Genomic DNA, 57,671 nt, shown 5'->3' on the forward strand with positions numbered 1-57,671 from the left:
CCGCAGGATGGAGTTGCGGCCTTCGGCCACTACCGTCAGGTCGGCCCGGAGGTCGCGGCTGCCCTCAGGCGTGCGCACGCGGATGCCGACGACGCGCCCGTCCTCTTCCAGCAACGCTTCCGATTGGGTTTCCATCATCAACCGGAAGCACGGCAGCCGCGAAGCCTCGCCAGACAGGTAGTTCAGGAAATCCCATTGCGGCATGAAGGCGATGTAGCGGGTCGCCACCGGAAGGCGCGAAAAATCCGCCACGCGGAAGGTGGTCCCGGCGATCTCCGCACTGAGGGTTTCGGCTCGCGTATGAGGCAGCTTCAGGAGCCCGTCGATGAGCCCGAGTTCGCGCATCACCTCCAGCGTCGAGGGGTGGATCGTGTCGCCCCGGAAGTCGCGCAGGAAATCCGGGTGCTTCTCCACGACGGTGACGTGGACGCCGGCCCGGGCCATCAGGTAGCCCAGCATCATCCCGGCCGGGCCGCCTCCCGCCACGATACAGGTCTGTGCCATCCGCCTCTCCCTCTTACGTCGAAAGGATCACTTTTCATCGATGCGCCGGGCTGCAAGAACAGCCGCAGCGATACACAATTTCATTTTCAATATCTCGTTTCCGGAACTTACGCAGAGGGCGGTTTTCCTGCCATGGACGACGACGTCGTTTCACACGTCTGGGACATTATCGTGATCGGGTCCGGTGTCGGGGGCGGCACGATCGGCCGCAGCCTGGCGGAATCCGGGCTGTCCGTCCTTTTCCTGGAAAAGGGGACCGCAGGCTACCGCCGCGAAGAGACCCCGCTCGACACGATTTTCCTCGACGATCCGGAGCAGCGCCTTGTGCGCGGCTTCTGGCCGGACAAGGTCTCGGCGGATCTGTCCGGGGTGCGGCGCGACTTCTATGCGCCGCTCGGCGCGGGCGTCGGTGGAACCTCCGTCTTCTATGCCGCGACGCTGGAGCGACCGGAGCCGCACGATCTCGACGAAGACGAGGCCCACCCGCATCCCACCGGCGGCTGGCCAGTCTCGTTCCGCGAGATGCTGCCCTGGTTCGACGCGGCGCAACGCCTGTATCGCGTACAGGGCAGCCCTGTACCGGACGAAGCCTTTCCGGCGCCGAACGTGAGACTGCCCGCCCCGCCCTCGCAGGGCGACAAGGCGATCATGACCCGGATGCAGGCGGCCGGTCTCCATCCGTACCAGCTCCACTCGGCCATAGCCGAACCCACCACCTGCCAGAATTGCGCCGGCCGCAAATGCCCGCGCCCATGCAAGATGGACGGGCGGTCGGCAGGGGTGGAGCCGGCCATCGCCACCGGCAAGGCCACCGTGCTCGAACGCTGCGAGGTGGTGGAACTGAAGGCGGGCAGCGATGCCGTGAATGGTGTCGTCGCACGCCATCGCGGACGCACCGTCACGCTGACGGGCCGGCATGTCGTGCTGGCGGCGGGGGCCCTGTCGTCGCCGCGGCTCCTGCTCGACTCGGTCTCGGACGTCTGGCCGGACGGCGTCGGGAACCGTCACGACCTGGTCGGCCGCAATCTGATGTTTCATCTCAACGAGATTTTCGCCCTCTTTCCCAAACGGAGCGAGGCTTATGCCGAGGCCAGCAAATCCGTCGGCTTCCGGGATCTCTATTTCCGCGACGGCGTCCGCTACGGCATGGTCCAGTCCATGGGCCTCAATGCCGGCTTCGGCGCCATCGCGCACCATCTCAAATTGATGGGAGACCGCTCGGTGCTCCGCGCCCTGCCGGGCCGCGCCAAGGCGACCAGCGCCATAGCGGCCGCCGTCGCGCCGATTCTCGGACAGGCCAAGATGTTCGTGGGCCTGCTGGAGGATCTTCCCTACCGCAGCAATCGCGTTGTGCGGACTGTCGATGCGTCGGGCCGCATCCAGATCGAGTATGGCTTCGCGCCCGAACTCCTGGAGCGCCGGCAAAGCTTCCGCCAGCTCATCCGCAGATCCGTTCCCGGCCTGCGCAGCATATTCCTGACGCACGAGCCCGAGCCCAATTTCGGCCATCCCAGCGGCACGCTGTGCATGGGCAGAACCGCCGCCGACAGCGTCGTCGACCGCGATTGCCGCGTCCACGGGATGCGCAATCTCTGGGTTGCGGACGCTTCCTTCATGCCGACGTCGATGGGGGTCAACCCAAGCCTCACCATCGCCGCGAACGCCTTGCGCGTCGCCAACTCGATCAAGGAATCCATGCGATGAGCGAAGTCGCGCACGAAGTGGTCGTGCTGACAGGGGCCGGTGTCGGCCTTGGCCGCGCCATGGCATCCGAACTGACCCGCAAGGGCCGGCGCGTCGCCGGTTTCGCCCGCACCGCGGACGCCCTGGAGGAAACGCGGCGGCTGTGTGCACGGCCCGAGCTGTTCCTGCCCATCACCTGCGACGTCGCCGACGAAGCGGCCACGCGGGCGGCTTTTGCCCATGTGCGCGATGTCGCGGGACCGGTGATGCGGCTGATCAACAACGCCGCGGTCTATCCGAGAGGCGACCTGTTGAGCGAGCCGCCGTCGCACATCATGGACTGCGTGGCCGTCAACCTCGGCGGCATGGTCAATTGCGCGCTGATGGCGCTTGCCGACATGACTGAGGCCGGCCATGGACGGATACTGAACGTCTCGACATTCGCCGATCTTGCGCCGCTGCCGGGAAGTTCGGCCTATTCCGTCTCCAAGGGAGCGGCCCGGATCTTCACGCGGGCCCTGATCGCCGACGTCTGCGACCGCTTTCCGCGGATCGTCATCAACGACTGGATGCCAGGCCAGTTGGCGACGCGGATGGGGCTGGCGGACGGGCTCGACCCGGCCGTCTCGGCGCACTGGGGCGTGGCGCTGGCGCTCAGCGACGACCCCAGCCTGACCGGTTCGATCTTCGAGCGCGACGCCGAGCAGCTTCCCCCACGATCGCTGAAGCGCCGCCTGGTAGAGCGGGTGACGCTGCAGCGCGCGCCGGCCGCGCGCCGGCTCCTGCCTGCCTGAAGAGCGTCAGAGCGGAATGTTGTCGTGCTTGCGCCAGGGCTGCTCCTGCTTCTTGGAGCGCAGCATGGCGAAGGCGCGCGCCACCCTCCTGCGCGAGGAGTGCGGCATGATGACCTCATCCACGAAGCCGCGTTCGGCCGCGACGAAGGGATTGGCGAACCGCTCCTCGTACTCCTGCGTCCGTCGGGCGATGGCCTCCGGGTCCTTGAGCTCCGAGCGATACAGGATCTCGGCCGCGCCCTTGGCGCCCATCACGGCGATCTCGGCGGTCGGCCAGGCGTAGTTGATATCCGCTCCGATATGCTTGGATGCCATGACGTCGTAGGCCCCGCCATAGGCCTTGCGCGTAATCAGCGTCACCATGGGCACGGTCGCCTCGGAATAGGCGAAGAGCAGCTTGGCGCCGTGCTTGATCACGCCGCCATGTTCCTGCGCGGTCCCCGGCAGGAAGCCCGGCACGTCCACCAATGTCAGGATGGGGATGGAGAAGGCATCGCAGAACCGCACGAAGCGGGCTGCCTTGCGCGATGCGTCGATGTCCAGGCAACCGGCCAGCACCATCGGCTGGTTGGCGACGACGCCGACCGTCCGTCCCTCCAGCCGGATGAAGCCGATCAGGATGTTGCGGGCGAAGTCGGCCTGCAACTCGAAGAAGTCGCCCTCGTCGGCCAGCGCCAGCACCAGCTCCCGCATGTCGTAGGGCTTGGCCGCATTGTCGGGAACCAGCGTGTCGAGCCGCATTTCCAGCCGGGCCGGATCATCGGTCGACGGGCGCTCGGGCGGCGCCTGCCGATTGTTCAACGGCAGGAAGTCGAAGAAGCGGCGCGTCGCCTCCAGGGCCTCGACGTCGTTTTCGAAGGCCGCGTCGGCGACCGAGGATTTGCGGGTGTGCGTGGAGGCGCCGCCCAGCTCTTCCGCGGTGACGGTTTCGTTCGTCACGGTCTTCACCACGTCCGGCCCGGTGACGAACATGTAGGAGGAATCGCGCACCATGAAGATGAAGTCGGTCATCGCCGGGGAATAGACCGCGCCGCCGGCACACGGCCCCATGACGAGGGATAGCTGCGGCACGACGCCCGAGGCCTCGGCATTGCGGCGGAACACCTCCGCATAGCCTGCGAGAGACGCGACGCCCTCCTGGATGCGCGCCCCGCCGGAATCGTTGAGACCGATGACGGGCGCACCATTGCGCATCGCCATGTCCATGATCTTGCAGATCTTCTGCGCGTGCGTTTCCGAAAGGGAGCCGCCCAGCACGGTGAAATCCTGCGCAAACACATAGGTGAGACGGCCGTTGATCGTGCCCCAGCCGGTCACGACGCCATCGCCCGGCACCTTCTGCGCCGCCATGCCGAAATCGGTGGCGCGGTGGGTGACATACATGTCGAACTCCTCGAAGGAGTTTTCGTCGAGCAGGATATCCAGGCGCTCGCGCGCCGTCAGCTTGCCCTTGGCGTGCTGCGCCGCGACACGCCTTTCGCCACCGCCCGCCCGCGCCTGGGCACGCCGTGCATCGAGCTGTTCCAGTATGGCGCGCATGTTTCCTCCCCGCTCCGGCCTCGATCCGGTTTAGAACAACGCGCAGCGAATTCAAACCTTGTCTCCGTTGCCCGGCAGACGCATAAACTGCCGGTGCAGCGGGCAAGAGGGGGTAGGCACGACGCATGGCGAGAACGGGTGGTCGTTTGTTGGTGGACTGTCTTGCGGCGCAAGGCGTCCGGCGCGTTTTCGGAGTTCCGGGCGAAAGCTATCTCGCCGTGCTCGACGCGCTCTACGATTGCCAACCGTCGATTTCCTTCGTCAATGCCCGCAACGAGGGCGGCGCCAGCTTCATGGCCGAAGCGCATGGCAAGTTGACGGGACAACCGGGCATCGCCTTCGTGACCCGCGGGCCAGGGGCGACCAACGCCGCCATCGGCGTCCATGCCGCCCGCCAGGCCTCGACGCCGATGATCCTTTTCGTCGGCCAGATTCCGCTGGATGTGCGCGGTCGCGAAGCATTCCAGGAGGTCGATTACCGCGCGGTCTTCGGCTCGCTGGCCAAATGGGCGGTCGAGATCGAGCAGGTCGACCGCATACCCGAAATCGTTGCGCGCGCCTTCGCCACGGCGCTTTCCGGGCGCCCCGGCCCGGTGGTCGTGGCGCTGCCGGAAGATGTCCTGGCCGCAACGAGCCACGCGGAGCCGGCGCGCAAGGTGCAGGTTCCGGAGCCTGCCCCGTCCTCGGCCGGCGCGCGGGCGATCGCCGACAGGCTGGCCGGCGCGAGCCGGCCGCTGATCCTGGCCGGGGGCGGCGGCTGGACGACGGACGGGCGCATGGCGCTGGATCAGGTGGCGCGCGCAGCGGGCATTCCCGTGGCGACCGCGTTCCGGTTCAACGACCTCATCGACAACGGCGCGCCGCACTACATCGGAGAGGCCGGCATAGCCATGGCCCCGCATGTGGCCCGCATGATCCGCGAGGCCGACGTGATCCTGGCCGCAGGCATACGCTTCGGCGAGATGACCACCGGCGATTACAGCCTCTTCGACGCGCCGAACACGCGCCAGTACCTGATTCACGCTCATGCATCGGATGCCGAGATCGGCAAGATCTATCAGGCCGACATGCCTGTGCAGTCCGGGCCCAACGCCCTGTTTGCCGCGCTTGCCGACCTTCCCTGCGGTGGGGCGCGGCAGACGGGCTGGACGCAGGAGGGCCGCGCCGCCTACGAGGCCGCGCTCGCCTGCCCCGAGCAGCCCGGCAGCGTCGACATGGGCCGCGTGATGGAGCATCTGCGTTCCGTGCTGCCGCCGGACGTGATCCTGACCAACGGAGCGGGCAATTTCGCCACCTGGCCCGGCCGTTACTTTCCGCTGCCCGCCGGGGCCCGTCTGCTGGCGCCACAAAGCGGCGCCATGGGCTATGGCCTGCCGGCAGCCATTGCAGCTAAGCTGGAAGCACCCGGGCGCACCGTGGTCTGCTTTGCCGGCGACGGCGACATCCAGATGAACTGCCAGGAACTGGCGACGGCGCGCCAGGCCGGCGCCGCGCCGATCGTTCTGGTTCTCAACAATGGCAGCTACGGCACCATCCGGATGCACCAGGAGCGGACCTTTCCCGGTCGCGTCTCCGCGACGGACCTTGCCAACCCCGACTTCGTCCAGCTTGCCGAGGCATTCGGTTTCCACGGCGAGCGCGTCAGTCACACAAGCGATTTCGCCTCCGCCTTCGAACGCGCCGCGTCGGCGCCGGGCGGCGCCCTGATCGAACTCGTCATCGATGTCGAGGCGCTGACACCGCGCCAGACACTGAGCCAGATGCGTCAGGCTGCGCTTGCGCGCGTTGACGCCGCCGGCTGACCGAAACGGAGGCGCGCATGGCGGTTCACAGCGAGCAATCCCGGTGGCGCTGGCGAAGGCTGGGCCTTTCCATGCCCGGGATCGTGCTCGGCCTCCTGTTCTTTGCCGCATCCCTGACCCCGAGCCTCCTGCCGCGCGGACCGCTCGTGCAGGGGGCGCTGTCGGGTGCCTCCTTTGCTGCCGGTTATGCCGTCGGGGTCTTCATCCACTGGCTTTGGGCCTACCTGCAACTGCCGGAGCCGGAGCACAGGCACGCCCGGGCGCTCCGCATCGCCGGAGGCGTGCTGGCCCTGCCGGCCGTCGCCCTGACGCTGTGGAAAGCCGCCGAATGGCAGAATTCGGTTCGTCAGGTGATGGGGCTGGAGCCGCTCGACACCGCGCATCCGCTGCAGGTCGGGGCGGTGGGGCTGCTCGTCTTCCTTGCGCTGCTTGCGCTGGCGCGCCTGTTCGGCGTCATCATGCGGCTGCTGCGGGCCCGCCTCAAGCGGCTCCTGCCGCCAAGGGTCGCCCAGGTGCTGGCCACAGGCCTGACGGTCTTCGCCTTCTGGTACGTCTTCAACGGGGTCATCTTCCATCAGGCGCTGCGTCTTGCCGACAGCTCGTTCCGCGAGCTGGATTCCCATATCGATGCCGAAAGCGCCCCACCGGACGACCCCTTCCGCACCGGCAGCGCCCAATCGCTCGTGTCGTGGGAAAGCCTCGGCGCGCGCGGCCGCGAATACATCGCAAGCGGGCCACGGGCGGCCGAGATCGGCGATTTCTTCGGCGCGCTGGCGCAAGACCCCATCCGCGTCTATGTGGGATTGAACTCACGCGAGACCGTCGAGGAGCGGGCAACCCTTGCCCTGCAGGAGATGCTGCGCGTGGGTGCCTTCGAGCGATCGGCGCTCGTGGTGATCGTGCCCACCGGCACCGGCTGGATCGACCCGGCCGGCGCCGACACGCTGGAATATTTGCATCGGGGCGACATCGCCTCCGTCGCCCTGCAATATTCCTACCTCACGAGCTGGCTGTCGCTGATGGTGGAGCCCGGCTACGGAGCCGAGGCGGGACGGGCCCTGTTCCAGAAAGTCTATGCGCACTGGACGGGCCTGCCGCCCGGAGAACGCCCGCGCCTCTATCTCTACGGCCTCAGCCTCGGGGCGATGAACTCCGAACTGTCGACCGACCTCTACGAAGTCGTCGCGGACCCCTTCGACGGCGCTCTCTGGTCCGGCCCGCCCTTCACCAGCCGCACCTGGCGGATGGCGACGGATGCGCGCGTGCCGGGCACGCCCGAATGGTTGCCGCGCTTCCGCGATGGCTCGATCATCCGCTTCACCGCACAGGCAAACAATCTCCATGCGGCCAGCGCGCCGTGGGGACCCATCCGGATCGTCTACCTGCAATATGCGAGCGATCCGGTCACCTTTTTCGCACCCTCCAGCTTCTACCGCGAGCCGGACTGGATGAAGGCGCCGCGCGGACCGGATGTCAGCCCGGCGCTGCGCTGGTTTCCCATCGTCACCGGCCTGCAACTGGCAGCCGACATGATGCTGGCGACGACGGCCCCCATCGGATACGGCCATCTCTATGCGCCCGAGCATTACATCGACGCCTGGATCGAAGTGACGCAGCCTCCGCCCATCGACGCCGACACCGTCGCGCGGCTCAAAGCCTTGCACGCCGCACGGTTTCGCTGAGCCCCCATGTCGATTCTGGAATAGTTCTATATTTATGATGAATTGACACAAGTTTGTGATTGCGCCATTAGCAGAGCTCCGGCGCCCGCGATCCCGGGCTCGTTCGTGAGGAGGCGGCATTGGCGCGCAAACATTCCTTGTCCGCTGTTTCGGCGATCTGCATTCTGGCATTCGCGACCCAGTCCGGCGCCGCGGCGCCCGAGCCGCAGGCCGTCATACGGCATTACGCCGACATGGCCCTCGCCAAGTACGAGGACTCGCTCACGACCGCCAAGGCGCTCGACGCCGCGGTGGACGTGCTGATCGCCAGGCCCTCCCAGGAAACGCTGGACGCAGCGCGCAGCGCCTGGAAGGCTTCCCGCATTCCATATCAGCAATCCGAGGTGTACCGCTTCGGCAATCCCGTCGTGGATGCATGGGAAGGCCGGGTCAACGCGTGGCCGCTGGATGAGGGGTTGATCGACTATGTCGATCCCGCCTACGGCACGGAAAGCGACAGCAACCCCTATTACGTCGCCGACGTCATCGCCAATCCATCGGCGACGATCAACGGCGAGACGCTGGACATGAGCGAGCTGACCCCGGACAGCATCGCCGGCCTGCAGGAAGCGGGCGAAGTGGAGGCCAACGTCGCCACCGGCTATCACGCGATCGAATTTCTGCTGTGGGGACAGGATCTGAACGGGACCGGCCCCGGCGCCGGCAACCGCCCGTACACCGATTACGACCCGGCCAACTGCACGCATGGCAATTGCGACCGGCGCGCCGCCTATCTGAAGGCCGCAACGGACCTCCTGGTGGCCGACCTGGAAGAGATGGTGGCCAACTGGCAGCCGGGGGGCGCGGCGGAAAGCGTCGTCATGGGCGACCCGAAGGTCGGTCTGCGCGCGGCGCTGACGGGCATGGGCTCGCTGTCCTATGGCGAGTTGGCCGGCGAGCGGATGAAGCTTGGCCTGATCCTCCACGACCCGGAAGAAGAGCATGACTGCTTCTCCGACAATACCCACGCCTCGCACCTCAACGACGCCGTCGGCATCGCCTCGGCCTATACCGGCCGCTATACGCGCGTGGACGGCACACAGATGACCGGGCCGTCGATCTCCGACCTCGTCACGGCGAAGGACCCGGCACTGGACGCGGAGATGCGCGGCAAGCTCGACGTCACGCTGGCGGCCATGAATGCCATGGCTGCCCGCGCCGAGGGCGGGGAAGCTTACGACCAGATGATCGGCGAGGGCAACGAAGCCGGCAACGCGGCCGTGCAGGCGGCCATCGACGGGCTTATAGACCAGACCCGCAGCATCGAGCGTGTCGTCGCGGCCGTGGATCTCGGCCAGGTCGAGATCGAAGGATCGGACAGCCTCGATAATCCGGACGCGGTCTTCGAATAGGCCGCGGGGCCCAATCGGTCGCCAGCCATCGCCATGCGCCGTATCGTCGCCCTTGTCGCCTGCCCTTTCGCCGCCTGGCTCGTGCTGGCCGCAGCCGCGCCTGCGCGGCCCGGCCTGCCCCTGTTTCCCGAACGGAGCGACGTGTCCGCAAAGGACAGGGCGCGCATCGAGGCGGTGACCCGCCCGACGAAGGATTTCACCAGGCCGGAGCGGTTCGAGGCGATGTCGGGCGGGGCCGGCACGACGACGGCACCGATCAATGCCGACTCCTTCTCGCACTTCTCCACCAACATCACCTTCGAGGAGGAGGAGCAGTTCAAGCTCGGCAACGCGCTGTTCCGGAAATTCTGGGTGTCCGCCCCCTCCTCCACGCAGGCATCGGACGGACTGGGGCCCTTCTTCAACGCGCGCTCCTGCCAGAGCTGCCATCTCAAGGATGGACGCGGCAAGCCGCCCGAAGGCGGCGAGACGTTGTCGATGTTCCTGCGCCTCGCCGGTCCGCCAGGCACCGCGCAGGAACGGCGGGACGTCGCCGAGTACCGGCGCCTCAACGTCCCCGACCCCGTTTATGGCGAGCAGTTGCAGGAGTTCGCCGTGCCGGGCCTGCCGGCGGAAGGCAGCATGCAGGTCTCCTACGAACAGGAGCCGTTCCGCTTCGCCGACGGCGAAACCGCCTCCCTGCGACGCCCTGCATATTCTGTCGCCGGCCTTGCCTATGGGCCGCTCGCCGACGGCACGACACTGTCCCCGCGCATCGCCAATCCGATGATCGGGATGGGGCTGATCGAGGCCATAGCGGCGGGGGATATCCTGGCCCATGCCGATCCGGACGATGCCGACGGCGATGGCATTTCGGGCCGCCCCGCCATCGTCCGCGATCACCGCAACGAAGAGATCGTGCTTGGGCGTTTCGGATGGAAGGCGCAGAACGGCTCGATCCGCGACCAGGCGGCCAGTGCCTTTGCCGGCGATATCGGCATATCCACGCCGGATGTGCCACGCAGCCACGGCGACTGTTCCGAGCGCCAACCCGCCTGCATCGCGATGCCGGATGGCGTCCAGCCACGCCTGGGCGATACGGAAGCCCCCGATCCCGTCATGGACCTGGTAACCTTCTATTCCAAGAACCTTGCCGTGCCGCGCCGCCGCGATGTCGACGATCCGACCGTCCTGCAAGGCAAGCACCTGTTCTACGACAGCGGATGCCCGGCCTGCCATGTGCCGAAATTCGTCACCAGCCGGCAGGCCGACAACAAGGCGCAGGCATTCCAGCTGATCTGGCCCTACTCCGACTTCCTGCTGCACGATATGGGCGACGGGCTCGCGGACGGGCAACAGGTCGGCATGGCGAGCGGCCGGGAATGGCGCACGCCACCCTTATGGGGCGTCGGCCTGACCGAAACGGTCAGCGGCCACAGCTTCTTCCTGCATGACGGACGGGCCCGCAACCTGACCGAGGCGATCCTGTGGCACGGGGGCGAGGCCGCCACCGCACGTGACGCCTTCGCCGCCATGCCGTCAGACGATCGTGCGGCCCTTCTTCGCTTTTTGGAGTCCCTGTGATGCGCCTTCTTCACGCCGTCGCCCTGCTGGCCTTCATATCGACGGCCGCCAGCGCCCAGGAGGGGGCAAGCGCCCCGCCGCCGCCGCTTGTCCCGGAAACGGTCGTCGCCATCCTGGAAAAGGCGGTCGATGGCGCGATCCGGCCGGGTTACGCAGCCTTTTCCGACAGCACGGAGCGGCTCGGCGCCGGCCTGCGCGCGCTGTGCGATGCGCCGTCCGCGACAACGCTCGATTCCGCGCGGGCCGCCTTCAAGGCGACGGCCGCGCAATGGGCCCGGATCGAGATCGTCCGGGCGGGACCGGTGCTGCAGGACAACCGCTTCGAGCGGATCCTCTATTATCCGGACCGCAAGGGGCTGGGTCTGCGGCAGGTGCAGGCGCTCCTTGCCGAACAGGATGCGTCCGTGCTGGCGGTCGGCGCCCTTGAAGGCAAGAGCGTCGCCGTGCAGGGTTTGGGCGCGCTGGAGTTCGTCCTCTTCGGCACCGGCTCGGACGGCCTCGCGACGCAGACGGAGCCGTATCGCTGCCGCTACGGCGTCGCTGTTGCGGACAATGTCGCCAGGATCGCGCGGCAGTTGGACGAGGCCTGGGCCGCGCCGGATGGGATCGCGGCGGTCTGGACGCGGCCGGGGGCTGAGAACCCCCAGTTCCGCAGCGTCGAGGAAGCGGCAACCGGTCTGCTCGGCTTGCTCGTGCATGGCGCGGAAGCAGTGCGCGACCAGCGCATCGAAGGCTTCTACCGGGGTTCCGACAAGGCGCCGATCCCCAGGCAGGCATTGTTCTGGCGCAGCGGCAGCACCTTCACGATGATTTCCGGCAATATCGACGGGTTGCGCACCCTGTTCGATGCATCCGGCATGGGTGCGCTTCTGGGCCGGGACCAACTCGGAACGGTGGACAGCATCCATTTCCTGATGGCCAACATGGAGCGTGTTTCCAATGCCGCCGACCCGGACATCGAGGCGTTGACGGCCGATGCGAAGGGACGCGGGCAGATGGAATACCTGCTTGTCGCCGGCAAGGATCTCATCCTGCGCTTCAATGACGAACTGGGGGGTGCCATCGGCCTGTCCGCCGGCTTCTCCTTCCAGGACGGAGACTGACGCAGGTGGCCCAGCGCCAGCTTCTCGACAGGCGCGCCTTCATGGGCGCTGCGGGTGCCGGCTTCCTGATGACGCTCGGGCCACGCGCCGCGCTGGCGCTGGCCCGCACCGACGCCGTCTTCGCCTCGGCGTTCCGCGCGCCGGATGGCAGCTTCGGTGTCGCAACCATGACGGAGCGGGGCGAGATCGTGGACAGGGCCCGGCTGCCGGATCGCGCCCACGGCATGGCCGCATGCCGGGCCACCGGCCGGATGGTGGCATTTGCGCGCCGGCCGGGCACCTTCGCAGTGATCTTCGACAAGAATGCTTCGGGCGAGCCGGCCGTGATCGCCACGCCGGAGGGTCGGCACTTCTTCGGCCATGGCGAGTTCTCCGCCGACGGGCGCATCCTCTTTGCAAGCGAGAACGACTTCGAGGCGGGGCGCGGCGTCATCGGCCTGTACGACACGACATCGTCGTTCCGCCGCATCGCCGAGTTCGATGCCCATGGCATCGGCACCCACGATATCGGCGTCAGCCCGGACGGCCGCTTCCTTGCCATCGCCAATGGCGGCATCGAAACCCATCCGGATTTCGGCCGCACAAAACTCAATCTCGACAGGATGCAGCCATCGCTGGTGCTGCTGGATGCACGCAGCGGCGCGCTGGTGCAGCGGCACGCGCTTCCGCCGGCACTGGCGCGGCTTTCGACACGGCATCTTGCGTTCGCAGACGGCGGCCGTATCTGGTTCGCCTGCCAGTTCGAGGGATCGCGCAACGAGACGCCGCCTCTGGCCGGCTATTTCGAGCCGGGGACCGACCCGACCTTCGTGACGCTGCCCGGCGACGTCACGGAGCGGATGGGCCATTACGTGGGCGCCATCGCCACCAACGCGGCGGCCGGACTGGTGGGTCTTTCCTCGCCCAGGGGCAGCCTCGTCCTGCTCGATGCGCGGGACGGACGTCTGCTATCGGAGCACGCCGTCCACGACGCGGCAGGCGTCGCGGCTTCGGCCAGGGCAATAGCTGTTTCCGCTTATGACGGGACGCTGGCGGAAACGACGAGCCCGGTCAACTGGGACCAGCATCTCCTGCGGCTTCCGGATTGACGAGAATGATGGCGGAGGAGAGTGGGAGTCGAACCCACCAAGGACCGGCTCACGGCCCCACCCGGATTTGAAGTCCGGACGCCCCACCAGGGACGATTCTCTTCCATCGCTTCCGAACGCCGGGTCGCAGTCGCGGCAACCGGTGCCGAGACTGCCAGCCGCCACACCTGGGCGTTTCCATCCAGTTTTATGGGGCGCCGGCTGGCGGCGTCAACCGCCCGGCCGCATCGTCAAGCAGCCTGCGCGAAAGAGCGGCGATCAGGTCTGTTTGCGTCACGATGCCTACGATCCGCTCCTTCAGGATCACCGGAAGAGCGTCGACACCCGTCGTGGCGAGTTGGGGGATGGCAACCGATACCCCGCTGTCCGGTGCAACGACCGGGGTGGAAACGGCCATCACGTCGGCTGCCACGGGTTCGTCGCCTCTACGCTTGGCCGGGTTCCACTTTCGGATATCCAACCATTTGCGCGGGTGCCGGTCGGGATAGAGGGCTTGCAGGAGGTGCGAGTGAAAAATGATCCCGAGAAACTCGCCATCGTTCCCAACAACGGGAATGGAGGTGAAGCGATGACGTATGAACAAGCGCGCCACCTCGCTCAGGGGCGTGCCGGGGGAGACGGTGACGAGATCCTTCGACATGATCTCCCCGATCCGAGTGGCGCCGGCGCGGTTGCCGGCGGCCCTCAATTCCGCCGCTCCGATCAGCCTGGCGAGGTCCTCGACGCCCAGGTTCAAGGTTCGCCGGTAGCTTGCGAGAATATCGGCAAGCTCCCCTTCGCTGAGGCCGAGCCGCTCGACGGCTGCCGCGTCAGCCGTTCCGTGGGCGCTATCGCCGCCAAAGGACCTGAGCGGGTAGTGCCGACCCGTCGCACGTGCCCATAGAAGCGCCCAGACCACCAGAACCGCCGTTCCCGAAGCGACGGGAAATAGCGCGAAGCTGAAGCCCAGTGCTTCGAGGTTTCGATAGTTCAGAACGACAGTCATCGCGACCGCCCCGCCGGGCGGGTGAGTTGCCTTCGCCAGGGCCATGGCGACAATGGACAAGCTCACCGCTGCCGGGGCCGCGAACCAGGGGGTCGGCATCAGCTTGCACACCAGTATGGCGACGGACGCCGATATCGCGTTGCCGGCAATGGCCGGCCATGGCTGCGCAAGCGGACTACTGGGAACCGCGAAGACAAGGACGGCCGTCGCCCCGAAGGGAGCGATCAGGTAGACCGTGAGCCATAAGTCCCGCGAGACTGCGAAGGCGACGCAGGCGGCCGCCAGTATGCCGATGCCGGCACCCAGAGCTTCGCGCACCCGAACAGCGGCTGCGGTCGTCAGGATGCTCATGCGCGAACGGGTCGTATCAGGACTTGGAAACATGTTCGGGACCCGTGAATTCCGACCCGTTCTGGCAGATTGCGAGACGGATTGCAGGCAAAGTAAATTCGCTTCTCTGGCCAAGGGTGAAATATTAAACCGTGGCGCGTCGGACGCCCCGCCAGGAGCCATTCGAGGCGCCTTGCCGCGCGGACATCCTAGTCGAACAGGTCCAGCCTGTGCGGGTTCAGCCGGCGCTGATCGCCGCGCCTCAGCGTCAGGCCATGGCGGTCGAAGAATTCGAGGATCTGGATCGCGACCTTGCGCCCATTGTCCAGCCTGTCGCGCAGGTCCGCCGCCGTGAACTGGCCACCGGGCCTGCCGGCGGCGATGTCGCGCATGATCTCGACGATCTCTTTCAGGACGGCCTTCGGAAAGAAGTGGTCGTGCGCCACCTCATAGAGCTGGCCCATGCGCCCAAGGCGCTTCAGCAGCATCCGCATGGAGGCCTCGGATACCGCAAAGCTTTCCGCAAGGTCGCGGGTGCGCGGCGGGCGAAACCGTTCCGTGCCCGAAAGAAGGGGGGCGATCCGCGTCCACAGAGCCTCGTCGGCCTCCGACAGGCGCACCGCGTGGTCGAAAGCGGCAACCCACGCTCCGTCCAGTTTCAAATGCCCGCCATCGCGCAATGTCGCCAGGACCGAGCGGAACACGGGGGCGGGCAGGCGCGGCGCGACCGCCAGCCGCAGCCGCTCCATCCCGATGCCGGGCAAGTCGGGGTTGTCGGCGTGGAACGCCGCCAGGGCCTCCGAAAGCTGCCGGCCGAGAGTGTCGAAGGCCGGCCGTGCCATGATGACGGGCCCGGCGGCGATCTCCACGCAATCCATTGCCGCGACGAGCGCGCTTGCATGGTCGTCGGTCAACGCCCGGTCGCGTGCGAAGGCGGCGATATCGACCGTCTGCGGCGGCAGGGCCAGCAACGCGGACAGCACCGCCCCGGCGTCCGGCGCGGCCATGGCCGACAGGACCGCAAGCCGCTCGGCGGTGCGGCGGCGGCGGGCCGGCGCGCGCAGATCGAGGAAGCGTCCACCGCCCAGCGTGTGGCGGGCGGACGTATCCCGGATGACGAAGCGATCGCCGGCGGCGGCGGCCAGCGGTTTGTCGAGCACCAGTTGCACGAAGCCCGTCTCGCCCGGCCGGATCGGCCGATCGCCCAGCAGCACGATCCGCGCGGCGACATCGGCGGCGGCATGATGCAGGCGAACCGGAAACCATTGCGCCACCGGCCGCTCCGTGCCCGGCAACAGGCTGAGCTCCGCATCGATGCGGTCTGTCGGATGGTCGAGAGCGGGATCGACGATCATGTCGCCGCGCCGTACGGCATTGCGCTCGATCCGGTCGCCGGAAAGGTTGAGCGCGCAGCGGTCGCCGGCCCGGCCCTCGTCGGCCTTCTCGTCCTGCCGATGCAGCGAGCGCAGACGCGCCGCCAGGCCCGTCGGGGACACCGCAAGCGTATCTCCGGTGCGGACAAGGCCGGACAGGACCGTGCCCGTCACCACCGTTCCCGTGCCCGGCAGGACGAAGCTCCGGTCCACGGCCAGGCGGAAGCGCCGGCCGTCGCCGCGCGCCGACGTCATGGCCCCGGCACGCGCTTCCAGGAGGTGCATGATGGATTCCGTGCCCGGCAGGCCGCGCGTCGATGCGGCAATGATGGGCGCGCCATCCAGGAAGCCGCCCGAAACCAGCGCCTGGATTTCCGCGCGCAACGCCTCGATGCGTTTGTCGTCGGCAAGGTCGGCCTTGGACAGCACGATCGCTCCGTCGCGTATGCCGAGCAGCGACAGGATGGCCAGGTGCTCGCGGGTCTGCGGCATGATGCCGTCATCGGCCGCTATGACGAGCAGTGCGAAATCGATGCCGCCCGCCCCTGCCAGCATCGTATGCACGAAACGCTCATGACCCGGCACGTCCACAAAGCCGATGCGCCGTCCATTGCGAAGGGTGGTGTAGGCAAAGCCGAGATCGATGGTGATCCCGCGCTCTCTTTCCTCGCGCAGACGGTCGGTCTCCACCCCGGTCAGCGCGCGGACCAGCGCCGTCTTGCCATGGTCGATGTGCCCGGCCGTGCCGACGATCACGCTTCGGAACTCTTCAGATGGGACAGGTTGGACAGGAAGGCGTGCCGATCCTCCAGGCAACGCAGATCGAGGATCAGGGCTCCATCGCGAAGACGCCCGATCACCGGCCTGGGGAGGGCGCGGAGCGCATCGGCGAGGCGCTCGACCGCGCTCGACGGGCCCTTCGGCCGAAGCGCCAGCCCGGCACTGGGCAAGGTATCGAGGGGCATGGCGCCGGAGCCCACCTGGCTCTCGACATCGACGACGCCCACCGCGCCGTCCGGCAGGACACGCGAGACATCGTCCACGAGCGCGGTGGCCATGGCCGTGATCTCGGCGCGGCTGCGCGCCATCAGGCGCAGGGTGGGCAACCGCTGGGCCAGGCGCGCCGGATCGCGGTAGAGCTTCAAGGTCGCCTCCAGCGCGGCGAGCCGCAGCTTGTCGACGCGCAGGGCCCGCTTCATCGGGTTGCGGTTGATGGCGGCGATGGCGTCCCTGCGACCGACGATGAAGCCGGCCTGTGGGCCACCCAGCAGCTTGTCGCCGGAGAAGGTGACGAGGTCCACGCCCGCATCGATGGCCTCGCGCACGGTCGGCTCGTCGCGCAGGCCGTAGGGCGCAAGATCGATCAGCGTTCCGGAACCGAGATCCTCGACCAGCGGCACGCCGGCCGCCCGTGCCAGCGGCGCCAGCTCGGCAGCCGATACGCTGCTGGTGAAACCCTCCACACGATAATTGGACGTGTGGACCTTCAGCATCATGCCCACACCGTCCTGCCGCAGGGCCTCTTCGTAGTCGCGGCGGTGGGTGCGGTTGGTGGTGCCCACCTCCACGAGCCGCGCGCCGGCGCGCGCCATGATGTCCGGCATGCGGAAGGCCCCGCCGATCTCGATCAGTTCCCCGCGTGAGACGACGACGCCGCGCCCATCCGCAAGGGCGTTGAGTGTCAGGAGAACGGCGGCGGCATTGTTGTTGACGAGCGTCGCATCCTCGGCGCCCGTCAACTCGCAGATCAGGCCGCGCAGATGGTCGTCGCGTTCGCCGCGCCGGCCGCCCGCCAGGTCGTATTCCAGGGCAACGGCCTCGCGCATGGCAGCGACGGCCGCCTCGACGGCTTCCTCGGCAAGCTGCGCCCGGCCGAGATTGGTATGCAGGATGGTCCCAGTCAGGTTGAATACGGGCCTGAGGCTGGACACTGCATCCCGCTCCAGGCGCACCATGGCCGCTCCGGCTATCGCGCCGGGCTCGCGCAGCGTACTGCCGCTCCTGCGGATATCGTCCAGGGCGGCGCGGATGCCGTTCGTCGCCGCCGTCAGCCCGTGGCGCGCAATGGCCGCTTCGGCTTCCGCCGTGCGCAGCACCCTGTCCACCGAAGGCAGGTTCGACAGGCTCGGCCGCTCGACCATGTCAGTAACCCAGCAGGAAGGGGTTGAAGGCGCCGCGCGCGAAACCTTCGCCGCGCATCAATATGTCGATGCCGAGACTTCCCACATCGTCCGCAAGCGGATCGAGCCATCGATCCTTCTGCTGGTTCATGATCTTCACGTAGGAGTGACACTTGTCGCAGGTCTCGGCCTTGATGCTGCCGGGTCCGCCCTCGATCTCCTTGTAGCGGATGCCCTCCGTCGACGAGCAGACCACGCATTTCACCCGCACGTGATGCCACAGCGTGCCGCAGAGTGAACAGGCGCAGAAACGCGCGCCGGCAGCCTCCGGCCAGCCGACGATCACGGATGCGACCGGGGCACCGCCGCAGCACGGGCAGCTTCCGCCCGCCGCCGGGCGGATACGGTCGGCCGGCAGGGCCTGTGCCGCCAGCGTGAACCGGACCTGCAATGCCGCGGCGACATAGGCGTGTTCGGCCATCTCGTGGGCTGGCAGGGAATCCGACAGAACGTTGGCGACACGCTGGGCCAGGCCCTCATGATCGCTCATCACCCGCTGCAGCGCAGCCTGCGCCGCGTCGGGCTTGGGCAACGCACCGACGGCCGCGAACAACCGGTCGGCGATGTCGTGGAACGACGCGTCCGGCGCGTAGCCGGTCCGGTCCAAAGGCGGCATGCCGTATTCGAGGGCGCGCTCGACACCTTCCGGCATCGGGACGGAGACATCGACGGCTGCTGCGGCCTGCGCCTCGGCGATGCCGGCCAGGAAGGCGAGATAAGGGCCGATCCCCTCCGGCTGGGCCAATTGCCGGAAGCGGTCCGCGCGACGGCGGAACAAGGCGAGCGCCTCCGGAAGCCGGACGAAAGGCGGGCTCGCCGCCTCTCCTATATCGGTCATGTCTCCCGCAACGGGGATTCTGCGTGCCATTTCAACTCTCCACGAACCGCACGGGCCACGCGGCTTTCAAAACTGTCAGGCGCCAGGCGGCGCCGTATCCTGTTTTTCGGCATCCTTGCGGCCGCCCGGATGGGCCGCCAGCGCACGAAACCATTTGCGGTGATGCCGCCATGCCCAGCCGCCGCTGACGGTGCCGCGCGTCATCGCGCTCATCGTGCCGGCAACCCAGACCGAGGCATAGACGTGCATGATCCACAGGCAGATGATGGCGATGGCCGCCAGCGAATGCACCATGATGGCGATCCGCCGCACCGGAATGCTGAGCATGGAGGCGAAATAACGCTCCCACACCATCAGCCCCGAAACGATCAGCACGACGATCAGCACCGACATGCCCCAGAAGACCAGCTTCTGACCGGCATTGTACTTGCCGACTTCCGGCAGCTTTTCCTCGTGCCCGCCCAGCACGTCGCCGATCTGCGCCACCCATTGCGCGTCCTCGCGGCGCGGCAGGTTGAGGCGGAAGAAGCGGATGAACAGGATGGAGAAGGACACGAACAGGACGACGCCGATCCACGGATGGATCGCCCTCGTCCACTGCCCTCCGCCGAACAGCGCCGTCAGGAAGAAAAGCGACGGGTGAAACAGCGCAAGACCCGATATCGCCAGCAGGATAAGGCTGACGGCCGTGATCCAGTGATTGATGCGCGCGGCCCGCGTGTAGCGGCTCACGACCACCTGCGGCCGACGCCGCAGCCTGTCGCCGCCATCGATCTCGGCGATGCCCGGATCGCGGATGGGTTCAACCGTCACGTGAGCGGCCCTCCCCGCCTTCGGCCTCGTTCACATAATCGCGTGCCGCTTCGTCATCCTCGCGGCTGACCTTGTTGCGGCCCTTGATGGCGATATGGAGCACGCCGGCCATCGCGGCAAATCCCATGGCTGCGAGGCCGGCATACTTGGTAACGCCTTTCCACGCCTCGACCAGCGGGCTGATGCGCGGGTTGTCCGGCAGGTTGGCGTAGATATGCGGCTTGTCGGCGTGCTGCAGCACGTACATCACATGCGTTCCGCCGACGCCTTCGGGATCGTACAGACCGGCATTGTCGTAGCCGCGCGACTTCAGGTCCTCGATGCGGCCGGCCGCATGCACTTTCATCTCCTCCTTGGTGCCGAAGACGATGGCCTTTGTCGGGCAGGCCTTGGCGCAGGCGGGACCTTGCCCGACCGCGATCCGATCGGAGCAGAGCGTGCATTTGTACGACCGGTTGTCGACCTTGGAGACGCGCGGAATGTTGAAAGGGCATCCCTGGATGCAGTAGCCGCAGCCGATGCAGTTGTCGTGGATGAAGTCCACGACGCCGTTGGAATACTGCACGATGGCGCCGGGTGCCGGACAGGCTTTCAGACAGCCGGGGTCGGCGCAATGCATGCAGCCGTCCTTGCGGATCAGCCATTCGAGGTTTTCCGTCTCCGGGTTCACCCATTCGGTGAACCGCATGAGCGTAAAGGTTTCCGGGGTCAGGTCGTGGGGGTTGTCGTAGACGCCGACATTGATGCCGACTTCCTCGTGCAGATTGTTCCACTCCCAGCAGGCCGACTGGCATGCCTTGCAGCCGATGCACTTGGAGACGTCGATCAGCTTGGCGACCGCCTCGAGCTGGCGCTCGGGCGTCGGCACCCGGGATGCCGAGCGCCGGATATAATCCTGCGGTCCCATCAGCATCTGGGTGTCCGGTGCGACGGGTGGGTTGACGTTGATGGTCATGGCCTTCCCTCCCTCACGATGTCGCCGGTCCGGAGGACCGCTCGATGTTGACCAGGAACGCCTTGAATTCCGGCGTCTCGATATTGGCGTCGCCGACATAGGGCGTCAGCGAGTTGGGGCCGAAGCCCTTCTTGGCCGCGCCCATGAAGCCCCAGTGCAGCGGGATGCCCACCACGTGCACGGTCTTGCCGTCGCAGATCAGCGGTTTGATGCGCTTGGTGACGACGGCCTTGGCGAAGACCGATCCACGCTTCGACCAGACGCGGCACCAGCCGCCCTTGTCGATGCCCTTTTCCGCCGCCAGCTCCTCCGATATCTCCACGAAGAACTCCGGCTGCAGGGCGGCGTTCACCCAGACATGCTTGGTCCAGTAATGGAAATGCTCGGTCAGGCGGTAGGACGTCGCCGCATAGGGGAACTCGTCGGCGTTGCCGAACGTATCGCGATCCGATTCGAAGATCCGTGCCACCGGGTTGCCCCGGATGGCCGGCGCGATGACGTTGGCGATGGGCGCCTCGAAGGGCTCGTAATGCGCGGGGAAGGGACCGTCCCGCATCATGCCCCGCGTGAACAGGCGCGAGACGCCTTCCGGGTTCATGATGAAGGGCCCCACGTCTTCCGGTCGTGACGTCGGCGGAATATCCGGCACGTCATATCCCGCCCAGCGCTCGCCGTTCCACTGGACCAGCGGGCGGGTCTCGTCCCACGGCCGGCCGGACACGTCCGACGAGGCGCGGTTGTAGAGGATGCGCCGGTTGGCCGGCCAGGAGAAGGTCCAGTTCGGGTACAGCCCGACCCCGTCCGGGTCGGTATTGTCGCGCCGGGCCATCATGTTGCCCTGCTCGGTATAGGACCCCGAGAAGATCCAGCAGCCGCAGGCCGTGGAACCGTCATCGCGAAGCGCCGCGAAGCCGGGCAGTTGCTGGCCGGCCGTCGCCACGGTCCGCGTCGGATCCGTCGGATCGGCGAGGTCGGTGACGGCATAGCCGTTCATCTCCCGCGCAAGCTCGGCCGGGCTCGGTTCTTCAGGGTCCTCGTAGTTCCAGGTCAGGTTCAGGATCGGATCCGGGAAGACACCCCCCTCTTCCTGGTAGAGGCGCTTCAGGTACAGAAAGATCTGCGCCATGATCCAGTTGTCGCGCTTGGCGTCGCCCGGCGGGTTCTGAGCCGGCCAGTGCCACTGCAGCCACCGGCCCGAATTGACGAGCGCACCCTCGTCCTCGGCAAAGCAACTGGTCGGAAGCTGGTAGACCTCGGTCTGGATCGACGCGGTGTCGACGTCGTTATACTCGCCGTGATTTTCCCAGAACCGCGCCGTTTCCGTTTCCAGCGGGTCCATGATGACGAGATATTTGAGCTTCGACAGGGACGCTGTGATCTTGCCCCGGTTGGGGAAGGCCAGCAGCGGGTTGAAGCCCTGGCAGAAATAGCCGTGCATCTGCCCCTGCGACATCATCTCGAAGGCCCGCAGGACATCGTAGGCGGGCAGGTCGAGCTTGGGCAGGTAATCGTAGGCGAACTGGTTTTCCGCCGTGGCGGCAGACCCCCACATCGCCTTCAGGAACGACACGATGAACTTGCGATAGTTCTGCCAGTAGCTCACCTGGTTGGGGCGAAGCGGCTTGAACCCGCGCGAGGCCATATAGGTCTCGAAATCCGGTTCCTTTTCCGTGGGTATGTTGAGATAACCTGGAATCAGATTGGACATCAGGCCGATATCGGTCAGCCCCTGGATGTTGGAGTGGCCACGCAGGGCGTTCATTCCGCCACCGCGCACCCCGATATTGCCGAGGATCAGCTGCAGCATCGCCATGCAGCGGATGTTCTGCGACCCCTTCGAATGCTGCGTCCAGCCAAGCGCGTACATGGACGTCATGGTGCGGTCGGGCGTCGAGCACGACGCCATCATCTCCGCCACATGCAGGAACTTGTCGCGCGGAGTGCCGCAGATGCGCTCCACCATCTCGGGCGTGTAGATGGCTACGTGCTGCTTCAGGAGGTTCCAGACGCAGCGCGGATGCGTCAGCGTCTCGTCCGTCTGGGCATAGCCATCCTCGCCGATGACGTAGTCCCAGCTCTCGCGGTCGTACTCCCGCTTCTCCGGGTCGTATCCGGTGAAGAGGCCGTCGCGATACTCGAAGCCGTCCTTGACGATGAAGCTCGCATTGGTGAAGGCGCGCAGGTAATCCCACTGCACCTTGTCGTTCTGCATGCAGTAATTGATGACGCCCAGCAGGAAGGCGATGTCGGAGCCTTGCCGGATCGGCGCGTAATAGTCCGATACGGCCGCCGAGCGCGTGTAGCGCGGATCGACGACGATCAGCTTTGCGCCCCGGTTGGCCTTCGCCTCCGTGACCCATTTGAAGCCGCATGGATGCGCCTCTGCGGCGTTGCCACCCATAATGACGACCAGGTCCGTGTTACGGATGTCCGTCCACGGGTTTGTCATCGCACCACGACCGAAAGTTGGGCCCAAACTGGACACCGTGGGGCCGTGTCAGACGCGCGCCTGATTGTCGAATGCGACCATCCCTGTCGACCGCACGACCTTGTAGGTCTGGAAGGCGGTCTCGTTCGTCGTGGCGGAGGCGGCCAGGAACCCTGTCGTCGTCCATCGATTGACGGTCTGCCCGTTCGCATTGCGCTCGATGAAGTTGGCGTCGCGGTCGTTTTTCATGTGCCGCGCGATGCCGGTCAGCGCCTCGTCCCAGGAAATCTCCTCGAACCGGTCGGAGCCGGGGCGCCGCACCTTCGGTTTCGTCAGCCGCGTCGGCGCCTTGACGAAGTCCAGCAGCGCCGCGCCCTTGGGGCAGAGCGTGCCGCGATTGGTGGGATGGTCGACATCGCCTTCGATGTGGACCACCTCGGCCGACCCGTCGGCCATGTCACCCTTGGAATAAAGGATGATGCCGCAGGCCACCGAGCAGTAGGGGCAGGTGTTGCGCGTTTCCTGTGTGCCGGCAAGCCGGTAGGGCCGCAAGCCCTCGACGAAGGCCGCCTCGGCTTCCGAGAAGCCGAATGCGCCCAGCGTCGTCACCGCGACACCCGCGCCGGCACCCTTCAGGAAGGTGCGTCGCGAGAGCTCCATATTCATTCGTCCGGTGCCTCCATGCTATCCACGTTGTAAGGCGGACCAAGTTTGGAAATATGCTAGGTTGTAGCTATTCCAATGTCAAAGCGATGGAAACGCCTCTTTCGCGCCCTACGATCACGTTTTGCGGGGCACGGATCGGTGATCCGCCGGGAGGAGCGATGATGGATTCGATCGATGGCAAGGTCCGGCTGACAAGCCTGGCACATGGTGGTGGATGCGGCTGCAAGCTGGCCCCCGCCGTGTTGCAGGACCTTTTGTCGGGCATGCCGAAGGCGGGCCCATACGAAAAGCTGCTCGTCGGCACCGAAACCGGCGATGACGCGGCCGTGTGGAATCTCGACGGACAGACCGCCATCATCGCAACCACCGACTTCTTCATGCCGATGGTGGACGATCCGCGCGATTTCGGCCGCATCGCGGCCACCAATGCCCTGTCGGATATCTACGCCATGGGCGGACGTCCGATCATGGCGCTCGCCATCGTCGGCATGCCGGTGAACAAACTGGATGCAGGCTCGATCCGGGCGATCCTGGCGGGCGGCGCGGAAGTGTGTGGCGGCGCCGGCATCCCGGTGGCGGGCGGCCATTCGATCGATTGTCCCGAGCCCGTCTACGGGCTTGCGGTCATCGGCACCGCCCGCGTCGACCGCATCCGGCGCAACGCCACCGCGCAACCGGGCGACCGGCTGATCCTGACCAAGGCGCTCGGCGTCGGAGTCTATTCCGCGGCTTTCAAGAAGGATGCTCTGTCGCCGGATGCCTATGGCGAACTTATCCTTTCGACGACGCGCCTGAACAGCGTCGGGGCCGATCTCAGCGAGGAGCCTGCGGTGCACGCCATGACGGACGTGACGGGCTTCGGTATCCTTGGCCATGGGCTGGAGATGGCGCGCGGATCGTCGGCGACGGTTGCCATCGAGGCGGGTGCCCTGCCCTTCCTGTCGCAGGCCGGGGAGTTGGCCCGGCAAGGCTTCGTCACCGGCGCATCGCATCGGAACTGGCAGTCCTACGGAGCGGATGTCGCCTTGCCGGATGGCCTGCCCGACTGGAAGCGTCATCTCCTGACCGACCCGCAGACCTCCGGGGGGCTGCTTCTCGCGGTCGATCCGGCCGAGGCCGGCCGCATACTTCTCTCCATACGCGAAGCCGGCTATCCCGCCGCCGCCGACATCGGCTCGATCCGGCGCGGGGAAGCTTGCCTCGTGGTCGAGGATGCCTGAACCGGCACGCGGAACGAAGCAATGGGCGCCCTCGTTTCCATTGCAATTGCCCTTCGCGACGGGAGATATCGAGATGAACCGCTTATCGGCCCTGCTTGCACTATCCATCCTGACGGCCATCGCCGGATCGGCTCAGGCACAGGATGCCACGCAGCGTCCGGGATGTGTGGATTTGTCGGAACAGGGATCGGAAACCGCGCCGGCGCGCGGTCCGGATTCCGGCACTGCCCCCGGCGGTGCTGGCTCGAGCGGCTGGACGGGCGGTCTTGGCGGCTCGGACATCGGCACCAGCCAGCAGGATGAACAGACGGCAGGGCCGACCCCGCACCCGCCTGTCGCAAGTGGCCTGGACCCGATCGCAGGCACGACCAACGGCCAGGGACCCGCAATGCAGACACAGGAGCGGCAACCGGCCGAGGGACAGCAACAAACTACTTCTGCACCTTGTTGAGCAGGTAACTACACCTTAAGGTTATCTTGGGTCCGGGCCATGTCGACAGGCATCCTGCTGGATAGCCGCTACAGGCCGGAAATGGAGGCCAGACGCCCTTGGTCGCAGACGATACGCGCTCCGATGCAGCGATTCAGGATGGTGTCAGCCGTCAGCTCCTGCGGGCTGCCGACCGGATGGTGCGCGTGCTGACCCGGCGCTTCGACCGATTTGGCATCAGCTCCGGCGAATGGCTTGTCCTCAGCGAGTTGTCGGGCACCGAACGCATGATGCCAAGCACCCTGGCCGAGCGCCTGGCGATGAGCCGCGGCGGCGTTTCGCGGCTGATCGACCGGATGGTGGAGCGTGGACTCGTGGAGCGCACCGGCGACCAGCTCGATCGTCGCGCGCATTGGCTTTCCCTGAGCGATGCCGGCAAGGCGCTGCTGCCCCAGATCAGATCGGCTGTCGCCGAAAGTGAGGAGAGCTTTCTGGCTCCCCTTCATCCCAGCGAAGAGAAGGCGCTTCGGCAGTTGCTGGCCAAGGTGTGCCGTCAGGACTGAGGCGGGCGCGCCTTCATCCTGCCGTCACTCCGCCGGTTCCGGAAGGCGGGGCTTGTCGGCTTGACGCGCCTCCAGCAGCGCCTGGGTCAGGCTGGCGCGCCTTGCGGCTGCGGCCGCGGCGCTGGCGGCCTTGACCGGGCCGAAGCCGCGGACGCTGTCAGGCAGGCTCAAAAGCTCGACCGCGATGCCGAGATCGCCGGCCTCCAGCCGCCGGAACACCATGTCGCAATCCGCTTCGTAAGTAACGATCGCTGCCCGCTCCTCCCGGCGCTCCGCACCATAGCCGAACGGATCGAGGGCGCTGCCCCGCAGCCGCTTGCCTTTGGCCAACAACCGCATGACCGGCAGGATCCAGGGCCCGAAGTTTCGTTTGCGCGGCCGACCATTGGAATCGGTGCCGGACAGGAAAGGCGGCGCCATGTGGAAGGTCATCCGCTTCACACCGGTGAAATCCCGTTTGAGGCTGTCCGCGAAGCGCCCGTCGGTGAACAGCCGGGCGACTTCGTATTCGTCCTTGTAGGCGAGCACCTTCGCATAATTATGCGCGACGGCGCGCACCAGCTTGCCGTGCGCCCCGGCTGACGCGTCAGCCACTTGCGCGCGCCTGACCAGGTCTCGATAACGCTGGGCAAGCGCCGTATCCTGATAGTCGGCCAGCATCGCGGCACGATGCTCGATCAGCCGCTCCGTGGTCATGTCGGCAAGCGTTTCGACGGGCGGCTGACCATCGCCCGCCAATGCCGCGATGCGCTGCGGCTCCGCGGCAGCGAGACGACCCCATCCGAACGCATCGAGATTGGCCTTCACGGCGACCCCGTTGATGCGGATCGCTTCCAGAATGGCGTTGCCCGACAGTGGCACCAGGCCCTTCTGCCAGGCGTATCCGAGCATCATGATGTTGGTGGCGATGGCATCGCCGGCCACGCGTTCCGCCATTTCGGTGAAATTCTCGAAATGGCTTCCGGGCATGACCGATTTGCCGATGGTGCCGGACACCAGCGTACGCCGGAAGTCGAAATCGGGGTCACGGACGAATTGCGCGACGGGCGTCAGATGCGTGTTGACGACGGCGCGCGTTCGCTCGTTCGATAGCAGGTTCACGCTTTCCTTCGAGGCCGCGACCACATCGTCCGCCGCGATCAGAAGATCGGTGCTGCCGCTGACGATGCGCGGGCATGTCACGTCCTCCGCCCGGCGCCCCAGGCGTACATGGCTGAGCACGGCGCCGCCCTTCTGAGCCAGACCGGCCATGTCCAGCAGCATCGGCGCCTTGCCGTCGAGATGCGCGGCCATGCCGAGGAGCGCGCCGATGGTCAGGACGCCGGTGCCGCCGACGCCGGTGATGGCGATATTGCAGACGTCCTCCAGCTCGGGCACGACCGGCTCCGGCACGGATGACAGGTCGGGCCCGCCCAAGGCGGCGCGGCGGCGCGGCTCGGCCCCCTCCAGCGTCACGAAGGACGGGCAGAAACCCTTGAGGCAGGAGAAATCTTTGTTGCACGAGCTCTGGTTGATGCGCCGCTTGCGTCCGAATTCTGTTTCCAGGGGCTCGACGGAGATGCAGTTGGATTGCACGGAGCAATCGCCACAGCCTTCGCAGACGGCAGGGTTGATGGCGACGCGCCTGTTGGGTTCCGGCATCAGCCCGCGCTTGCGGCGGCGGCGCTTTTCCGCCGCGCAGGTCTGGTCGTAGACGATGGCCGACACGCCCGGTGCTTCCCGGATCTCCCGCATGACGGCTTCGACCTCGTCGCGCGGGCGGATGATCGCGCCGTGCGGCAATTGCGCCGGGGCGTAACGATCCGGCGTCTCGGAGACGAGATAGATCGGCGACACGCCTTCCTGCTCGAGCTGGTGGGTGATCTGGACCGGGTCCAGATGGCCGTCCACCTTCTGACCACCGGTCATGGCGACGGCGTCGTTGAAGAGGATCTTGTAGGTTGCATTGACGCCGGCCGCCACGGCCTGCCGGATCGCCAGGATGCCGGAATGGAAGTAGGTTCCGTCGCCGAGGTTGACGAAGACATGCTTCTCGTCGGTGAAGGGCGCGATCCCCGCCCAGGCCACGCCTTCGCCGCCCATCTGCGAGAACGTCTCGCTGGAGCGGCCCATCCACGTCACCATGAAGTGACAGCCGATGCCCGCCATTCCGCGAGAGCCTTCGGGAACCTTGGTCGAGGAATTGTGCGGGCAGCCGGAGCAATAGAACGGCATGCGCGCGACGGGCGCCACGGCCTGCTTTCCGGCGTCCCGCCGCCGGCGGAAATGGGCGATGCGCGCTTCGATATAGGCCCGGTGATCGGGGTCGACATGCCCCATGGCCAGGATGTGTTCGCCGATGGTGATGGCCGCCGTGGCGACGCTCAGCTCTTCCGCCAGCGACAGGACCGGCCTGTCCTTATGGTCGAACTTGCCGATGATGCGGGGGCGCACGTCGGCCCGCCAGTTGAACAATTGCTGCTTGATCTGGTTTTCGATGATCTCGCGCCGTTCCTCGACGACCAGGATTTCCTCCAGCCCGACCGAGAACTCGCGCACGCCTTCAGGCTCCAGGGGCCACGGCATGCCCACCTTGTACAGACGAAGGCGGGCCCGATGGGCCGTCTCCTCGTCGATACCCAGCTCCTTGAGGGCCTGCCGGACGTCTTCGTAGGCCTTGCCCGAGGCGATGATGCCAAGCCGCGCGTCTTCGGCATCCAGGGTGACGCGGTCCAGGCGGTTGGCGCGTGCGAACGCGATGGCAGCATAGGCCTTGTATGTCTGGAGGCGGTTGTCCTGGGCCCATCGGTCATCGGGAACGCGCAGGTTCAGTCCATCGGCGGGCAACTGGAAATCGCCCGGTTCGGCGAAGATGCGCCTTTCGCCCGACAGATCCACCGAAGCCGTCGTCTCGACCGTGTCGGCAATCACCTTCATGCCGACCCAGCAGCCGGAATAGCGTGACATGGCGATGCCGGCGAGGCCGAACTCCACGAACTCATGGATCGAGGACGGGTAGAGCATCGGCATGACGGCCGCCATGAAGGCATGGTCGGACTGATGCGGAACGGTAGAGGATTTGGCGCCATGGTCGTCGCCGGCGATGGCCAGCACACCGCCATGGCGCGACGACCCGGCGGCGTTGGCGTGCTTGAACACATCGCCCGAGCGGTCGACGCCCGGCCCCTTGCCGTACCAGATGCCGACGACGCCATCCTTGCGGAAGCCGGGCGACACGGACGCCTGCTGCGATCCCCATACGGCAGTCGCCGCGAGATCTTCGTTGACGCCGGGTTTGAAGACGATCCCTTCGGCTTCCAGCTCGCGACGCGCCTTCATCAGATGCTGGTCGTAGCCGCCGAGCGGCGAGCCGCGATACCCGGATATGAAGGTACCCGTGTTCAGACCCGCTTCGCGGTCGCGTCGCATCTGAACCATCGGCAGGCGCACCAGCGCCTGCGTACCGCTCATGAAGACGCGGCCCTCGCGCGCGGAATATTTGCGGTTGAGTTCGTCGCTGGCCATCCGGTACCTCCCACGATGCCTGTTCCGGCGGAGTTGTCCCCCGCTCTTTGAAGGCATTCTAACCCTATGGAAGATGAGAACCTTTCCTGTTTTTTGTAGGCGGATGGCCGCTTGAAGGACGCGTGCTTCGCTTTCGGGCTTATTTGAGGATGGCCCCCCTCAAATCGGCAAAGGCGATCCGCTCTTCGACTTGCGCAGGACGACGGTGGAATTGAGCTCCGCCACATGAGGCAGGCGAGACAGCTTCGTCTTGACCAGCGTCTCGAAGCTTTCCGTATCGCGGGTCAGGATCGTCAGCACGAAGTCGTATCGGCCGGTGACGAGATAGCATTCCATGATTTCGGGCATGGCATTGGCGGCCTGCTCGAAGGCTTCCAGGCTGTCTTCGTCCTGGCGCCCCAGCTTGACCATGGTCAGGACCGTGACGAGCAGCCCGACGGCACGCTCATTGATGCGATATCGGCGGTCGCCGATGACTCCCTCGGCCTGCATCCGCCGGATACGCCGCCAGCATGGCGTGTGGCTGAGGCCGGCAGCGCGTCCGATGCGCTCGACCGACCCTTCCGGATCTCGTTGAAGAGCCCTCAGTATCCTCAAGTCAGTCGCGTCAAGCATGGGCCGCTCCGGATTGCGAAAAGCCGCTTCTTTGCCGTTAGCGCGCGTTTGCGCAAGGCCTCTGCACGTGTGTCGACGACTGTGAGGAACGGAGCGATGACGGCGCCGATCCTCTATAAATTTGCAGAAGATCCCAGGCCGAAGATAATGATCACTTAATATATGCGTCATACTGTCGCATTCACAAAAATGTCAATACTATAAATACTGTTTCACATTAACCTGATCATTTATACTATAGCAATAGGGTTTTCATGTGGCGAGATCTTGCCGGGACACCTGAAGCGCTGTCCCAGTTTCACGAATGGATCGTCGCCATCTACGATGACGCGGCGTCCTATGCGGTTAAACGCCTGCAGCTCCCTATCGCCCAGGCCGTCAACCACGCGATCTTACTGACGCTGGAGGAGCTGCAGCAGCGCAACGCCCCGGCCGAGCTGGTCGCCGAGATCGAGTCGAGGCTGACGCTCGAGCGCCGATCCCTGATGTTCAACCTCGCCCGGCAGCATGGGGTGCGCGCGGCTTAGACGCCCCTCCCCGACAGGGCGGCCAGAACACGCGCCCAGGAGCGTTGCCCCTTGTGGAAGGACGACATCTCGTACTTCTCGTTGGGCGAATGGATCCGGTCGTCTCCCAGCCCGAAGCCGATGAGAAGGGATTGCATCCCCAGCCGGCGCTTGAACTCGCCGACCACGGGGATAGACCCGCCCATGCCGATCATGACGGCCGGGTTCGGCCACTCGTCGCTCAAGGCCCGCCTTGCCGCTTCCAGCATCGGCGAATCGAAAGGCAGCTGGATCGCGCCGGAGCCGCCATGTTCATGAAACTCCGCCCTGCAGTCCGCGGGCAGGCGCTGCTGGACGAAAGAGCGGAAGCTTGACCGGACGGCCGCGGGGTCCTGATCGAAGACCAGCCGGAAGGATACCTTCGCCCGGGCCGAGGCCGGGATCACCGTCTTGAACCCCTTTCCGGTATAGCCGCCTTCGATGCCGTTCACTTCCGCGGTCGGACGCGACCATGTCTGCTCGAGCACGGAGCGCCCTTTTTCGCCGGCCGGCACGGACAATCCGACGCCGCCGAGGAATTCGGCTTGCGAAAAGTCCAGCCCGTTCCAGAGGGTCCGGATGTCCTCCGGCAGCTCCGGCACGCCGTCATAGAAGCCAGGCAGGGTCACCCGGCCTTCCGTGTCGTGCAGATCGGCCAGGATCTTCGCGAGCACGTGGATGGGATTGGCTGCGGCGCCGCCGTAATAGCCCGAATGCAGGTCCATCGATGCGGCATGGATGGTGACTTCCTCGCCCACCAGTCCGCGCAAGCCGGTGGAGATGGCCGGCGTATCGCGGTTCCACATGTTGGTGTCGCAGACGAGCGCCACATCGGCCGACAGTTCCGCCTTGTGCGCGTCCATGAAGGGCAGCAGCGAGGGCGAACCGGACTCCTCCTCCCCTTCCAGAAACAGCGTGACCCGGCAGGGCAGGCTTCCCGTTTGCCCGATATAGGCGCGGCAGGCCTCCACGAACGTCATGAGCTGGCCCTTGTCGTCGGCCGATCCGCGCCCGACGATCCGGCTGCTGCCGTCGTCCATCCTCTTCACCTGCGGATCGAAGGGATCGGTATCCCATAGCGCGATGGGGTCTACCGGCTGCACGTCGTAATGCCCGTAGAACAGGACGTGCGGCGCATCGGCGCCGGCGCCGTCGTGATGCGCCACGACCATCGGATGGCCTGGCGTATCGTGAAGCGCCACCCGAAAGCCGAGCCCGGAAAGATCGGCGACCAGCCATTCCGCTGCCTTCCGGCATGCGTCGGCATAGGCCGGATCGGTCGATATGGACGGGATGCGCAGGAGTTCCTTCAGCCGCTCGACGGACGCATCGAGGTTCGTATCGATCGTGGCGAGAACCTGTTCGAGTGACATGGCTGATCCTTCTTCCGGCGCTGTCGCTGGGTGCAGGATCTAAAGCATGGAAGCGGCGTTTGGAAATCCGTTTTGCTTTTCAGATAACGAAAGCCGCCATGGCGAAGCCGCCGACCACCAGGGCGACTGCCGCCAGCGCGACCTTGCGCGGATGCCGCCGGCTGATGTCCGTTGCGGCCGGCCCGAAGGCATAGAAGAGGGCGCAGGGCACGAAATAGCGCAGGCCCCGCCCCAGAAGGCCGACCAGGACGAAGGTCCAGAGATCGAGGCCGGTGACGCCGCTCGTGATGGTGATGACCTTGTAGGGGATCGGGCTCAGGGCACCGACCAGGACCATGATCCATCCCGCCTCGTTGAAGCGCGTCGCCAGCGCCTCGAAATCCGTCCCGAGCCCATAGAAATTGAGGATCGGCTGGCCGACCAGCTCAAACAGGAACATGCCGATGGCATAGCCGAGCAGCCCGCCGGCGACGGAAGACAGCGTGCAGATCGCCGCCAGCCGCCACGCTCGTCGCCGGTCGGCCATGATCATCGGCGCCAGCATCACCTCGGGAAAGGCAGGGATGACGGAGGCTTCCGCGAAGCACAGGCCGGCCAACGCCTTCTCGGCGTGGCGATGCGCGGTCAGTGCGGTCAGTTTCTGAACGAATCCGGCGGAGCCCAATCGGTCCTCGTGCGGCGGTGCGGGGGTCTGGCCTGCCTGTATAGGCGAGGAGATCGGGGCATGCCTATGACCTCTTGCCGCGGCGAGACCATATCGGGCCCGGAACCGGCCGTTCTCACGAAGATATGAAACAATCGGAGCCACCGGGAGATACCCCCGGCATCGCCCGAGGAGTGCTTCGGCGGCCGTGTCATTCGCCTGTCATTGCGCTCGCCTATCCCCGCCTTGGAAACGTTCCAGACTGCAAGGGGTGACAGATGGACAAGACGGTCAACGGCGCGAAACCTTTCCGGTCCAGCCGGCTGGAGGAAGCGGAGGGCGAAGGACTCAACCCGACGCACAACCGCACCATGGGTGAAATCATTGCCGCGCGTTTCTCGCGGCGGTCCTTCCTCCAGGGCTCGCTGGCCGCGACGGCGATTGCCGCCACGGTCAGCCCGCTGGCGCTGGCGGCGGCGGACGAGGCCAAGGCGTCATCGACCGCCTCGCGCTTCGACTTCGCCGAGGTCGTGGCCGGCGTGGACGCAGACCACCATGTGGCCGAAGGCTACGATGCGGACGTGCTGCTGCGGTGGGGCGACAGGCTGTTCGCCGACGCACCGGACTTCGATCCAACGGCCCAGACTCCCGAGGCGCAGGCCCGGCAGTTCGGCTACAATAACGACTATGTCGGCTTCATTCCGCTGGATGGCGCCGACGACCGCGGCCTTCTGGTCGTCAACCACGAATACACGAACGAACATCTGATGTTCCCCGGCATCGTAACCGTCGTCGACGGCGAGATCACGGTGGCCGAGGCCGACCGCACACGCGTCGACATCGAGATGGCCGCGCATGGCGGCACCATCGTCGAGATCCGCAAGGAGGGCGGCAAGTGGCGTCCCGTGCTGGACGGCGCCCTGAACCGGCGCATCACCGCGGGCACCGAGATGGCCCTGTCGGGCCCGGCGGCCGGGCATGACCGGCTGAAGACCAACGCAGACCCGACCGGGCGCCGTGTCCTTGGCACCGTCAACAATTGTGCCGGCGGCGTGACCCCATGGGGCACCTACATCATGGCCGAAGAGAACATTCACGGCTATTTCATGGGGGCGCTGCCGGAAGGCCACCGCGAAGCCGCGAACTACGAGCGCATGGGCATTCCGGAGGGCACCTATGCCTGGGGCCGGTTCCACGACCGCTTCGACCTTTCGAAAGAGCCCAACGAGGCCAACCGCTTCGGCTGGGTGGTCGAGGTCGACGTAATGGACCCGAACTCGGTGCCGAAGAAGCGGACCGCGCTGGGCCGCTTCAAGCACGAGGGCGCCGAATCCATCGTGGCGAAGAACGGCAAGGTCGTCTTCTATCTCGGTGACGACGAGCGCTTCGACTACGTCTACAAGTTCGTGACGGCCGGCACATACGATCCGGACGACCGCGCCGCCAACAGGGATCTCCTGGACGAAGGCACGCTCTATGTCGCCCGGTTCCAGGAAGACGGCACGCTGGAATGGCTGCCGCTGGTCCATGGCGAGGGGCCGTTGACCGAGCAAAATGGCTTCGCTTCGCAGGCCGACATCCTGATCGAGACGCGCCGTGCCGCCGACCTTCTGGAAGCGACGCCGATGGACCGGCCTGAAGACGTGGAGCCGAACGGCACCAATGGCCGCGTCTACGTCATGCTGACCAACAATACGCGCCGCAAGGACGACCAGGTCGACGCCGCCAACCCGCGCGCGTCCAACGCCTTCGGCCACATCATCGAAATCGCCGAGGCCGATGGCGATTTCAGCGCCACGCGCGGCACGTGGGAAGTCCTTCTGAAATGCGGCGACCCTTCGGTCGCCGAGGTGGGGGCGACCTTCTCCACCGCCACGACCGAGAACGGCTGGTTCGGCATGCCCGACAATTGCGCCGTCGATGCGGACGGACGCCTGTGGGTCTCAACGGACGGCAATTCGCCCAAGGCGACCGGGCGAACGGATGGTCTCTGGGCAGTCGACACCGATGGGGAAGCGCGCGGAACCTCCCGCCTCTTCTATCGCGTGCCCGTGGGCGCCGAGATGTGCGGGCCGCTGATGACCGACGACATGCAAACCATGTTCGTGGCCGTGCAGCATCCCGGCGACGGCGGCGAGGACTGGGACGGATTCGGCAGGCCCTCCTACTACGAGGATCTGTCCACCCGCTGGCCCGATTTCGACGAAGCGATGCCGGTGCGCCCGGCCGTCGTCGCCATCACCAAGACCGGCGGCGGCCGAATCGGCTGACCCAAGCACCGGGCGGGCGGCTCAGGCCGCCCCCTCGGTCTCCCCGGCCGGCTTGGCGTGCCCGTCTTCGTGAATGCGGAACCAGGCAACGTAGAGGGCAGGCAGGAACAGCAGCGTCAGCACCGTGCCGACGACGATGCCGCCCATCATGGCGTAGGCCATCGGGCCCCAGAACACTTCCCGCGATATCGGAATCAGGGCCAGGCTTGCGGCGGCCGCCGTCAGCAGGATGGGCCGCATGCGATGCTCGGTCGCCTCCACCACTGCGTCCCAGGGCGAGTCGCCCTCCTGGCGCGCATGTTCGATCTGGACGATCAGGATCACCGAATTGCGGATCAGAATGCCCGCAAGGGCGAGGATGCCCAGAATGGCCACGAACCCCATCGGCGAGTTGCTGGCCAGAAGGCCGATGACGACGCCGATGGAGGCGAGCGGCGCGACCGAGAACACCAGGAACAGCCGCTGGAAGCTCTGCAACTGGATCATCAGGATGGTCGCCATGATGAACAGCATCAGCGGCACGACGGCGATGATCGGGGCCTGGCTCTTGCCGCTTTCCTCCACGGCGCCCCCGATGGCGACGTTGTATCCGGCCGGCAGCCGCTCCGAGAACTCGGTCACGGCGGGCGTGAGCTGCCGCACGACGGTATCGGGCTGCACGCTGCCCTGAACCGCCGCCTGCACGGTGATGGTGGGCAGCCGCGAGCGGCGCCAGATGACGGGCTGCTCCATTTCGTAGGAAAAGGTGGCGATCGCCGCCAGCGGCACCGACTGCCCGCTGCTGCCCGGCAATTGCAGGTTCTGCAGCGTATCGATGGAGCCGCGCTCGGCATCCGTCGCCCGCGCCACTACGTTGACGAGGTAGATCGCGTCGCGGACCTGCGTGATGGTGGTTCCGTCCACCACGCCGTTGAGCGCGCCGGCGATGTCGGCGGACGAGACGCCGAGGCGTCGTGCCATGTCCTGCGAAACGTTGACGCGCACGACGCGGGCAGGCTCGTGCCAGTCGTAGACGACTTCGTCCAGATTCGCGTTGGTCGCCATCACCCCGGCCAGCTCTTCCGACAGCCGGCGCACGGTCTGGATATCCGGTCCGCTGATGCGGTACTGCACCGGCCTGCCGACCGGCGGGCCGATATCCAGCAGTTTCACAAAGGCGTCCGTGCCGGGAAACGTCGTTCGCAGATAGTCCTGCAGCGCGGTTCGTGTCCGGTCCCGCACGTCGAGACCCTTGGTCACCACCACGATCTGGCCGAAGGACGGGTCAGGCGTCTCGACGTCGAAGGACAGGATGAAGCGGGGCGCCCCCTGCCCGACATAGGCCGACCAGTGGTCGACGTCCGGGTTGTTCGCCAGCATCTCCTGCTCGAACTTCTGCATCTGCCGGTTCGTCTCGGCGATCGAGGCGTTCTGCGGCAGGGTGAAGTCGACGATCAGCTCGGGCCTGTCCGACGACGGGAAGAACTGCTGCTGCACGTGGCCGAGGCCATAGATGGATATGCCGAAGGCGATGACGGTCAGGCCGATGGTGATCCAGCGGGCCCGCATGGCGACGAGCAGGATGCGCTGGAACCCCCGCGCGAACCAGCCCTTCCGCTTCTTGTGGTCCGGCAGCGCGCGCGGAAGAAGCGTGACGCCGAGCAGCGGCGCGAACAGCACCGCCACGATCCACGAGATCAGGAGGGCGACGGCGATGACTACGAAGAGCGTGAAGGTGAATTCGCCGGCATTGGAGCTGTTCAGTCCGATGGGCACGAAGCCGGCCACCGTGACGAGCGTGCCGGTCAGCATGGGAAACGCCGTCGAGGTATAGACGTAGGTTGCCGCCTTTTCGAGCGGGTCGCCCACTTCGAGCCGGGCTACCATCATCTCCACCGCGATCATGGCGTCGTCCACCAGGAGGCCGAGAGCGATGATGAGGGCTCCCAGCGACACGCGCTGCATGGATATGCCCAGATATGACATGATGAGGAAGGTGATCGCAAGCACCAGCGGGATCGAGACCGCCACGACAAGGCCGGCCCGCAGGCCGAGGCTGATGAAGCTGATGGCGAGGACGATGGCGACCGCCTCGAAGAGCGCGCGGGTGAACTGGGATACCGCCTCGTCCACCACGACCGGCTGGTCCGCAACGCGGATCACGTCCACGCCGATGGGCAGCTCGGCGGTGACGCGCTCCATCTCGGCTTCCAGCGCCTCGCCGAATTCCAGGAGGTTGGAACCCGCACGCATGCCGATGGCAAGGCCGATGGCCGGTTGGCCATTGGCGCGGAACAGGGCCGAGGGCGGGTCGACGTAGCCGCGCGTGATCGTTGCGACGTCCGATAGCGGGAAGAAGCGATCGTTGATGCGCAGGTTGACGGCGCTGAGGCTGTCTTCCGAGGCGAACTGGCCGCTGACGCGGACCGACACGCGCTCCGGGCCGGCCTGGATGACGCCGGACGGGCTGATGGCATTCTGTGCCCGCAGTGTATCGATGATCTGCTGCTGGTCCAGCCCCAACGCGGCGATCTGCCGGGTGGAGAATTCCAGGTAGATGGCTTCGTCCTGCGCGCCCAGCACCTCGACCCGGCCGACATTGCGCACCGTCAGCACCTTGGCGCGGATATCTTCCACGATGTCGCGCAACTGGCGTTGGGTGAGCCCGTCGCTGACGAAGGCATAGATGTTGCCGTAGACGTCGCCGAAACGATCGTTGAAGAACGGCCCCTGCACCCCTTCCGGAAAGTTTGGCCTGATGTCGCCGATCATGCTGCGGACCTCTTCCCAGATCCGCGGCACGTCGCGGGCCTTGGTGGTATCGCGCAGATTGACGAAGACGGTCGTTACGCCGGGCCGCGTGACGGAGCGGGTGAAATCGAGCGATTCCAGCTCCTCGAGCTTCTTCTCGATGCGGTCGGTGACCTGGAGGGTCGTCTCCTCGGCCGATGCGCCGGGCCACTGGGCCTGCACCAGCATGGTCTTGATGGTGAAGTTGGGATCTTCCTCGCGCCCGAGGCCGATGTAGGAGAACGCCCCCGCCAGCAGGAAGACGATCATGAAGTACCAGATCATCGAACGGTGGCGGAGCGACCAGTCGGACAGGTTGAATGGCTCGGCTTTCAAATCGCTTCTCCGCCAATGCGCACGGCTTGTCCGTCCTCCAGCCGGTTGACACCGGCGGTGGCGACCGTTTCGCCACCCGACAGGCCGGATGTCACCCTGAAGCCCGGTCCGAACGGCTCTACGTCCACGGCGCGGCGCACTGCCCGCGTGCCGTCTTCGATGACGAAGACGAAGTCGCCGTCCGCCGTCCGCCTGACGGCGGATGCCGGCAGCGCGATCCCCGGTGGGCCCTCATCGGCCGGGAACACCCGGACCGTGGAGCCGAGGCGGAAATCCTCCGGGGGGGCGTCCAGCGTGATGCGGACGCGGCGGCTGCGTGTCGCCGGATCGGCGCTGGGGGCGATCTCCCGGACGCGGCCCGTCGTCGTCATGCCGTGATCGAGCTCCAGCCGCACGTTGAACGGCATGCCCACGGCCAGCGACGAAGCGGCCTGGTCGGGCACGTCGATGACCGCTTCCCGCACGTCCGGCCGGGCCAGCGTCAGGACCGTCTGGCCCGGGCTGACCACCTGGCCGACATCGGCGCTGGTGGACAGGACGACGCCGTCATATTCGCCTTGAGTTCGGCATAGCCGCGTTGTTCCTGCGCCTTGGTCAGCCGCGCCTGCGCACTCGCCACCTGCGAGGCGGCCGTGCGGCGTTGCCTGTCGGCGGATTCGAAGCTGGCCTGCGTCGATGCGCGCGCCGCCAGGAGTTCGCTTTGCCGGAAGGCCACCCCGGAGGCTTCGGCCAGCTGTGCCTTGGCGCTGATCAGGTCGGCCTCCGCCGACTGCACCGCAAGGTCGAGGGTGGTCGGGTCCACCGTCGCCAGCACGGCACCCTCCTGCACCGTATCGCCGGTCTCGACCGGCCGCGAGGTGATGCGGCCAAGGACGCGGAAGCCGAGATCGGTACGCACGCGCGGCTCTATCGTTCCCGTCAGCAGGAAGCTCGGCGTCTCGACGGCCACGACCTGCATGGCGCGAACGGGACGGATGGACGGGGCGGACGGCTCCTCCGCCCGGTTGCAGCCGGCCAGCGCCGAAAGCGCCAGCGCGAGGACCGGGAGGCCAAGGAAGGCGCGCCTCACGATCCGGCCTCCTCGATGACGGATACCTTCTCACCCGGACGAAGGAACTTGGTTCCGTCCACCACCACGGCCTCTCCTGCATCCACGCCCCCGGCCAGTATGATGCGGCCCGTTTCATAGGCTTGTATGCGCACCGGGCGCAGCTCCGTCGTGCCCGTGTCGATATCGACGACCCAGACCGCCGGCTGCCCGGCGTCGGACGCCAGCGCGCTCCATGGCACGATGATCCCGCGGGTGCCGGGCAGCAAGGCCTGTCCGACGACGGCGGAGCCGAGGTTCATCCGGTCCGGCACATCGTAGATACCGACCTTGACGCGGACCGTTCCCGTGGTGGTGTCCACGGCCGGCGAGATTTCCCGGATGCTTCCCGTCGTCGAAACGGAGGGGTCCGTGGCCAGCGAAAGGGCGATGTGATCAGTCTGGGGCCGCTCGAACAGGATGCGCTCATAGACGTGGAAGACGGCGTCCCTCGGCCCGTCCTCCGCCACGGAGAACGCGGTTTCCGCCGCCTGCACCACCTGCCCCACCTCTATGTCGCGCGCCGTGACGACGCCGGGGGCCGTTGCCCGCAACTGCGTGTAGGACAGCGCGTCGGCACTGGTCGCCTGCTGGGCCTGTGCGGCATCCAGCGACGCCTGCGCGGTCCGGACGGCCTCCTGCGCCTGCTCGAACACGCTGCGTGTCGTCAGGCCCTGCCGGTACAGCGCATCCTGCCGTGCAAACTCGGAATTCGCCTGGTCGAGCTGCGCCTGCGCCGCTTCCACGCCGGCCTGCGATGCGGCAAGGTCGGCCTGCTGCTCGCGCGGGTCCAGCCGGGCGAGGACGTCGCCCTCGGCAACGCGGTCGCCCACGTCGACGCTGCGCTCGGCCACGCGGCCGCCGACGCGGAAGGCGAGCGCCGTCTGATTGCGGGCCTGCACCTCGCCGGTGACAGCAGCCGTGGGCCTGTAATCGGAGAGTTGCGCCCGCTGCACGACCACCGGGACGATGGGCGTCTCGGGCTGGGCCTCGGGTGGCCGGCACGCCGCGACAAGGACGAGCAATGGCACGAAGACAAGAAATGGACCACGGGCCATGCGGTGTCCTGAAGCGGTTTACAGGCTGTATGCCACCCTCAGTTATTGATGGTTCCGCAAGCCCGGTCAACGTGCCGTTTTGTCAGCCGACATCGAACTTCACACCCTGCGCCAGCGGCAGCGTGCGACCGTAGTTGATGGTGTTCGTAGCCCGTCGCATATAGGCTTTCCAGGCGTCCGAGCCGGATTCACGGCCACCGCCGGTTTCCTTCTCGCCGCCGAAGGCACCGCCGATCTCGGCACCGGACGGGCCGATATTGACGTTGGCGATGCCGCAGTCCGACCCGCTCGCCGACAGGAACAACTCGGCCTCGCGCAGGTCGTTGGTGAAGACCGAAGAGGACAGCCCCTGCGGCACGCCGTTCTGCAGGGCGATCGCCTCGTCGAACGCATTGTAGCGCACCACGTAGAGGATCGGCGCAAAGGTTTCTTCCAGCATCGGGCCCGTCTGAGCCGCCATTTCCACCAGGGCCGGGCGCACGTAGTAGCCACCTGCCCCGACGGTAACCCGCTCGCCGCCGGACACCGCGCCGCCGGCCGCGCGGGCGGCCTCAAGCGCCTTCTGCATCGCCTCGAAGGCCGCGGCGTCGATCAGCGGGCCGACGAGCGTGCCCTCGCTCATCGGATTGCCGACGGCGACGGAGGCGTAGGCCGCTTTCAGCCGCGGCACCAGCGTATCGTAGACGCTGTCATGCACGAACAGGCGGCGCAGCGTGGTGCAGCGCTGGCCCGCGGTGCCCATCGCGGCAAAGGCGACGCCGCGCAACGTCAGGTCCAGATCGGCCGACGGGCAGACGATGGCTGCGTTGTTGCCGCCGAGTTCCAGCAGCGACCGTCCGAAGCGCGCCGCGACGCGCGGACCGACGGCGCGCCCCATGGCGGTCGAACCGGTGGCGGAAACCAGCGGCACCTTCACGTTGTCCACCATGGCCTCGCCCACATCCCTTCCGCCGATAAGCACCGCCGACAGTCCGTCCGGGGCCGTTCCGCCATCGGCGCGAAAGCGCGCCAGCGCCCGGTCGAAGAGGGCCTGCGTCGCCAGGGCGGTCAGCGGGGTCTTCTCGGAGGGCTTCCACACGGTGGCGTTGCCGCAGACGAGCGCCAGCGCCGCGTTCCACGACCAGACCGCGACGGGAAAGTTGAAGGCCGAAATGATGCCGACGACGCCAAGCGGGTGCCATGTCTCCATCATGCGGTGCTCGCCGCGTTCGGTAGCGATGGTGAGGCCATAGAGCTGCCGCGACAGGCCGACGGCGAAATCGCAGATGTCGATCATTTCCTGCACTTCGCCCAGACCCTCGGACGTCACCTTGCCGACCTCGATGGATACCAGCCGGCCCAGTAATGCCTTGTGCGCGCGCAACTCCTCGCCCAGCAGGCGCACCAGCTCGCCGCGCTGCGGCGCCGGCACCAGGCGCCACTTCGCAAAGGCGGCATCCGCTGCCTCGATCGCCCTGGCTACGCCCGCCGCGTCCGTTTCGGCAAGGGCCGCGAGCGTTTCGCCGGTCACGGGCGAACGCACATCCAGCGTGCCGCCCGACAGGTCCGAGGCAGGCCTGCCGAGCGTATCGAACAGGGCCGCTACTTCGGCGGCGAGGCCTTCGGCGGACCGGATGGGTGACGAAAGGGTCATGGGTGTTCTCCTGGTGCGGATCAGATCCGGGATGTGAGGTGGGCGACCTGCGCCCCGTATTCATAGATGCCTTCGCGCACTGTCCGGAAGCGCTGCGGGCGTGCATCGCTGAGCGGCAGTGGCAGGTCTTCTTCACGCAGGCCCCCCGTCAGATACCGGGCCAGGACCTGGCCGAACACCGTTCCCGGCGCGATCCCGCGGCCATTGTAACCGCTGAACGAGAAGACCCCTTCGTCGAGCCTGTGAAAGCGCGGCAGGGCATCTTCTGTCATGCCGATCATGCCGAACCATTCGGATTCGAACTGCACGGGCCCGAGCTGCGGAAAAAGACGCTTCAGCGTTGCCGCGGCCCAGCGCCGATGGATGGCCCGGCCGGTTCCGCGCAAGGCACCGACGCTGCCGACGACCAGACGGTCATGCACGTCGAAGCGGAAGGATGTCAGGATCTCCTTCGTGTCCCAGCATCCCTGCCGGCCCGGCAGGATGGACCGGGCGAGGTTTCCGGACAGGGGGCGGGTGGCGATGTTGAAATAGGGCAGATGCACGAGCTCGGTGCGCAATTGCGGCCAGCACGCCTGCGTATAGGCGTTCGTCGCCGCGATCACCCGCGCCGCCGTGACCGCCCCTTGCGGCGTTTCGAGCCGCCAGGCCCCGCCGGTGCGGCGCGCGGCGCGCACCGGGCTCCGGCAGAACAGGCGGGCGCCGGCGTCGACCGCGGCGCGCGCCAGCCCCCGCGCATAGGCGAGCGGCTGTATGGTACCGGCGCGCCGATCCAGCAAGGCGGAACTGTAGATCCTGCTGCCGATCGCCTCGGCCGCCGCGTCGGCATCCAGATAGTCCACCGGCGCGCCCAGCGCCTGCCACTCGGCTGCGCGCCCGGCCAGCTCCTCGGCCCCCGCTGCGCCGACGCCACAGTGCAGCGTACCCGCCCGGTTGGCCTCGCAGGCGATGCCATGCCGCTCGATCAAGTCGAAGACGACGGCCGGCCCGCCGCCCAGAAGGTCGAGCAGCCGCTTGCCATGCACAGGGCCGAGGACGTTGGGCAACTCGCGCGGACGGACCCACATGCCGGCATTGACCAGGCCGACATTGCGTCCCGATCCGCCGAACCCAGCCTCCTCCGCCTCCAGGACGATGACATCGACGCCCTGTCCGGCAAGGTGCAAGGCGGCCGAAAGCCCCGTATATCCCGCCCCGACGATGGCCACGTCGGCGGTTCTTTCACCGTCCAGGGCCGGCGCCGCGGGCGCCGGCGGCGCCGTCCGCTCCCAAAGCCCGTGGGTCCTGTCGTCCTGTCGCATGTAGGGAAACCCGCGCATGAATCGGGCGGCATCATAGGACGACCGACGCCGGGGATGCCATGCGAAGATTGGTCCGGCCGACAGTCCCTTACGGAATGTCGGCGTGAATTGCGCTCTAAGCCGGATTGCGGACGCCGACCGCCGATGGGGTGAATTGCCCTACGCCCGTGCGGGCCTGTCTACTGGCGCCAAGGTGAAACGGCAGGAGACTACGGACGCATGACGGCAGGATCGATCTTTCGGGTGGGCGGCTGCGTACTGGCGCTTGCGATGGCGATGACGTTCCAGGCGGTAAGCGCCGAGGCCACGGAGCGCGCCTTCTCGACGCGGGTGGTGGAATCCGGCCACAGCCTGACCGACCCGATACCGCCCATGTTGTCACGCATGGTCGTCGCCGCCGGCGGCAAGCCGAGCATCGCCCGCTCCACCATCCCCGGCAGCCCCATGGATTGGCGGCGCAACAACCCGACCGATCCCCTGCCCAACGCCTGGACCGATATCCAGGACTACGAATTGCTGGTCCTGACGGAGCGGGTCTCGCTGTCCACCACCGTCCAGTGGCACGACTCGGAAAACGAGGCGCTTCGCTGGGTCGAAAATGCGTGGACGAAGGGTAATGGCGGCAAGGGCGCGGAGACCATGCTGTACGCCAGCTGGATCCACATCACCAGCGGACCGAACTTCGATAATTTCAACAAGGATCCGGAAGGCCACGTGCCCTTTCGCCTGCGCCTGCCGATGGAGTGGGAGCGCTGGGAGAAGATCGCGGCGCATGTGAACGCGAACCGGCCGGAGGGCATGCCCCCGGTCCGGATGATCCCGGGGCCGCTGCTGTTCGCCGCTCTCTACGATGCCGTCGAGGCGAAGCAGGCGCCCGACCTCGAGACGATGGAGATGCTGTTCACCGACGCCATCCACATCAACGATATCGGCGCCTACTTCATCAGCCTCGCGCATTACGCGATGATCTACGGCCGCGACCCTCGCGGACTGCCGGCCGATGTCGGCCAGGACCAGCCCCTCACCCCTGCCCTGGCGGCCTTCATGCAGGAACTGGTCTGGAAGGTCCTGAACGATTACGAGGGCTCGGGGCTCGCCCCGGCCTGATCCGGGTTGCAGATTCGGCCACGACCGGCTTTCCATGGCCGAACAAGGCCCTAGCTGACTGTCGCACGATCGCTTTGCGAAGGGGCGTGCGATGGAATGGGTTCACTCGATCCTCACCCGATCTCCTGAGATTGCCCTGTTCCTGTCGCTTGCGGGCGGGTATGCGCTCGGCAAGGTGCAGTTCGGCAAGTTCCAGCTGGGCGGGGTCGCGGGCTCCCTCCTCGTCGCGGTGGTGATCAGCCAGTTCGGCGCTACCATCGACAATGGCGTCAAGACGCTCCTGTTCGCGCTCTTCATTTACGCGGTTGGCTTCGAAAGCGGACCCGGCTTTTTCCGGTCCCTCGGCCGGCAGTCGATCCGCGAGATCGTGCTGGCCGCCGTTCTGGCCGTCACCGGGCTCGCCACCGTCATCGTCTTCGCGCGGCTTTTCGGCCTCGACAAGGGATTGGCAGCCGGCGTGGCAGCCGGCGCCTTGACGCAATCTGCCATCATCGGCACGGCCAGCTCGGCGCTGGCGCAACTCGATCTGGCGGCGGAGGAAATCCAGCGCCTGCAAGGCAATGTGGCGGTGGGCTACGCCGTCACCTACATCTTCGGCTCGTTCGGGGCCATCATCGTCTGCGTCAACATCCTGCCCTGGCTGATGGGCCGGTCCATCCGCGACGACGCCATGAAGGCCGAGGCCGCGCTTCTGGCCGGCGCGCAGCAATACGGCGCGGGTGAGTCCCCCGCCGTGCCGGACCTCGTCGGGCGTCTGTTCCGCATCGACGGGGCGGCCGGCCGCAGCATCGCGGATATCGAGGCCGCGGCGGCGTCCCCGATCAGCGTCGAGCGCGTCAAGCGCAACGGCTCCATCATCGGCGTCGAGCCCGACCTCATACTCCAGAAGGACGATATCGTTCTTCTGGTCGGGCGGCGCGGGGGCGTTCTCGAAGGGTCGACCGGCCTTGGGCCCGAAGTGCCTGCATCCGAGGGCATGGACGTGGTCATGGTCAGCCGCGATATCTCGCTGACCTCGCGCGATTTCGTGGGCCGCACGGTCGGCGACATCATGACGACGACCGCGTCCGCGCTGAAGCACGGCATCTACGTCACCGCGCTCAAGCGCGGCGGCGCCCCGGTGGCGATAAAGCCCGACGAACGCGTCGAGGCAGGCGATGTCGTGACCGTCTATGGCAGCGCCTCCGACGTCGCCCGCGTGGCGAAGGCGGCCGGCACGCCGATCCTGCCCAGCGACAAGACCGATTTCGTCTATCACAGCCTCGGCATCGTCGCGGGCCTGCTGGTCGGGCTTCTGGTGCTGCGCATAGGCGATGTGCCGCTGACGCTGGGGGCCGGCGGCGGCGCCCTGCTATCCGGTCTCGTCTTCGGCTGGTATCGCGGCCGCAACATGGCCATCGGCAACCTGCCGCTGCCCGCCTCGACCCTGCTGCGCGACCTCGGCCTTGCCGGCTTCGTCGCCGCCGTGGGGCTGCAATCCGGCCTGCAGGCCGTCAGCACCGTGCGCGAAAGCGGCATATCGCTGTTCCTGATCGGCGTCGTCGTGACGCTGCTGCCGATGCTGATCACCATGCTGGTCGGGCGATATGTCCTGAAATACGACAATACAGCCATCTTCGCCGGCGCGCTTTCCGGGTCGCGCAGCGCCAACCCGGCCTTCGGCGAAGTGCTGGACAAGGCCGGAAACTCGATCCCCACCGCACCCTTCGCCATCACCTACGCGCTCGCCAACGTTTTCCTGACCCTGCTCGGGCCACTCGTCGTCGCGTTCGCCTGAACAGGGAGTAGCCTTCGATGTCCACCGATTACAGCCAGTACGCCAAGCTCAGTCCGTTCGAACTGAAGGACGAGCTGATCAAGCTGGCCTCCGGCAAGGCCAACCGGATGATGCTGAATGCCGGCCGCGGCAACCCCAACTTCCTGGCTACCTTGCCGCGCCGGGCCTTTTTCCAGCTTGGCCTGTTCGCCGCGGCGGAGTCGGAGCTTTCGTTCTCCTACCTTCCCAACGGCGTGGGAGGGTTGCCGAAGATCGAAGGTATCGAGGGTCGTTTCGAACGCTTCTGCGCCGACAATCGCGGCAGCGAAGGCGTTCTTTTCCTGGCCCGTGCGATGAGCTACGTGCGCGACCAGATCGGCCTTTCGGCATCGGACTTCCTGCACGAGATGATCGAGGGAATCCTCGGCTGCAACTATCCTGTGCCGCCCCGGATGCTGCGGCTGAGCGAGAAGATCGTCCGCGACTATATCGTCAAGGAGATGATCGGCGGCAACGTGCCGACCCGCAGCATCGACCTGTTCGCCGTCGAGGGCGGCACGGCGGCGATGGCCTATATCTTCCATACGCTGCAACAGAACGGGCTGATCCGGCGCGGCGACAAGGTGGCCATCGGCAAGCCCGTCTTTACCCCCTATATCGAGATCCCGGAGCTGGAGGAATACGGGCTCAAGCAGGTCTCGCTGGACGCCGACCCCAACGCCCACTGGCAATATCCGGATACGGAGCTGGACAAGCTGAAGGACCCGGCGGTCAAGATGTTCTTCCTCGTCAATCCGAGCAATCCGCCCTCGGTCAAGATGGACGAGCGCAGCCTGCACCGCATCGCCGATATCGTCGCCAGCGAGCGTCCCGACCTGATGATCCTGACGGACGATGTCTACGGCACGTTCGCGGACGACTTCCAGTCTCTCTTCGCGATCTGCCCCGCAAACACGATCCTGGTCTATTCCTTCTCGAAATACTTCGGCGCGACCGGCTGGCGCCTCGGTGTCGTCGCCACTGCCAAGGACAACGTGATGGATGGCGCGCTGGCGGCCCTTCCGGAGACGGAACGACAGGCGCTCGACCGGCGCTACCAGTCCATCGTGCCCGACGTCTCGGCATTGTCGTTCATCGACCGGCTCGTCGCCGACAGCCGGGCCGTGGCCCTTAACCACACCGCCGGCCTTTCGACGCCGCAGCAGGTGCAGATGGTGCTGTTTTCGCTGTTCGCGCTGATGGACGAGGCGGACGGGTACAAGGCCGAGCTGAAGAAGCTCATCCGCCGGCGCGAGCGCGCCCTTTACCGCGAGCTCGGCATGCCGCCGCAATCCGATCCGAACGAAGTGGACTATTATACCCTGCTCGACCTCGAGCCCATCGCCCGGCATCTGCACGGCGACGCCTTTGCCGCCTATGTGGTGGAAAAGGCCACCGCCGGCGACATGCTGTTCCGCATCGCCGACGAAACCGGCATCGTGCTTCTGCCCGGAAAGGGGTTCGGTACGCACGAGCCGGCCGGCCGCGTTTCCCTCGCCAATCTCAACGAGTACGAATACGCCGAGATCGGGCGTGCGCTGCGTCGGATGGCCGACGAGTTCCACGAGGCCTTCCTGCAGGAAAAAGGCGGCACACCGGCCGCCTGATTCCACTTTTGCCCCCGGGGGCGCTTACTCGGCCGGTACGGCGATAGCCTCCGGCTGGGGCTTCGCCTCGCCACGTTCGTGGCCGCCCAGCACCGCATGCAGGCGGTCGGTGTCCAGTTCGCCCTCCCAGCGTGCGACCACGAGGGTCGCGACGGCGTTGCCGACGAGGTTCGTCAGGGCCCGGCATTCCGACATGAAGCGATCGATGCCGAGAATGAGCGCCATGCCGGCAACCGGCACGGCCGGCACGACCGACAGCGTCGCGGCCAGCGTGATGAAGCCGGCGCCGGTAATGCCTGCCGCGCCCTTGGACGACAGCATGGCCACCAGCAGCAGCAGGATCTGGTCGCTCAATGACAGGTCGATATTAGTGGCCTGTGCAATGAACAGGGCCGCCAGCGTCATGTAGATGTTGGTTCCGTCGAGGTTGAAGGAATAGCCGGTCGGAACGACGAGGCCGACGACGCTGCGCTTGGCGCCGGCCCGCTCCATCTTGTCCATCAGCGTCGGCAGCGCAGCCTCGGACGACGAGGTGCCGAGCACCAGCAGCAGTTCCTCCTTGATGTAGCGGATGAGCGCGAAGATGGAGAAGCCGTTGTAGCGGCATACGGCGCCGAGGATGATGACGACGAAGAGGATCGAGGTCAGGTAGAAGGTGCCGACCAGCATGGCCAGATTGGCGACCGAACTGATCCCGTACTTGCCGATGGTGAAGGCCATGGCGCCGAACGCGCCGATGGGGGCCGCCTTCATCAGGATGCCGACCAGCTTGAACATGGGCACCGATACGGCCTGGAAGAAATCCAGCACCGGCTTGCCCTTTTCGCCGACCATGCCCAGCGCGATGCCGAACAGAACCGAGAAGAACAACACCTGCAGGATGTCGCCCTCCGCGAAGGCCGAGACGATGGTGGTGGGGATGATGTTGGACAGGAAGCCGACCAGGCTCTGCTCATGCGCCTTGGTGGCGTAGTTGGCGACAGCGCTCGGATCCAGCGAGGCCGGATCGATGTTCAGCCCGGCGCCGGGCTTCACCACATTGGCCACGATGAGGCCGACGATGAGCGCCAGCGTCGAGAAGGTCAGGAAGTACGCCATGGCCTTGCCGGCGACCCGCCCGACCTTCTTCAGGTCGCTCATGCCGGCGATGCCGGTGACGATGGTCAGGAAGATCACCGGCGCGATGATCATCTTGACGAGCTTGATGAAGGCATCGCCCAGCGGCTTCAGGCTTTCGCCGAGCTGCGGATAGAAGTGCCCGAGCGCGATGCCGAGCGCGATGGCGACAAGCACCTGGACATAGAGTTGCGCATAGATCGGCTTGCGCTTCTGCGGGCCTGCGCCGGTTTCGACAGCCATGGGTACGGCCATGATATTCCTCCCGTATCGGTGGACAGGGTGACTGGGCACCCCATGTTCTCCCGGCCCGAAGCGACGCGCGCGGACCTTGGATCCCCCTTTCGCAAGCGGCGTGCCATTCGCTTGGCGCAGGCCTCTCATGCCGGATTTGCAGGGGTGACGGCCCCCCATCGACGCAATGCGGATCAGAATTGTGCGATATTTCGCTCGCGTGCCGCCGCCATTGTGCGGTAAACCGCACATATGAGATGGATCGCGAAACCCGGAACGATCTGGCTGGTGGCGGCACTGGTGGGGACACTTGCCTGTATCGGTGCGGCCGGGCCCCTGGCGCGCCAGCACAGGCTGTCCGAACTGTCCGAAGAAGCGGCGCGTGCCGCTCCGCTGGCGCGCGCCGTGCTGGCCAGCGAGATCGGCAAGCAGCGCAGCGTGCCCCTGATCCTGTCGCAGGACACAGACATCGCCAGAGTTCTGGCCACGCCCGATGCCGACGCCCTCCGGCGGACCGACGAGCGCCTGGCGCAACTGGCCGGAGAAACGGGCGCCAGCGTCATCTACCTGATCGATGCTGCCGGCGACACGGTCGCCGCGAGCAATCACGCGCAGGCCGACAGCTTTGTCGGCAATAACTATGCCTTCCGTGACTACTTCCAGCGCGCCCTGCGCCAGGTGGCGGGCGAACAATATGGCCTCGGGACCGTCAGCCGCCGGCCGGGCCTCTATCTTTCGCGGCGCGTGGATGGCGCGGACGGACGCGCTTTGGGCGTCGTTGTGGTCAAGGTCGAGTTGAACAGCGTCGAGCAGACCTGGGCGTCCAGTGGCCGCCCCACCTTCGTCGACGATGGGCGGGGCGTCGTACTTGCGACCAGCGTTCCGGGCTGGCGGTTCAGGGCGCTTCGTGCCCTGGCGCCGGAGGAGGCTCAGGCCATACGGGACAGCATCCAGTTCGCCGATGCCGGCCTGCAGCCCCTCGACATGACGGGCATGGCCGGAACGGCGGATGACGGCCTCGTCACCGTCGACGCCGGCAGCGGCATGCAGGCCCATGTGGAGGCGACCCTGCCTTTGCAGGAGAACCCTGCGGAGTGGCGCATCCACGTGCTGGTTCCGGCCGCGGCGGCGCTTGCGCAGTCGCAGTTGTATTGGCGCGGCGTGACGGCGCTCGCGCTGGCGCTGGCATTCGGCACGCTGTTCTTCCTGTATCGCAGGCGCCGCTGGGCCGCTGAACGGCGCGCCGACATGGTCCGTACCGCCGCCGTGCTGGAGCGGCGCGTGAACGAGCGTACCGCAGAGCTGTCCGCCGCCAATCTCCGGCTGGAGACGGAGATCGCCGAGCGCGAAAGCGTCGAGGCGCGCGTCCTGCGCCTGCGCGACGACCTTGCGCAGGCCAACCGCCTCGCATCGCTGGGGCAGATCACCGCCGGCGTGGCGCACGAGATCAACCAGCCGCTTTCCGCGATCCGCACCTTTGCCGAAAACGCCGGAACGCTCCTCGACAGGGGCGACGCCGCCCGCACCCGCGCGAACCTCGATACGATCGCCGGTCTTGCCGACCGGATCGGGGAGATCACCGGCACATTGCGCAATTTCGCCCGGCGGCAGACGGGCGTGCACCAAGTGATGGATGTCGCCGAACCGGTCGATGGGGCCGTCATGATGCTCCGCAGCCGGATGAAGCAGCAGAATGTCCGGCTGGAACGGCAGGCACCTTCCGGGCCGGCGCTGGTGGATGGCAACAAGACCCGGCTGGAGCAGGTTTTCGTCAACCTCCTGCGCAACGCGCTGGATGCGATGGAGGGCGAGGGCACGATCCGGATCCGGACGAGCGTCAGCAGCGACAGCGTCAGCGTCGCGATCGAGGATACGGGCCCCGGCCTGTCGCCGGACATGCTGGATCGCCTGTTTACGCCATTCTCGACCACACGGCAGAACGGCCTTGGCCTCGGCCTCGTGATCACCGCCGACATTCTCCGCGACCTCGGCGGCGGCATCACCACCGGCAACGCTTCATCGGGCGGCGCCTGCATGACGATCACGCTTCCAAGGGTTGCAGGATGAGCCCAACCATCAACCGGGTCCTGTTCGTGGACGATGACGAGGCAATGCGCTCGGCCAACGCCCAGACGCTGGAGCTGGCGGGCTTCGAGCCCGTTCTCGCGGCATCCGCGATGGATGCGATCGCGCGCCTGGAAGGCGGTTTCGACGGCATCGTGGTTTCCGACATCCGCATGCCGGGCATGGATGGGCTGCAACTCTTCGCGGCGATCCGCGCGATCGACCCGGACCTGCCCGTCATCCTCATAACCGGGCACGGCGATGTGGACATGGCGGTGTCGGCGCTCAAGCGCGGTGTCTACGACTTCATCCCGAAGCCCTTCGCACGCGACCGGCTCCTGGCCAGCATCGCCCGTGCCGTGGAAAAGCGCAGCCTCGTCCTGGAAAACCGACGCCTGCGCGCGATGGCCGCCGAAGTTGACGAAGACCTGCCCCTGATAGGGCAGACGCCGCAGATGCGCAGCCTTCGCCGCACCGTGCGACAGATCGCGCAGACCGATGTGGACGTTCTGATCGAAGGGGAGACCGGCTCCGGCAAGGACGTGGTCGCCAATCTCATCCATCGATGGAGCGCCCGCGCGCCCAAACCCTTCGTGGCATTGAATTGCGGCGCGCTGCCGGAAACGGTGATCGAAAGCGAGCTGTTCGGCCATGAGGCAGGCGCCTTCACCGGCGCCCAGAAAAGGCGCGTCGGCCGTATCGAGCATTCGGCGGGGGGCACCCTCTTTCTCGACGAGATCGAATCCATGCCGCCATCCCTTCAGGTCAAGTTGCTGCGGGTCCTGGAAACACGCCGGATCGACCCTCTCGGCACGAATGAAAGCCGGCCCGTGAACATCCGGGTCGTCGCGGCGGCCAAGGTCGATCTGGGCAATCCCTCCGAGCGTCGGGGTTTCCGCGAGGACCTTTACTATCGGTTGAATGTCGTGACCCTGCGCATCCCACCGCTGCGGGAGCGCATGGAGGACGTGCCGCTTTTGTTTGCGCATTTCCTGCAATCGGCCGCCCGTCGTTTCGGCCGGGAGACCCCTGCCCTGACGAAAGCCGTTCACGAACGCCTGCGCGCCCATCGCTGGCCCGGCAATGTCCGCGAGCTTTCGCATTACGCCGAGCGCACGGTCCTTGGACTGGGCGATATGGACTTCAGTGCGGCAAGTGCCGGCGCAACATCGTCCGACAGCACCGGGCCCCTTCCGGATCGGGTGGCCGCATTCGAGGCCGAGGCGATCCGGCAGGCCCTGCGCGACAACGCCGGAGACGCGCGCGCAACCATCGAGGCGCTCGGCATCCCGCGCAAGACTTTCTACGATAAGCTGCAGCGTCACGGTATTGCGCGCCGGGACTTCGGCTCCGCGTCGGACGAGGATTGATTGACCGCTCAACGACGGTCTGGTTGCGCTGGAATACTCCTTTTGATGTACAACGTATATGATGACACGCGTTCGTGATTAAAACTTATTTTGCAAAAATAACAATATCTTAGCTGACTTATATTTAGAATATTTTATATTTTGCAACCCTAAGTTGATATTTTTTGATCATTAAACTGATAAATGATATGCAACTCATTTCGCTTCCGTACGTTGTCTTCGGCGCAGCGGAAGCTGACTACTGCACCACAAAGGGGATTGGGTCGCATGACTGAACCGCTCGCTGCCAACATTGACCTCTTGACCGAGATGCTGCTTCGATCACGCGAGATCGCAGTGGACGAGAATCTCGATCAGCTTCTGCCGGCGCTGGACGCCGCCATCTTCATCGCCGGCCACGCAATGGCGGATCGAATGGACGACAGTGCATGGGCCTACCTGGACTCTGGCGCCACCTTGAACTGAGGAATACGTGCCGCTTGCCATTAGTCATACTTTATGTACTCTTGATTGCGAGGGCCACGTCAAGCGGGCCGTAATCGGGAGGAATGACATGCCAGGGAAAACGCTCGCAGCCGGAGCCGCGCTCCTCGCCGCCCTGCTTGCAGGGACTGTTTCAGCATCGGCGCTGACGGTCGGCTTCTCGCAGATCGGGTCGGAGTCCGGATGGCGCGCGGCAGAGACGACGGTTACCCGTCAGGAGGCCGAAAAGCGCGGCATAGACCTGAAGTTTGCGGACGCGCAGCAAAAGCAGGAAAACCAGATCAAGGCCGTGCGCGGCTTCATCGCACAGGGCGTCGACGCCATCCTGATCGCGCCGGTCGTGGCGACCGGGTGGGATCAGGTTCTCGAGGAAGCCAAGGAAGCGGAAATTCCTGTCGTGCTGCTGGATCGCCAGATCGACGCGCCGGACGACCTCTATCTCACGGCCGTCACGTCCGACCAGGTCTTCGAGGGCAAAGTTGCCGGCGAATGGCTGGTGAAGGATGTCGGCGACGCCGAATGCAAGATCGTGGAACTGCAGGGAACGACGGGTTCGTCGCCCGCCATCAACCGCAAGAAGGGGTTTGAGGAAGCGATCGCCGGGCACGACAACATCCAGATCGTCCGCAGCCAGACCGGCGACTTCACCCGGGCCAAGGGCAAGGAAGTGATGGAGAGCTTCATCAAGGCCGAAGGCGGCGGCAAGGATATCTGCGCGGTCTACGCGCACAATGACGACATGGTCGTCGGCGCCATCCAGGCCATCAAGGAAGCCGGCCTGAAGCCCGGAACCGACATCAAGGTCGTGTCGATCGACGCGGTGCCGGACATCTTCCGCGCCATGGCGGACGGCGAGGCCAACGCGACCGTGGAATTGACGCCCAACATGGCCGGACCGGCCTTCGACGCCATCTCGGCCTTCCTGGACAATGGCACGGCCCCGCCGAAGTGGATCCAGACGGAGTCGAAGCTCTACACCGCGCAGGACGACCCGATGGCGGTCTATGAGGCCAAGAAGAACCTCGGCTACTGATGGAAACGCCCGTTCTCGAGGCGCGCGGCATCGAAAAATCCTTTTTCGGTGTCCGCGCCCTCGACCACGTCGACTTCACGCTGGCGCGCGGTGAGGTGCACGCTCTCCTGGGGGAAAACGGCGCCGGCAAGTCCACCCTCATCAAAATCCTCACCGGCGCCTACCGGCGAGACGGCGGCGCCATCCGGGTGGACGGCGTCGAGGTGGACCCGCGCAATGTCGGCGAGGCGCAGAAGCTTGGCATCGGTACCGTGTACCAGGAAGTCAACCTGCTGCCCAACCTGACCGTGGCCGAGAACCTGTATCTCGGGCGTCAGCCGCGCCGTTTCGGGTTGGTCGACTATCGGCGGATGAATGCCGACGCGCGCAGCCTGATGAAGCGGTACGGCCTTTCCATCGATGTGAAGCAGACGCTCGACAGCTATTCAGTCGCCATCCGCCAGATCGTCGCCATCGCCCGGGCCGTCGACCTTTCAGGCAAGGTGCTGGTGCTGGACGAGCCCACCGCCAGCCTCGACCCGGGCGAGGTGGAGCTGCTGTTTGGCGTCATCCGCACCCTGCGGGACGAGGGGCTTGGGATCGTCATCATCACCCATTTCCTCGATCAGGTCTTTGCCATAGCCGACCGGATCACGGTGCTGCGCAACGGCAGGCTTGCCGGCAGCCGGCCCGTACGCGGGCTGCCGCGCATGGATCTGATCGCCCTGATGCTGGGGCGCGAACTGGAAGGCGAGACGCTGGGCCGCGCCGCGCCGCGCGCCCCTGTTGCCGAAGATCCGGCGTTCCGCTTCGAGAATTACGGGCGCAAGGGCGGCGTTGCGCCGTTCGACCTTGCCATCGGCACCGGGGAGGTGGTGGGCATCGCCGGCCTGCTCGGATCCGGCCGCACCGAGACCGCGCGGCTCCTGTTCGGTGCCGACCGCCGCGATAGCGGGTCCGCCTTCGTCGACGGGCAGGAAATTTCCCTCGGATCGCCCGAGCGGGCCGTTGCCGCCGGATTCGGCTTCTGCCCGGAAGAGCGCAAGACGGAGGGCATCGTCGCCGATCTTACGGTCCGTGAAAACATCGCCCTTGCGCTGCAGGCACGGCGCGGCTGGGCACGGCCCCTGCGGCGCAGCGAACAGGCCGCCCTCGCGGCCCGGTTCATCGAGGCGCTGGATATCCGGCCGGCCGATCCGGAGATGCCCATCAAGTTCCTGTCGGGCGGCAACCAGCAGAAGGCGCTCCTGGCGCGCTGGCTGGCAACCGAACCGCGCCTCCTGATCCTGGACGAACCGACGCGCGGCATCGATGTGGGCGCGCATGCGGAGATCATCCGCCTCATCGATACGCTGCGCAACGACGGCATGGCGCTGGTGGTCATCTCGTCCGAGCTGGAGGAACTCGTGGCCTATGCCTCGCGCATCGTGGTTCTGGCCGACCGTCGCCATGTCGCGGAGCTGACGGGAGACGAGGTAACGCCGGCCGCCATCATGGGGGCGATCGCCGCGCACGGCCACAGGGAGGAAGATGCGGCATGACCCGCCTGAAGCGGCTGGCGCCGCAACTCGTCGCGCTGGCCATCATCCTTACGGCAAACAGCTTCCTGTCGCCCGGTTTCCTGGACGTCAGCTTCCAGAACGGCCGCTTCTACGGCAGCCTGGTCGATATCCTCGTGCGCGGAGCCCCCGTCGGCCTTCTCGCGGTCGGCATGACGCTCGTCATCGCCAGCAAGGGCATCGATCTTTCGGTTGGCGCCGTGATGGCCATTTGCGGCGCGACGGCCGTCTCCCTGACACTTTCGGACACGTCCCTGCCCGCCGTGCTGGCGGCGACGCTGGCGGTGGGCCTGGCCTGCGGCATCTGGAACGGCTTTCTGGTCGCGGTGCTTCGCATCCAGCCCATCGTCGCGACATTGATCCTCATGGTGGCGGGGCGCGGTATCGCCCAGTTGATCACCGAGGGCGCGATCCTGACCTTCAACGATCCCGGCCTGGCCTTCCTTGGCTCCGGCGCTGTTTTCGGCATACCCGTCCCCATCCTGCTGCTGGCCTTCGTGGCGCTCGCGGTCGGGCTGACCGTCCGGCGCACGGCGCTGGGACTGCTGCTGGAATCGGTCGGCATCAACCGCACCGCCAGCACGCTGGCCGGCGTCCGCACGCGGTTCCTGCTGATCGCCGTCTACGCCCTGTCCGGGCTGACGGCGGCGATGGCGGGCATCATCGTCGCCGCCGACATTCGCGGGGCAGACGCCAACAATGCCGGGCTCTGGCTGGAACTGGACGCGATTCTGGCAGTGGTGATCGGCGGCAACTCGCTGCTGGGCGGCCGATTCTCCATCGTAGCCTCGCTGATCGGCGCGCTCATCATCCAGTCCATCAACACCGGCATCCTGATGGCGGGCTATCCGCCTGAATTCAACCTGATCATCAAGGCCGGCATCATCGTCGTCATCCTCGCGGTGCAGTCCCCGGCCCTGACCATGGCCGGGTCGTTCCTGCGGCCAAGACGCCGCGACGCCCGGCAGGAAAAGGCCGCTACCCGATGATCTCCGCACGCACCCTGCCGTTTCTGGCAACGCTTGCCATCTTCGTCGCCGCCTATGCGCTCTGCGTCACGCAGTATCCCAACATGCTGTCCAGTCGCGTCGTCGCCAATCTTCTGACGGACAACGCCTTTCTCGGCATTGCGGCGGTCGGCATGACCTTCGTTATCCTGTCGGGCGGCATCGACCTGTCGATCGGCTCGGTCATCGCCTTCACGAGCGTCTTTTTGGCCGTCACCATATCGGCCGGCCTGAACCCCTTCGTGGCGCTTCCGCTGCTTCTCGTCGTCACGGCGGCTTTCGGCGCGGTGATGGGGGCGGCCATCCACTACCTGACCATGCCGCCCTTCGTCGTCACGCTGGCAGGCATGTTCCTGGCACGCGGAGCCGCTTTCCTGATCTCGACGGACTCGGTTCCCCTGTCGGATCCGGTCCTGTCGGCCATTTCGAGCTTCTACATCCGCCTGCCCGGGGGCGGCCGGCTGACCGCCATCGCCATGGTGATGATTGCCGTCTTCGTGGTCGGCGGCATCCTGGCGCAGCGCACGCGCTTCGGCGCCAATGTCTACGCGCTGGGCGGTAATGCCCAGTCGGCGGAGCTGATGGGCGTGCCCATCGCCCGCACGACCATCCTGATCTATGCGCTCTCCGGGTTCCTGGCCGGCCTGTCGGGGATCGTCTACACGCTGTACACCTCGGCCGGCTATTCGCTGGCCACGGTCGGCGTGGAGCTGGATGCCATCGCCGCGGTGGTGATCGGCGGCACGCTCCTCACCGGGGGCACCGGCCTCGTGGCCGGCACCTTCGTCGGGCTGCTGATCCAGGGACTCATCCAGACATACATCGTCTTCGATGGAACCCTGTCCTCGTGGTGGACGAAGATTGCGATCGGCTTCCTGCTCTTCGCCTTCATCGTCCTCCAGCGCGTCATCCTCTGGCGGAGCGAGGCGCGGACGGCTGCGGCGGGTTGACCGACTTGAACAGGCGCCCGCGCTCGGTCGCCAGCACGATCAGGATGGCGACAAAGCCGAGCACGGCATAGCCCACCACGACCGGCGTGGCCGTGCCATCGTAATGCTGCCCGATATAGAAGCCCAGAAGCGCCCCGCCGACCGTGGTCACAAAGCCCTGGAAAGAGGCCGCCGTACCGGCCACCGAGCCCACGGGGTCCATCGCCATGGCGCTGAAATTGGGCATGACGAGGCCGAAACAGAACATCATCAGGGATTGCAGCAGCAGGAACGAAACGAGCGACTCATGGCCCGACAGGGCGA

Annotated in this window: 44 protein-coding genes and 1 tRNA gene (2 of these 45 only partly in view); 23 read left to right on the forward strand and 22 right to left on the reverse strand. The window is 66.3% G+C overall.

The annotated features are described in order from the left end of the window. Window positions 1-504 carry the 5' portion of an FAD-dependent oxidoreductase gene (locus IGS74_RS01425; RefSeq protein ID WP_192388766.1) on the reverse strand. It extends 729 nt beyond the left edge of the window, so 504 of the gene's 1,233 nt are visible here — the first part of the coding sequence; the start codon lies at window positions 502-504; its stop codon lies beyond the left edge, outside the window. A 132-nt stretch (window positions 505-636) separates the two neighbouring features. Between IGS74_RS01425 and IGS74_RS01430 the strand changes: the two genes are divergently transcribed. Together IGS74_RS01430 and IGS74_RS01435 are read left to right on the forward strand one after the other, a co-directional pair. Beyond that, a complete protein-coding gene (locus IGS74_RS01430) occupies window positions 637-2,208 on the forward strand; it encodes a GMC family oxidoreductase (protein ID WP_192388769.1) in 1,572 nt (523 codons plus the stop codon). Then, window positions 2,205-2,981 carry an SDR family NAD(P)-dependent oxidoreductase gene (locus IGS74_RS01435; protein ID WP_192388771.1) on the forward strand — a complete coding sequence of 259 codons (777 nt, stop codon included), beginning with the start codon at window positions 2,205-2,207 and terminating at the stop codon, window positions 2,979-2,981. Before IGS74_RS01430 ends, IGS74_RS01435 begins: the two co-directional genes overlap by 4 nt. A gap of 6 nt (window positions 2,982-2,987) precedes the next feature. Here the strand turns inward: IGS74_RS01435 and IGS74_RS01440 are convergent, their stop codons facing one another. Further along, window positions 2,988-4,520: an acyl-CoA carboxylase subunit beta gene (locus IGS74_RS01440; protein WP_039194627.1), complete on the reverse strand. Its 1,533-nt coding sequence runs from the start codon at window positions 4,518-4,520 to the stop codon at window positions 2,988-2,990. Between the two features lie 125 nt (window positions 4,521-4,645). Between IGS74_RS01440 and IGS74_RS01445 the strand changes: the two genes are divergently transcribed. From IGS74_RS01445 to IGS74_RS01470, 6 genes are all read left to right on the forward strand, one after another. Next, a complete protein-coding gene (locus tag IGS74_RS01445) occupies window positions 4,646-6,322 on the forward strand; it encodes a thiamine pyrophosphate-dependent enzyme (RefSeq protein ID WP_192388773.1) in 1,677 nt (558 codons plus the stop codon). Between the two features lie 17 nt (window positions 6,323-6,339). After that, on the forward strand, window positions 6,340-8,004 hold the full coding sequence (locus IGS74_RS01450; RefSeq protein ID WP_192388775.1) for an alpha/beta-hydrolase family protein: 1,665 nt from the start codon (window positions 6,340-6,342) through the stop codon (window positions 8,002-8,004). A gap of 155 nt (window positions 8,005-8,159) precedes the next feature. Continuing rightward, window positions 8,160-9,395 carry an imelysin family protein gene (locus tag IGS74_RS01455; protein ID WP_348641900.1) on the forward strand — a complete coding sequence of 412 codons (1,236 nt, stop codon included), beginning with the start codon at window positions 8,160-8,162 and terminating at the stop codon, window positions 9,393-9,395. A gap of 33 nt (window positions 9,396-9,428) precedes the next feature. After that, window positions 9,429-10,958 (forward strand): di-heme oxidoredictase family protein, encoded by a 1,530-nt coding sequence (locus IGS74_RS01460; RefSeq protein WP_192388777.1) that lies wholly within the window; start codon window positions 9,429-9,431, stop codon window positions 10,956-10,958. Beyond that, on the forward strand, window positions 10,958-12,061 hold the full coding sequence (locus IGS74_RS01465; RefSeq protein WP_192388779.1) for an imelysin family protein: 1,104 nt from the start codon (window positions 10,958-10,960) through the stop codon (window positions 12,059-12,061). Before IGS74_RS01460 ends, IGS74_RS01465 begins: the two co-directional genes overlap by 1 nt. Further along, window positions 12,058-13,149 (forward strand): DUF1513 domain-containing protein, encoded by a 1,092-nt coding sequence (locus IGS74_RS01470; protein ID WP_246723212.1) that lies wholly within the window; start codon window positions 12,058-12,060, stop codon window positions 13,147-13,149. The genes IGS74_RS01465 and IGS74_RS01470 overlap by 4 nt, the downstream gene beginning before the upstream one ends. Before the next feature lie 9 nt (window positions 13,150-13,158). Here the strand turns inward: IGS74_RS01470 and IGS74_RS01475 are convergent. From IGS74_RS01475 to fdnG, 8 genes are all read right to left on the reverse strand, one after another. Beyond that, a tRNA-Sec gene (locus IGS74_RS01475) sits at window positions 13,159-13,254 on the reverse strand. A gap of 82 nt (window positions 13,255-13,336) precedes the next feature. Beyond that, complete coding sequence (locus IGS74_RS01480) at window positions 13,337-14,485, reverse strand: HPP family protein (protein ID WP_192388781.1); 1,149 nt, start codon at window positions 14,483-14,485, stop codon at window positions 13,337-13,339. A 188-nt stretch (window positions 14,486-14,673) separates the two neighbouring features. Then, window positions 14,674-16,593, reverse strand: coding sequence for a selenocysteine-specific translation elongation factor (gene selB, locus IGS74_RS01485; protein ID WP_192388783.1), 1,920 nt, complete (start codon window positions 16,591-16,593; stop codon window positions 14,674-14,676). After that, a complete protein-coding gene (gene selA, locus IGS74_RS01490) occupies window positions 16,590-17,978 on the reverse strand; it encodes an L-seryl-tRNA(Sec) selenium transferase (RefSeq protein WP_192388785.1) in 1,389 nt (462 codons plus the stop codon). The genes selB and selA overlap by 4 nt, the downstream gene beginning before the upstream one ends. Window position 17,979: 1 nt before the next feature. After that, entirely contained in the window at window positions 17,980-18,885 is a 906-nt protein-coding gene (gene fdhE, locus IGS74_RS01495) for a formate dehydrogenase accessory protein FdhE (protein WP_192388787.1), read from the reverse strand. 45 nt (window positions 18,886-18,930) lie between these two features. Continuing rightward, complete coding sequence (locus IGS74_RS01500) at window positions 18,931-19,638, reverse strand: formate dehydrogenase subunit gamma (RefSeq protein ID WP_246723217.1); 708 nt, start codon at window positions 19,636-19,638, stop codon at window positions 18,931-18,933. Between the two features lie 19 nt (window positions 19,639-19,657). After that, the gene (gene fdxH, locus IGS74_RS01505; protein ID WP_281413029.1) at window positions 19,658-20,623 is read right to left on the reverse strand and encodes a formate dehydrogenase subunit beta; all 966 of its coding nucleotides are present in this window, start codon (window positions 20,621-20,623) and stop codon (window positions 19,658-19,660) included. Between the two features lie 13 nt (window positions 20,624-20,636). Further along, window positions 20,637-23,717, reverse strand: coding sequence for a formate dehydrogenase-N subunit alpha (gene fdnG, locus IGS74_RS01510; protein WP_156122382.1), 3,081 nt, complete (start codon window positions 23,715-23,717; stop codon window positions 20,637-20,639). A gap of 161 nt (window positions 23,718-23,878) precedes the next feature. Between fdnG and selD the strand changes: the two genes are divergently transcribed. The 3 genes from selD to IGS74_RS01525 all read left to right on the forward strand — a co-directional run bounded on the left by selD (window position 23,879) and on the right by IGS74_RS01525 (window position 25,930). Continuing rightward, on the forward strand, window positions 23,879-24,937 hold the full coding sequence (selD, locus tag IGS74_RS01515; RefSeq protein WP_192391292.1) for a selenide, water dikinase SelD: 1,059 nt from the start codon (window positions 23,879-23,881) through the stop codon (window positions 24,935-24,937). A 73-nt stretch (window positions 24,938-25,010) separates the two neighbouring features. After that, window positions 25,011-25,388, forward strand: a complete 378-nt coding sequence (locus tag IGS74_RS01520; protein ID WP_192388789.1) for a hypothetical protein — start codon at window positions 25,011-25,013, stop codon at window positions 25,386-25,388. Window positions 25,389-25,486: 98 nt separating this feature from the next. Next, a complete protein-coding gene (locus IGS74_RS01525; RefSeq protein WP_192388791.1) occupies window positions 25,487-25,930 on the forward strand; it encodes a MarR family transcriptional regulator in 444 nt (147 codons plus the stop codon). Between the two features lie 24 nt (window positions 25,931-25,954). Here IGS74_RS01525 and IGS74_RS01530 read toward each other — a convergent pair whose 3' ends face one another. Next, window positions 25,955-29,434, reverse strand: a complete 3,480-nt coding sequence (locus tag IGS74_RS01530) for an indolepyruvate ferredoxin oxidoreductase family protein (RefSeq protein ID WP_192388793.1) — start codon at window positions 29,432-29,434, stop codon at window positions 25,955-25,957. A gap of 159 nt (window positions 29,435-29,593) precedes the next feature. Next, window positions 29,594-30,049, reverse strand: a complete 456-nt coding sequence (locus IGS74_RS01535) for an Lrp/AsnC family transcriptional regulator (protein WP_192388795.1) — start codon at window positions 30,047-30,049, stop codon at window positions 29,594-29,596. Window positions 30,050-30,303: 254 nt separating this feature from the next. Here IGS74_RS01535 and IGS74_RS01540 point away from each other — a divergent pair, with 254 nt between their 5' ends. After that, window positions 30,304-30,576 carry a hypothetical protein gene (locus IGS74_RS01540; protein ID WP_192388797.1) on the forward strand — a complete coding sequence of 91 codons (273 nt, stop codon included), beginning with the start codon at window positions 30,304-30,306 and terminating at the stop codon, window positions 30,574-30,576. On the opposite strand, the gene IGS74_RS01545 is transcribed toward IGS74_RS01540, so the two are convergent. Both IGS74_RS01545 and IGS74_RS01550 read right to left on the reverse strand, forming a co-directional pair. Next, entirely contained in the window at window positions 30,573-31,967 is a 1,395-nt protein-coding gene (locus IGS74_RS01545) for a M20/M25/M40 family metallo-hydrolase (RefSeq protein WP_192388799.1), read from the reverse strand. The genes IGS74_RS01540 and IGS74_RS01545 overlap by 4 nt on opposite strands. A gap of 79 nt (window positions 31,968-32,046) precedes the next feature. Next, on the reverse strand, window positions 32,047-32,631 hold the full coding sequence (locus IGS74_RS01550; RefSeq protein ID WP_245283061.1) for a YqaA family protein: 585 nt from the start codon (window positions 32,629-32,631) through the stop codon (window positions 32,047-32,049). A 257-nt stretch (window positions 32,632-32,888) separates the two neighbouring features. Here IGS74_RS01550 and IGS74_RS01555 point away from each other — a divergent pair, with 257 nt between their 5' ends. Then, complete coding sequence (locus IGS74_RS01555) at window positions 32,889-34,880, forward strand: PhoX family phosphatase (protein ID WP_192388801.1); 1,992 nt, start codon at window positions 32,889-32,891, stop codon at window positions 34,878-34,880. 21 nt (window positions 34,881-34,901) lie between these two features. Here IGS74_RS01555 and IGS74_RS01560 read toward each other — a convergent pair whose 3' ends face one another. The 6 genes from IGS74_RS01560 to IGS74_RS01580 form a co-directional block, all read right to left on the reverse strand. Continuing rightward, window positions 34,902-37,934 (reverse strand): efflux RND transporter permease subunit, encoded by a 3,033-nt coding sequence (locus tag IGS74_RS01560; RefSeq protein ID WP_192391293.1) that lies wholly within the window; start codon window positions 37,932-37,934, stop codon window positions 34,902-34,904. Window positions 37,935-37,981: 47 nt separating this feature from the next. Then, window positions 37,982-38,494, reverse strand: a complete 513-nt coding sequence (locus IGS74_RS20165; protein WP_246722813.1) for an efflux RND transporter periplasmic adaptor subunit — start codon at window positions 38,492-38,494, stop codon at window positions 37,982-37,984. After that, on the reverse strand, window positions 38,467-39,054 hold the full coding sequence (locus IGS74_RS20170) for a biotin/lipoyl-binding protein (protein ID WP_246722817.1): 588 nt from the start codon (window positions 39,052-39,054) through the stop codon (window positions 38,467-38,469). The genes IGS74_RS20165 and IGS74_RS20170 overlap by 28 nt, the downstream gene beginning before the upstream one ends. After that, on the reverse strand, window positions 39,051-40,130 hold the full coding sequence (locus IGS74_RS01570) for an efflux RND transporter periplasmic adaptor subunit (protein ID WP_192388805.1): 1,080 nt from the start codon (window positions 40,128-40,130) through the stop codon (window positions 39,051-39,053). The genes IGS74_RS20170 and IGS74_RS01570 overlap by 4 nt, the downstream gene beginning before the upstream one ends. Before the next feature lie 82 nt (window positions 40,131-40,212). Next, the gene (locus tag IGS74_RS01575; RefSeq protein WP_192388807.1) at window positions 40,213-41,763 is read right to left on the reverse strand and encodes an aldehyde dehydrogenase family protein; all 1,551 of its coding nucleotides are present in this window, start codon (window positions 41,761-41,763) and stop codon (window positions 40,213-40,215) included. A 20-nt stretch (window positions 41,764-41,783) separates the two neighbouring features. Beyond that, complete coding sequence (locus IGS74_RS01580; protein ID WP_192391294.1) at window positions 41,784-43,064, reverse strand: FAD-binding oxidoreductase; 1,281 nt, start codon at window positions 43,062-43,064, stop codon at window positions 41,784-41,786. Between the two features lie 219 nt (window positions 43,065-43,283). Here IGS74_RS01580 and IGS74_RS01585 point away from each other — a divergent pair, with 219 nt between their 5' ends. From IGS74_RS01585 to IGS74_RS01595, 3 genes are all read left to right on the forward strand, one after another. Continuing rightward, a complete protein-coding gene (locus IGS74_RS01585; RefSeq protein WP_192388809.1) occupies window positions 43,284-44,171 on the forward strand; it encodes a hypothetical protein in 888 nt (295 codons plus the stop codon). 91 nt (window positions 44,172-44,262) lie between these two features. After that, window positions 44,263-45,948: an aspartate-alanine antiporter gene (gene aspT / locus IGS74_RS01590; protein ID WP_192388811.1), complete on the forward strand. Its 1,686-nt coding sequence runs from the start codon at window positions 44,263-44,265 to the stop codon at window positions 45,946-45,948. Between the two features lie 17 nt (window positions 45,949-45,965). Then, window positions 45,966-47,573 (forward strand): bifunctional aspartate transaminase/aspartate 4-decarboxylase, encoded by a 1,608-nt coding sequence (locus IGS74_RS01595; protein WP_192388813.1) that lies wholly within the window; start codon window positions 45,966-45,968, stop codon window positions 47,571-47,573. A gap of 24 nt (window positions 47,574-47,597) precedes the next feature. On the opposite strand, the gene IGS74_RS01600 is transcribed toward IGS74_RS01595, so the two are convergent. Next, window positions 47,598-49,175, reverse strand: a complete 1,578-nt coding sequence (locus IGS74_RS01600; protein ID WP_348641879.1) for a dicarboxylate/amino acid:cation symporter — start codon at window positions 49,173-49,175, stop codon at window positions 47,598-47,600. Here IGS74_RS01600 and IGS74_RS01605 point away from each other — a divergent pair, their 5' ends adjacent. From IGS74_RS01605 to yjfF, 7 genes are all read left to right on the forward strand, one after another. After that, window positions 49,176-50,990: an ATP-binding protein gene (locus IGS74_RS01605; protein WP_192388815.1), complete on the forward strand. Its 1,815-nt coding sequence runs from the start codon at window positions 49,176-49,178 to the stop codon at window positions 50,988-50,990. Further along, the gene (locus IGS74_RS01610) at window positions 50,987-52,357 is read left to right on the forward strand and encodes a sigma-54 dependent transcriptional regulator (RefSeq protein ID WP_192388817.1); all 1,371 of its coding nucleotides are present in this window, start codon (window positions 50,987-50,989) and stop codon (window positions 52,355-52,357) included. Before IGS74_RS01605 ends, IGS74_RS01610 begins: the two co-directional genes overlap by 4 nt. 267 nt (window positions 52,358-52,624) lie before the next feature. After that, window positions 52,625-52,822 carry a hypothetical protein gene (locus IGS74_RS01615; protein WP_039194604.1) on the forward strand — a complete coding sequence of 66 codons (198 nt, stop codon included), beginning with the start codon at window positions 52,625-52,627 and terminating at the stop codon, window positions 52,820-52,822. A gap of 88 nt (window positions 52,823-52,910) precedes the next feature. Next, entirely contained in the window at window positions 52,911-53,873 is a 963-nt protein-coding gene (gene ytfQ, locus IGS74_RS01620; RefSeq protein ID WP_192388819.1) for a galactofuranose ABC transporter, galactofuranose-binding protein YtfQ, read from the forward strand. Next, the gene (locus tag IGS74_RS01625) at window positions 53,873-55,393 is read left to right on the forward strand and encodes a sugar ABC transporter ATP-binding protein (protein ID WP_192388821.1); all 1,521 of its coding nucleotides are present in this window, start codon (window positions 53,873-53,875) and stop codon (window positions 55,391-55,393) included. Before ytfQ ends, IGS74_RS01625 begins: the two co-directional genes overlap by 1 nt. Continuing rightward, on the forward strand, window positions 55,390-56,400 hold the full coding sequence (locus IGS74_RS01630) for an ABC transporter permease (RefSeq protein WP_192388823.1): 1,011 nt from the start codon (window positions 55,390-55,392) through the stop codon (window positions 56,398-56,400). Before IGS74_RS01625 ends, IGS74_RS01630 begins: the two co-directional genes overlap by 4 nt. After that, window positions 56,397-57,368 carry a galactofuranose ABC transporter, permease protein YjfF gene (gene yjfF / locus IGS74_RS01635; RefSeq protein ID WP_156122377.1) on the forward strand — a complete coding sequence of 324 codons (972 nt, stop codon included), beginning with the start codon at window positions 56,397-56,399 and terminating at the stop codon, window positions 57,366-57,368. Before IGS74_RS01630 ends, yjfF begins: the two co-directional genes overlap by 4 nt. Here yjfF and IGS74_RS01640 read toward each other — a convergent pair. Next, on the reverse strand, window positions 57,325-57,671 hold the final stretch of the coding sequence (locus tag IGS74_RS01640) for a multidrug effflux MFS transporter (protein ID WP_197057531.1). 937 nt of this gene lie beyond the right edge of the window; only the last 347 of its 1,284 coding nucleotides appear in the window; its start codon lies off the right edge, out of view; it ends in the stop codon at window positions 57,325-57,327. The two genes, yjfF and IGS74_RS01640, sit on opposite strands and share 44 nt — an antisense overlap.

The sequence above is a fragment of the Aureimonas sp. OT7 genome (assembly GCF_014844055.1).
GTDB classification, from domain to species: Bacteria; Pseudomonadota; Alphaproteobacteria; order Rhizobiales; family Rhizobiaceae; genus Aureimonas; species Aureimonas altamirensis_A.

Excerpts from the sequence above, each read along its gene's own strand:
- IGS74_RS01430 (WP_192388769.1), top strand. The coding sequence starts at position 637 with ATGGACGACGACGTCGTTTCACACGTCTGGGACATTATCGTGATCGGG.
- IGS74_RS01435 (WP_192388771.1), top strand. The coding sequence starts at position 2,205 with ATGAGCGAAGTCGCGCACGAAGTGGTCGTGCTGACAGGGGCCGGTGTC.
- IGS74_RS01440 (WP_039194627.1), bottom strand. The coding sequence starts at position 4,520 with ATGCGCGCCATACTGGAACAGCTCGATGCACGGCGTGCCCAGGCGCGG.
- IGS74_RS01445 (WP_192388773.1), top strand. The coding sequence starts at position 4,646 with ATGGCGAGAACGGGTGGTCGTTTGTTGGTGGACTGTCTTGCGGCGCAA.
- IGS74_RS01450 (WP_192388775.1), top strand. The coding sequence starts at position 6,340 with ATGGCGGTTCACAGCGAGCAATCCCGGTGGCGCTGGCGAAGGCTGGGC.
- IGS74_RS01460 (WP_192388777.1), top strand. The coding sequence starts at position 9,429 with ATGCGCCGTATCGTCGCCCTTGTCGCCTGCCCTTTCGCCGCCTGGCTC.
- IGS74_RS01465 (WP_192388779.1), top strand. The coding sequence starts at position 10,958 with ATGCGCCTTCTTCACGCCGTCGCCCTGCTGGCCTTCATATCGACGGCC.
- IGS74_RS01480 (WP_192388781.1), bottom strand. The coding sequence starts at position 14,485 with ATGAGCATCCTGACGACCGCAGCCGCTGTTCGGGTGCGCGAAGCTCTG.
- selA (WP_192388785.1), bottom strand. The coding sequence starts at position 17,978 with ATGGTCGAGCGGCCGAGCCTGTCGAACCTGCCTTCGGTGGACAGGGTG.
- fdhE (WP_192388787.1), bottom strand. The coding sequence starts at position 18,885 with ATGGCACGCAGAATCCCCGTTGCGGGAGACATGACCGATATAGGAGAG.
- fdxH (WP_281413029.1), bottom strand. The coding sequence starts at position 20,623 with ATGACCATCAACGTCAACCCACCCGTCGCACCGGACACCCAGATGCTG.
- selD (WP_192391292.1), top strand. The coding sequence starts at position 23,879 with ATGGATTCGATCGATGGCAAGGTCCGGCTGACAAGCCTGGCACATGGT.
- IGS74_RS01520 (WP_192388789.1), top strand. The coding sequence starts at position 25,011 with ATGAACCGCTTATCGGCCCTGCTTGCACTATCCATCCTGACGGCCATC.
- IGS74_RS01530 (WP_192388793.1), bottom strand. The coding sequence starts at position 29,434 with ATGGCCAGCGACGAACTCAACCGCAAATATTCCGCGCGCGAGGGCCGC.
- IGS74_RS01535 (WP_192388795.1), bottom strand. The coding sequence starts at position 30,049 with ATGCTTGACGCGACTGACTTGAGGATACTGAGGGCTCTTCAACGAGAT.
- IGS74_RS01540 (WP_192388797.1), top strand. The coding sequence starts at position 30,304 with ATGTGGCGAGATCTTGCCGGGACACCTGAAGCGCTGTCCCAGTTTCAC.
- IGS74_RS01545 (WP_192388799.1), bottom strand. The coding sequence starts at position 31,967 with ATGTCACTCGAACAGGTTCTCGCCACGATCGATACGAACCTCGATGCG.
- IGS74_RS01555 (WP_192388801.1), top strand. The coding sequence starts at position 32,889 with ATGGACAAGACGGTCAACGGCGCGAAACCTTTCCGGTCCAGCCGGCTG.
- IGS74_RS01560 (WP_192391293.1), bottom strand. The coding sequence starts at position 37,934 with ATGATCTGGTACTTCATGATCGTCTTCCTGCTGGCGGGGGCGTTCTCC.
- IGS74_RS01570 (WP_192388805.1), bottom strand. The coding sequence starts at position 40,130 with ATGGCCCGTGGTCCATTTCTTGTCTTCGTGCCATTGCTCGTCCTTGTC.
- IGS74_RS01575 (WP_192388807.1), bottom strand. The coding sequence starts at position 41,763 with ATGACCCTTTCGTCACCCATCCGGTCCGCCGAAGGCCTCGCCGCCGAA.
- IGS74_RS01580 (WP_192391294.1), bottom strand. The coding sequence starts at position 43,064 with ATGCGACAGGACGACAGGACCCACGGGCTTTGGGAGCGGACGGCGCCG.
- IGS74_RS01585 (WP_192388809.1), top strand. The coding sequence starts at position 43,284 with ATGACGGCAGGATCGATCTTTCGGGTGGGCGGCTGCGTACTGGCGCTT.
- aspT (WP_192388811.1), top strand. The coding sequence starts at position 44,263 with ATGGAATGGGTTCACTCGATCCTCACCCGATCTCCTGAGATTGCCCTG.
- IGS74_RS01595 (WP_192388813.1), top strand. The coding sequence starts at position 45,966 with ATGTCCACCGATTACAGCCAGTACGCCAAGCTCAGTCCGTTCGAACTG.
- IGS74_RS01600 (WP_348641879.1), bottom strand. The coding sequence starts at position 49,175 with ATGTGCGGTTTACCGCACAATGGCGGCGGCACGCGAGCGAAATATCGC.
- IGS74_RS01605 (WP_192388815.1), top strand. The coding sequence starts at position 49,176 with ATGAGATGGATCGCGAAACCCGGAACGATCTGGCTGGTGGCGGCACTG.
- IGS74_RS01610 (WP_192388817.1), top strand. The coding sequence starts at position 50,987 with ATGAGCCCAACCATCAACCGGGTCCTGTTCGTGGACGATGACGAGGCA.
- IGS74_RS01615 (WP_039194604.1), top strand. The coding sequence starts at position 52,625 with ATGACTGAACCGCTCGCTGCCAACATTGACCTCTTGACCGAGATGCTG.
- ytfQ (WP_192388819.1), top strand. The coding sequence starts at position 52,911 with ATGCCAGGGAAAACGCTCGCAGCCGGAGCCGCGCTCCTCGCCGCCCTG.
- IGS74_RS01625 (WP_192388821.1), top strand. The coding sequence starts at position 53,873 with ATGGAAACGCCCGTTCTCGAGGCGCGCGGCATCGAAAAATCCTTTTTC.
- IGS74_RS01630 (WP_192388823.1), top strand. The coding sequence starts at position 55,390 with ATGACCCGCCTGAAGCGGCTGGCGCCGCAACTCGTCGCGCTGGCCATC.
- yjfF (WP_156122377.1), top strand. The coding sequence starts at position 56,397 with ATGATCTCCGCACGCACCCTGCCGTTTCTGGCAACGCTTGCCATCTTC.